Raw genomic sequence first — 53959 nt, 5'->3', positions numbered from 1 at the left:
CGCCCGTCTCTATGGCGTCGACGGCCTGCTGGGCCTGCAGCCGCCTCAGTCGTCGGGCGCGTAGCGCCGCAGCCTCAGGTTGCGCTTGATCTCCTGCAGCGTGGGCCGCAGCGCCTGGCCCAGGCGCAGTGCCACGCCGGTGGTCAGGATGTCGACGATGGTCAGGTGCAGCAGGCGCGAAACCATCGGGCTGTAGCGGTCGTAGTCCTCCGGATGGTCGGCCGCCAGCACCGTCTGTCCATGCGATTGCGCCAGGGCGGCCAGCGGAGAGCCACTGGCCGTGATGACGATCAGCGTGGCCCCCTTGCGCAGCCCGACTTCGACGACCTCGATGAGATCGCGGCTGCGGCCGGAGTTGCTGATCGCAACGACGCAATCGCCCGGCCGGAGCATGGTGGCGCTCATCAGTTGCACATGGCCGTCGCTCTGGGCGGTGGCGTTGACGCCCAGGCGGAAGAACTTGTGCTGGGCATCCTGGGCCACGATGCCCGAGTTGCCCATGCCGTAGAACTCCAGCCGGCGCTGGCGACGCACGGTCTCGGTCAGCGCGTCGATGGCCTTTTCGCAGGCGGCCGGCGCCGCTGCATTGCGGTACTTCAGCAGGGCGCTGACCGCGTTGTCGACCACCTTGATGATCAGCTCGGCGGCGCGGTCGTCCTCGTCCACGGCCCGGTGAATGAAGGGCACGCCCTCATTCACCACACCCGCCAGCTTGAGCTTGAAATCCGCCAGGCCGTCATAGCCAATGCTGCGGCAGAAGCGCACCACCGTGGGCTTGCTCACCTCGGCGCGCTCGGCCAAGGTGCCCACCGGCAGAGAAGCAAAGCTGCGAGGATCCTTCAGCAACAGGGCTGCCACCCGTTGTTCGGCCGGAGGCAGGGCAGGCAGCGAGGCCCGGATTCGGTCAAGCATGGTTCTGACAGCGTGGGGTGCACGCCGAGGTGAGCGTTCGACCCCTATTGTTCCTCGGCCCAGGCAAAGCCATCGCGCGCGACCAGCGCACTGGCGGCGGCCGGCCCCCAGCTGCCTGCCGCATAGGTGCGCAGCCCGGTGGCATCACGGGCCCAGGCGTCGAGGATGGGCTCCACCCAGCGCCAAGCCTGCTCCTGCTCGTCGCTGCGCACGAACAGGTTCAGCCGGCCGGCGATGGCGTCAAGCAGCAGGCGTTCGTAGGCGCCCACCCGTTCGCTGGGGAAGGCCCGGTCGAAGTCCAGGTCCAGCTTGACGGGCGAGAGCTGCTCGCTGGGACCACTGCCCTTGGCCGCCATCAGGTGCAGCTCCAGTCCGTCCTCGGGCTGCAGCTTGATGACCAGCTTGTTGGGCAGCGAGGCGCTCGGGAAGATCGGGTGCGGCACCTCGCGGAAGTTGATCACGATCTGGGCGTCCCGCGCGGCCAGCCGCTTGCCGGTGCGCAGGTAGAAGGGCACGCCCGCCCAGCGCCAGTTCTGCACCTCGGTGCGCAGGGCGACGAAGGTCTCGCAGAGGCTGCCGGGCGGTACCTTCACCTCGTCCAGGTAGCCGGGCACGGCCTGGCCGGCCACGTTGCCGGCCTTGTACTGGCCGCGCAGCACATCGCGCGCGACGCTCTCGGGCGTGAAGGGCCGCAGTGATCGCAGAACCTTGAGCTTCTCGTCGCGGATCGCATCGGCATCGTTGGTCGACGGCGGCTCCATCGCGATCATGGTCAACAACTGCAGGGCGTGGTTCTGCACCATGTCGCGCAGGGCGCCGGTCTTGTCGTAGAAGTCGCCCCGCGTGCCCACGCCAATGGATTCCGCCAGCGTGATCTGGATGTTGGCGATGCTCTCGCGCCGCCACAATGGCTCGAACAGGGCGTTGGCAAAGCGCAGGGCCATCAGGTTCTGCACCGAAGGCTTGCCCAGGTAATGGTCGATGCGGAAGGCCTGGCGCTCGCTGAAGACGGAGCGCACCACGCGGTTGATCTCCTGCGCGCTGGCCAGATCGTGGCCCAGGGGCTTTTCGAGCACCACCCGCACCTGGGGGCCGTTCAGGCCCACGGCACCCAGTTGCTCGCAGATCACCGGGAACAGGTAGGGGCTGGTGGCCAGGTAAAGCACCGCCGTGTCGGCGCCGCGGGCATCAAGCCACTGCTTCAGGCCGGCATAGTCCTGCGGGTGCGACAGGTCCATGCGGCGGTAGTGCAGCAGCGCCGCAAAGCGGGCGAACTCCTCATCGCTGGGTCGCTTGGAGCTTTCGACCTCTGCAAAGCGGTCATGGATGAACTGGCGGTAGGCCTCGTCGCTGCGGTCGTCCCGGGCCACGGCGAGGATGCGTCCCCCTTCGGGCAGCTTGCCGTGGCGGAAGGCCTGGAAGAGGGCCGGCATCAGCTTGCGCCAGGTCAGGTCGCCGGTGCCGCCAAAGAAGACCAGGTCGAAGGACATGCTGTCGGCCGGTAATTTGGTTACGTCGATCGATGATGCATGACTTGCCGAGGGGGGTCAATTGTGGCCGGAGAAGGGGGATCCCTCCGTCGCCCTTGGGAAAACATCCTTGGGCGTGTCACCAAGTCGGGTTCTAATGGGCGTGTGGCACTTTCCTTGCACGCTTTTCGCGCACCATGAATCAGCTCGAACAACTCAAGGCCTACACCACCGTGGTGGCCGACACCGGTAACTTCAGGCAAATGGCGCAGTACGCGCCGCGTGATGCCACCACCAATCCTTCATTGATCCTCAAGGCGGTTCAGCAAGCTGATTACGCGCCGCTGTTGACGGCGGCTGTGGCGGCACACAAGGGGCGCCCGCTGGACGAAGTGGTGGACCGGGTGCTGGTGCGCTTCGGCCTGGAGATCCTGAAGGTTGTTCCGGGGCGGGTCTCCACCGAGGTGGATGCCCGCCTGTCCTTCGACACCGCGGCCACCATTGCACGTGCGCAGCGTCTGATCGCCATGTACGAGGCCGCTGGCATCAGCCGCGATCGCGTCCTGATCAAGGTTGCCTCCACCTGGGAAGGCATCCAGGCCGCGCGGGCCCTGGAGCAGCAGGGCATCCACTGCAACCTCACGCTGCTGTTCAGCTTCTGCCAGGCGGTGGCCTGTGGGGATGCGGGCGTGCAGCTGATCAGCCCCTTCGTCGGTCGCATCTACGACTGGTACAAGAAGCAGGCTGGTGCCAACTGGGATGAAGCCGCCATGGCGGGGGCCAACGACCCGGGGGTGCGTTCGGTGGCCAAGATCTTCCACTACTACAAGAAGTACGGCATCGCCACCGAGGTGATGGGGGCCAGCTTCCGCAACATCGGCCAGATCCTGGCCTTGGCAGGCTGTGACCTGCTGACCATCAGCCCCGATCTGCTGACCCAGCTGCAGGCCGCCGAAGGGCCGGTGACCCGGGCCCTGTCGCCCCAAGCCGAGGCGGCCGAGGTGCCCCACGGGTGCACCTTCAATGAAGCCCGCTTCCGCTGGGCCCTCAACGAGGATGCCATGGCCACCGAGAAGCTGGCCGAGGGCATCCGCCTGTTTGCCGCCGATGCGGTGAAGCTGGACGCGCTGATCCAGGGGAGCTGAGATGCCGGTGCCCCGCTGCGACGAGACCGCCGCCTGGGCGGCACTGCACCGTCACTTCGAGGACGGCGGTCGGGTCCTGGATCTGCGCCAGGCCTTTGCCAGCGAGCCGCACCGCTTCGAGCGCTTCGGCATTGAGGCGCCGGAGGTGTTCGCCGATCTCTCCAAGAACCGCTGGAGCGAGGCCACCCGGGTGCTGCTGCTCAGCCTGGCCCAGGAATGCGAGCTGACCGAGCGTCGCGATGCGATGCTGCGCGGCGAGCCCATCAACACCAGCGAGGGCCGCGCCGTGCTGCACACCGCACTGCGCGCGCCACGCGGCGAGGGGCCGCACAGCGACGCCGTGCATGACATGCTGGACCGCTTCCTGGCCTATGCCGAACAGGTGCGCGACACCGCCAGCAGCGGCTTCACCGACGTGGTCAACATCGGCATCGGTGGGTCTGATCTGGGTCCGCAGATGGCCGTGCCGGCGCTGGATGCCTGGTGCCATCCCGGCCTGCGCCTGCACTTCGTCTCCAACGTCGATGGGCACGACATCACCCCGGTGCTGCGTCGGCTGGACCCGACCCGCACGCTGTTCATCGTCGCCTCCAAGACCTTCACCACCCAGGAAACCATGGCCAATGCCCAGGTGGCCCGGGCCTGGTTCCTGGCGCAAGGGGGCACCGACCTGGGGCGGCATTTCGTTGGCGTGACGACCAACCTGGACGCCGCAGCCGAGTTCGGCATTCACCGCACCTTTGGCTTCTGGGACTGGGTGGGGGGGCGTTTCTCCCTGTGGAGCGCCATTGGCCTGCCCATCGCCATCGCCATCGGGGCGGAGAACTTCCGGGCCCTGCTGGCCGGCGCCCATGCCATGGACCGCCACTTCGCCGAGGCCCCGCTGGCTCAGAACCTGCCCGTGCAGCTGGGTCTGCTGGACGTCTGGTACCGCAACTTCCATGGCTTCACCAGCCGCTCGGTGGCACCTTATCACCAGGGGCTGCGTCGGCTGCCGGCCTACCTGCAGCAGCTGGAGATGGAGTCCAACGGCAAGCAGGTCGACGCCCAAGGCCGCACGCTGCCCCTGGCGACCAGCCCCGTGGTCTGGGGCGAGCCGGGCACCAACGGCCAGCATGCCTACTTCCAGATGCTGCACCAGGGCACGGACGTGGTGCCGGTGGAGTTCATCGCAGTCAAGCGGCCCACCCACACGCATGCCGACCTGCACACCATGCTGCTGGCCAACTGCCTGGCCCAGAGCCAGGCCCTGATGCAGGGCAAGACGGCAGCCCAGGCCGCCACCGAGCGCGCTCCCACCGCCTCACCCGATCTGCCGTCGGAGGTGCTGGCCCAGCAACGCTGCTTCCCCGGCAACCGGCCCAGCACCACGCTGTTGCTGGAAGAACTGACGCCCCGCGCGCTGGGGGCTCTGATCGCCCTGTACGAGCACCGCGTCTTCACCAGCGGTGCGCTGTGGGGCATCAACAGCTTCGACCAATGGGGTGTGGAACTCGGCAAGGCCTTGTGCAACCAACTGCTGCCAAAGCTGGTCAGCGGAGACACGGTGGGGCTGGACGGCTCCACGGCGGGCTTGCTTCAACGGCTGCGCGGTTGAGAGTCCCGAAGGTGGATGTCACAGGAGGATCCATGGATGCACTGACACGACGGACGGCCCGCGGCGGGCTGAGGCTTTTGCTGGGCGTGGTGATGGCGCTGGCCGTGGGGCTGGCCATGGCCAGCGACAAGCGAGGGGTGGGATTGAAGGATCGCATCGGAGCCCCCCAGTTGCAGGCCTTGAAGGTGAGCTGGTACTACACCTGGACCCCGCAACCCATGAACGACCCGGTGTCGGCCAAGTTCGTCCCCATGGTCTGGGGGGGACGTTGGCTGGACACCCAGATTTCCGCACTGCAAGGCAAGCCTGTGGCGTCCGAGCTGCTGGCCCTCAATGAGCCCGATCAGGTGGGGCAGTCCAACATGTCGGTGCAGGATGCGGCGGCCACCTGGGCCACGCTCAGCCAGTTGGGCACCCGCATCAGCTCGCCCGCCGCGGCCACGCCGCTGGGGGGCTGGGCGCTGAGTTTCGAGAAGCGCGCGAAGGCCTCCAATCTGCGCGTGGACTTCATGGCGATCCACCTCTACGGTCCGCCCGACCCCCAGAAATTCCTGCAGCGTCTGGACGCGGTCTACAAGCACTACCGCAAGCCGATCTGGATCACCGAGTTTGCCGTGGCCGACTGGAGCGCCCGCCAGGCCGGCACCAACCGCTATTCCGAGGACCAGGTCATGGCCTTCATGAAGGCGGTGATTCCCGAACTGGAGAAGCGCTCCTACGTGGAACGCTATGCCTGGTTTGGCGCCGGGCGTGGCAGTGGCAGCGAGGCCGTGCGGACCTCGCGCCTGGTGGACAGCCAGGGGGCACTGACGCCTCTGGGACGCGTGTATGCCAGCTTCTGAGTGGGCTGACGAGGGGACTCGCAGCCCCCACCTGATCTTCGATTTCGGTGGCGTGCTGTTTCGCTGGCAGCCCGCCCAGTTGCTGGCCCGGGTGCTCCCTGGGCGCATCGCTTCGACCGAAGAGGCCGAACATTGGAAGCGCCAGTTCTTCCAGGCCTACCAGGGCGACTGGGGGGCCTTCGACAGCGGGCTGATCAGTGCCGACGAGTGCCGCGACCGCATCGCCGCTCGCACCGGACTGAGCCGGGAGGAGGTGCAGGCGGTGATCGAGGCGGTGCCTCTGGAACTGGAACCCCAGCGGGGCACGGTGGCCATCCTGCGGGCCCTGAAGGCCGCCGGGCATCGGCTGTTCTTCCTCTCCAACATGCCCGAGCCCTATGCCCGTCATCTGGAACAGCACCACGACTTCCTGACCTGGTTCGAGGACGGCGTCTTCTCCGCCCGCGTGAAGACCGGCAAGCCGGGGTTGGACATCTTCCGGCTGGCGCTGGCCCGGTTCGGCGTGGCACCGGGGGATGCGCTGTTCATCGACGACCATGTCGAGAACATCGAGGCCGCCGCGCAGCTGGGGCTGCCGGCCCTGCGCTTCACCTCGCCGGCACGTCTGGCCGAGGATCTGATGGCGCGGGGACTGAATCTGTCCGGCGTGTCCTGGCCCGACGCCACTGCCGGGTCGAGCTGAAGCCGGCCAGTTCGGCGGCCTGTTCGCGTGTCATGCCGCCGGTGTGGGCCTCTCCGGCCAGCACCAGGCGCACCTGCTCGACATGCTGGCGGGGCGACACCCCGGCATGCAGTTGGAACAGCCGCGTCAGGTGGCGCGGGGTGACATGGGCCAAGGCCGCCATCCGCGCCAGGCTCCAGTCCTCGCCCGGGGCTTCGACCACCGCGTTCTGGACGGCATGGACCGCCGGGTGCAGGTGCCGCCGTCCGGCCAGCAGCGGGGAGCGCTCTGGATCCTGCTGCCCGCGGCGGTGGAACACCACCATCACCTGCGCGACGGCTGAGGCCGGTCCTTCCCCCAGCACTTCGGCGATCAGGTGCAGGGCCAGATCAATGCCCGCGGTGACGCCAGCACTGCTCCAGACAGGGCCATCCTGCACAAACACGCGGTTGCCTTGCACTTTGCAGTGCGGCGCCAGCCGGGCCAGGTCGTCCAGCAATTCGTGGTGGGTGGTTGCTTCGCGATGGGCCAGCAGGCCGGCGTCTGCGGCCAGCAGGGCCCCCGAGCAGACGGTCAACAGCCGGTGCGGGCTGGCCGGAGTACCCAGTGCCGGCCCCAGGGTGCGATTCAGCCAGTCTCTCGTCGCCAGCCAGGCGGGCTCCTGCTGAACGACATCCCGGGCCTCGCCGGGGCGCCCCAGCAGCCAGACCCAGCTGGGCGCCGGCAGCGTGCTGGGCAGAGGGGTCAGTCCTTCCAGTGCCAGGCCCACGGAGCTGACGGCCTGCGGGGCCGGGCTGACGAAGTGCATCGCAAAGGACGGCGGCAGGCCTCGGCGGGCGCACTGCTGGTTGGCCAGGCGGAACGCCTCGGCCGGACCGGCCAGGTCCAGCAGCAAGGTGTCGGGCAGCACCACGAACCAGAGGTTCACGGGGTCCCTGGGTGGGCTCATTCGGTTGGATCCCATGGGTAGTCCAGCTGGCGGGCGGTGCGCTGGGCCAGTTCCACACCGGCGCATCGTCGCACCAGGTGCAGGCTCAGGTCCAGACCTGCCGCGATGCCGGCCGAGCTGAGCACCCGGCCGGTGTCCACCCAGCGCCGGTCGGGCCGCAGCCGCAGATGCGGGTGCTGACGGCCCAAGGCCTCGAGGTCCTCCCAGTGTGTGGTGGCCTCGGCATCCCGCAGCAGGCCCGCATCCGCCAGCAGGAAGGCGCCGGTGCAGATGGAGGCCACCCAGCCGGCACCCTGGCCCAGGCTGCGCAGGGTGGCGAGAAAGTCCCTGTCGCGCTGCAGCCCGTCCACCACACCGCCGGGCACGATCAGCAGGTCGGGTGGGGGCGCATCCGGCAGTGCCAGGTCCGGCTGCAGACCCAGCCCGGCCCTGGCGCGCACGGGTCGCCCATCGGGCGAGGCGGTGCGCAGCTGAAAGGGTGGGCGGAAGGACTGGACATCCGGCGCCTCCCGCTGCGCCACCCGGTTTGCCGTGGTGAAGACTTCGTAGGGGCCGGCGAAGTCCAGCAGTTCGACCTCGTCGAACATCAGCAACAGGATGTCCGTGGGGCGGCGGTCCTGCCTCATGCGGCCTCCGCTGCGGCGGCCCGCGCCAGCGCCTGCGTCACGCTGCAGACCGTGGCAAAACGCCCGGCCAGCACGGTCTCGGTCCGTTCACGCAGCTGGGCCGCGGTGATCAGGTTGCCGGCCGGGCTCACCATGTCGAAGGTCAGGGTCGCTTCGGTCACGTAGTCCACCTCCCAGCCCTCGTCACTGGCGTGGCGGGTGGTCGTCTCGCAGCATTGCTCGGTGCGGATGCCGGCCACGATCAGCCGGCGCAGCTTCCGTGCATGCAGCCAGTTGCCCAGCCCCGTGCCGACCAGGGCGCTGTGGCGGTGCTTTTCCACCACCGATGCGGCCTCAAAGGCCGGCAGGCCGGGCAGGGGGCGCACCAGTCCGCTGGCTTGCGCAAAGGGGTTGTCTGCCTGGGCCGGGCCGTCGGTGTGGAAGACCTGGACGATGGGCCATCCGGCGGCTTGTGCGCCTTTCAACAGGCGGTGGGTGGCGTCCAGATAGGCCGGTAGCTCGGCCGTGGACCAATAAGGCCGGGCCGTGAAGGAGGCCTGGACATCGATGAGCAGCACAGCAGTGTCAGGAGAGGACATGGTGATCACCTTGGATGAAGGGCAGTGATCGCCATGGTGTCTGGCGATGTCTTGCGGGTGCAGGCCGTGGTGGGACCAGTTGCAGCCAATTCAGGACATGCCGGGGGTGAATCCTGTGCCGAGGTGGTCGGGGTTGACAGGTCTGAACTCCGCCGTGATGTCGGTTTTGTTTCCCCGTTTGTGCTCAGGGTTTCTCTTCCACCATGCCGACAGGCGCAGTGAAACAGGTCCGGTGTCCGGGCCGGCTGTCGCCACCAGGGAGTTCACATGTCTGTTTCTGCTGTCAGCAGTGGTGCCGTGGATTGGTCGTCCTCGAGTGTGGCCGACACCGCCAAGCAGTTCCATCAACTGGGCAAGGCCCTGCGCCAGGGCGATCTGGATGCCGCCAAGGATGCCTACAAGGACATCCTGAAGAACCCGCCGCCCAACGCCACCTGGAATCCGGATGGTGCCTTTGCGCAGGTGGGCAAGGCCCTGGCCCAGGGCGATGTCCAGGGCGCCAAGTCGGTGGCCGCCGATGCGATCAAGGAACTCCGTGCCAGCCGGCAACCGCTGCCGCCGGTGAGCGACCCGGTGCCGACGGGTGCCGAGAGCATGGCCACCTCGGCAGGCTCGATCGACGTGATGGCCTGAGCCTGCGGGCTTTCCGGCTCAGGCGGCGCTGGCCAGCCAGCGCTCCGTGAGCCGGACCCACAGCGCGGCGCCCTGAGGGATCAGCGCGTCGTTGAAGTCGTAGTGCGGGTTGTGCAGCGTGCATGGCCCCACCTGTCGCGCCGTCCCGTCGTGGGGCGTGCGGTGTTCCCCGCTGCCATTGCCGATCATGAAGTAGGCGCCGGGCGTCTTCTCCAGGAAGAAGCTGAAGTCCTCGGCGGTCATCGCCGGCTCCATCTCCAGGGTGTGGTCCGGCCCGGCCACCTCGCGCATCACGTCGCGCAGGAAGGTGACTTCGCGGTCGTGGTTGACCGTGGGCGGGTAGTTGCGGTGAAAGTGGAATTCGGCCGTCGCCCCGAACGCCGCTGCGGTGTGTTCAGCGATCTCGCCCATGCGGCGCTCGATCAGGTCCAGCACCCCGGTGGAGAAGGTGCGCACCGTGCCCTGGATCTCGCAGTGGTCCGGCACCACGTTCGAGGCCTCGCCGGTGTGGATCATCGTCACCGAGATCACGGCCGTGTCCAGCGGCTTCTTGTTGCGCGTCACGATGGTCTGGAAGGCCTGCACCATCTGACAGGCCACCGGCACCGGGTCGATGCCCAGGTGGGGCAGGGCGGCATGGGCCCCCTTGCCGCGGATCACGATGCGGAACTCGTTGCTGGAGGCCATGATCGGCCCCTTGCAGACGGCGAAGTGGCCGCTGGGGATGCCGGGCCAGTTGTGCAGGCCGAAGATGGCCTCCATCGGAAAGCGTTCGAACAGGCCGTCGGCGATCATCTCGCGCGCGCCGCCGCCGCCTTCCTCCGCGGGTTGGAACACCAGGTACACCGTGCCGTCAAAGCGGCCATGGCGCGCCAGGTGGCGGGCCGCGGCCAGCAGCATGGTGGTGTGGCCGTCGTGGCCGCAGGCGTGCATCTTGCCGGGATGGCGGCTGGCGTGGGCAAAGCTGTTGCGCTCGGTGATCGGCAGGGCGTCCATGTCGGCCCGCAGACCCAGCGTGCGCCCGCTGCTGCCGCGACGCAGGATGCCCACCACCCCGGTGCGGCCCAGTCCGCGGTGCACCTCGATGCCCCAGCCCTCCAGCTGGCGGGCCACCAGTTCGGCCGTGCGGTGCTCCTCGAAGCAGAGCTCGGGATGGGCGTGGATGTCGCGTCGCAGCGCGACGAAATCGTCTGCTTGCGCTTGGAGGTCGGCCAGCAGGGTCATGGGAATCTCCGGGTCGGGGGTCGAGGATCTTAGCCGGGTGTCACTTCAGGTGCGCACGCCGCCATCCCCTGTGAGCATGGTGACTTCCACGAAATGCGAGCCCACGTGGTCCCGGGCGCTGAAACTCAGCGGGAAGCCGCCCAGCTGCAGCGTCCCCAGGCTTTCGAGGCCGCTGACCAGGCCATCCCGCCCGCGGCCGCCACGACTCAGGCCGTCCACCAGCACGCGCGCGGCGATGTAGCCCTCCAGGCTGGTGTAGTTGGGCTTGAGCTTGGGGTCCGCGGCCTTCAGGGCGGCCAGGTAGTCGCGCACGATGCCACTGGTCGTGGAGAAGGGGCTGGGCACCACCTGGGTGACCATCACCCCCCGAGCATCGGGACCCAGGGCGTCGGACAGCGCCTGCGTGCCCACGAAGGACACGTTGAAGAAGGTGCCGCCGTAGCCGGCCTGGCGGGCGGCGCGGATGAAGGCGGCGCAGCTGCCGTAGGCGCTGATCAGCACGATGGCGTCCGGGCGGGCTGCGGTCAGCGTCTTGACGGCGGCGGCCACGTCGCTGCTGTTGCGCTCCACCGTGCCCACGGCCACCGGGCTCAACTGCCGTGATTGCAGCGCCTTGGTCACGCCGTCCAGGCCGGCCTGGCCGTAGCTGTCGTTCTGGCGGAACACGCCGATCTTCTTCAGGCCCAGCTGGGTGAGGTGCTTGACGATGAGCGCCGTCTCGTCCTCGTAGGAGGCCCGGATGTGGAAGACGTTGCGGTTGAAGGGGTTGCGCAGCCCCATCGCGCCGGTCAGCGGGGCGACCAAGGGCACCTTGGCGGCCGTCAACAGGGGCAGCGCCGCCAGCGTGGTGGGGGTGCCCACATAGCCGAACAGGGCGAACACCTCGTCGGACAGGAAGCGCTCGGTGTTGAGCCGGCAGCGCTCGGGCTCGTAACCGTCGTCCAGCGCACGCAACTCGATCTGTGCGCCGGCCACGCCGCCGCTGGCATTGACCTTGTCGAAGACCAGACGGGCGCCACGGTTGAACTGCAGGCCCAGTTGGGCTGCCGGGCCGGTGAGCGCGGCCGACTGGCCCAGCACGATGCGCCCCTCGCGGGCCTGGGCGAGCACCCCCGTGGGGAGGGCTGCGGCCACCCCCAGGGCGGCGCTGCGTTGAAGAACGGTACGGCGGTTGACTGCGTGCATGAACTTCCCTGAACGTGATGCCCTTTTGGAGCTGACCGATTGTTGCAAAAGGTCAGGCGATGTTGACGTTTCGGGCAGGAGGGAACCGCAGGCTTGTGTGACCGGCTGTGACATCATGCCGGGATGAGCCTGACCCGTGATCCATCGGCCGCCACGCGTGTGATCCACGTGGCCTGCCCGCACGACTGTCCCGACACCTGCGCCATCCGCGTGACCGTCGAAGGCGAGCGCCTGATCCGCCTGCAAGGTGAACCCGATCACCCCACCACCCACGGGGCCTTGTGCACCAAGGTTTCCCGTTACGCCGAGCGCAACAGCCACCCCGAGCGGGTGTTGCAGCCCCTGCGCCGCGTCGGTCCCAAGGGTTCCGGGCAGTTCGAGCCGGTGGGCTGGGACGAGGCCCTGGACGACATCGCCGCGCGACTGAAGGCCATCGCCGCGCGCGATCCGCAGGCCATCCTGCCCTACAGCTACGCGGGCACCATGGGCTTCGTGCAGGGCGAGGCCATGGCCGGCCGCTTCTTCCACCGGCTGGGGGCCTCGCAGCTCAACCGCACCATCTGTGCCGAAGCCGGGGCCACCGGGCTGGCGCTGACCTACGGTGCGACCGTGGGCATGCACCTGGAACACTTCGCCGAGAGCCGCCTCATCCTGATCTGGGGCAGCAACTCCATCGCCTCCAACCTGCACTTCTGGACCTATGCCCAGGCGGCCAAGCGGGGCGGCGCCAAGCTGATCGCGATCGACCCGCGGCGCACCGAGACGGCCGAGAAGTGTCACCAGCACATCGCCCTGCGGCCCGGCACCGACAGCGCCCTGGCCCTGGGCCTGATGCACGAGCTGGTGGTGAACGACTGGCTGGACCACGACTACCTGGCCCGGCATGTGGAAGGCTGGCCCGCGCTGCGCGAGCGTGCGCTGCAGTGGCCGCCCGAGCGCGCGGCCGAGGTCTGCGGCATCAGCGCCGACGAGGTGCGCGGCCTGGCGCGCGACTATGGCAGCACCGCCCCGGCGGCCATCCGCCTGAACTACGGCATGCAGCGCGTGGCCGGTGGCGGCAACGCCGCCCGGCTGATCGCACTGCTGCCCTGCCTGGTGGGGGCCTGGCGCCACCGGGCCGGGGGCCTGCTGCTGTCGGCCTCCGGCTGGAACAAGCCCTTCCGCAACCGAGCGCTGGAGCGCCCGGACCTGCTGGCCGGCCGCCAGCCGCGCAGCATCAACATGAGCACCATCGGCGACGATCTGCTGCGCGAGGCCTCGCCCGCCTTCGGGCCGAAGATCGAGGCCCTGGTCGTCTACAACAGCAACCCGGTGGCGGTGGCGCCCGAATCGGCCAAGGTGGTGGCGGGCTTCCGCCGTGAGGACCTCTTCACCGTGGTGCTCGAGCACTTCCTGACCGACACCGCGGACCATGCCGACTACGTGCTGCCTGCCACCACCCAGCTGGAACACTGGGACGTGCACGCCAGCTACGGCCACACCTACCTGCTGATCAACGAGCCGGCGCTGCCGCCGGCCGGGCAGGCGCGCTCCAACGCCGAGATCTTCCGTCAGCTGGCCGCGCGCATGGGCTTTGACGAGCCCTGCTTCCAGGACGACGACTTGAGTCTGGCCCGTCAGGCCTTCGAGGTGGACTTCGACGAGCTGCGCCGCGTGGGCTGGCTCAAGCTGCCGGTGCCCGAGGCACCGTTCGCCGAGGGCCGCTTCTTCACCCCCAGCGGCAAGGCCCGCGCCTGCGCGCCCGGCCTGCCGCTGCCCGACCATGTGCCCAACCACGAGAGCGCCGAGCGCGATCCGGCGCTGGCGCAGCGCTACCCGCTGGCCATGATCTCGCCGCCGGCGCGCAACTTCCTCAACTCCAGCTTCGTCAACGTCAAGAGCCTGCGCGACATCGAAGGCGAGCCGCTGCTGGAGATCTGCGCGGCCGATGCCCAGGCCCGCGGTCTGGCCGACGGCCAGCCGGTGCGGGTCTTCAACGACCGGGGCGAGTACCACTGCGTGGCCCGTGTCAGCCCGCGCGCCCGGCCGGGTGTGGTGAACGGCCTGGGCGTGTGGTGGCGCAAGCTGGGTCGCAACGGCACCAACGTCAACCAGCTGACCCACCAGCGTCTGACCGACCTGGGCGAGGCCCCGTGCTTCTACGACTGCCTGGTGGAGGTGGCGCCCCTGTGAGGGCGGCCTTCAAGATGACGTGGCGACGGCTGGCGCGCTGGGCCGCCTGGGTGGGGGGCTCCGGCCTGGGCGTGCTGCTGCTGAGCCTGGGGACGCTGTGCCTGACCTCCGGCTGCAGCTCGGTCGGCTACCTCTGGCAGTCGGCCGGCGGGCACCTCAGCCTGCTGCACAGCGCCCGACCGGTGAACGACTGGGTGCAGGACCCGCAGACCGATGCCGCCCTGCGCGAGCGCCTGCAACTGAGCCAGCGCATGCGCGACTTCGCCATCCAGGAACTGGACCTGCCCGACAACGGCAGCTACCGGCGCTATGCCGACCTGCACCGCGGCGCGGCGGTGTGGAACGTGGTGGCGGCACCTGAGCTTTCGCTCACCCTGCAGACCTGGTGCTTTCCGGTGGTGGGCTGTGTGGGCTACCGCGGCTACTTCGACGAGGCCGCTGCCCAGACCGCCGGGGACGCCCTGCGCGCCGAAGGGCTGGAGGTCAGCGTCTACCCGGTGCCGGCCTACTCCACGCTGGGCATGAGCAACTGGCTGGGGGGCGACCCGCTGCTCAACACCTTCATCCGCTGGCCCGAAGGCGAACTGGCTCGGCTGATCTTCCATGAGCTGTCGCACCAGGTGGTCTATGCCGCGGGCGACACCGCCTTCAACGAGAGCTTTGCCACCGCGGTGGAGCAGATCGGTGCCCGGCGCTGGCTGAGCCGCTTCGGTGACGAGGCCGCCCGGCGCGAGTACGCCGCGCTGGAGCAGCGGCGCCAGGACTTCCGGGCCCTGACCGGCCGCACCCGGGCGGCCCTGCAGGCGCTGTACGCCAGCCCGCTGGGCGACGAGGCCAAGCGCCAGCGCAAGGCAGCCTTGTTCGCGCAGATGCGGGCCGACTACGCTGCGCTGCGCGACGGCCCCTGGCAGGGCTTCGCCGGCTACGACCGCTTCTTTGCCCAGGCCAACAACGCCTCGTTGGGGGTGCTGGGAGCCTACCTGCAATGGGTGCCGGCCTTCCAGGCCCTCTTCCTGCAGGAGGGGGAGAACTTCCCCCGTTTTTATGCTGCCGTGCAGCGCCTGGCCGACCAGGCCCGGCCTGAGCGTGAACGGGCGCTGCAAGCCCTCATGCCGACGGTGGCCACCAACTCCAAGGAGCCATGACATGTCCGATCTGAAGATGCACCGCGACCACCAACTGGGCCTGGAGCGGGCCCGACAGGTGGCCCAGGACTGGGCCGGCTATGCCGAGAAGAAGCTGGACATGCGCTGCACCGTGCAGCGCGGCAGCGACTGCGACGTGATCGAGTTCAACCGCTCGGGTGTCAAAGGCACGCTGACCGTGACGGCGGAGCGCTTCGACCTGCAGGCCCAGCTGGGTCTGCTGTTCAAGGCCTTCGCCGGCAAGATCGAAGCGGAGACCGGCCGGATGCTGGACGAGGCCCTGGCCAAGGCATCGTCGAAGAAGGCCTGACCGGGCCGGCCGAGCCCGGGCGCCTTGCCGCGGCGCTCAGTCCTTGAGCGATTCGATCAGGTCGATGTAGGCCTGCTTGGCCTGGTCGGCGGTCTGGCCCTTCAGATTGGACCAGGCGTCCCACTTGGCGCGGGCCACGAAGTCCATCATGCCGGGGCGCTCACCCTGCACATCGCCCTCGGTGGCCTGCTTGTAGAGCGAATAGATCTTCAGCAGCGTCATGTTGTCGGGCTTTTCCGGCAGCTGCTTGCTTTCGGCCACGGCGGTCTGGAACAGGGTGGACAGGTCGGACATGGTGGTCTCCAAAACGGAATGAACGTTCGTGCGGATATTAACCAGTCCCGCACCGTTCCGACCCGGCGTTCGTGGGGGCAGCGACACGGGGGGGCGTCCAAGCCGCGGGGGGCTCGCTGCCGGGCTGCTGGCGCAGCTGTCGCAGGGTGTCGCGTGCCTCTGGGGTGAGATAGGGCGCGACCAAGGCCAGGACCTGCCCCACGCCTTCCGTGAGTGTCCGCTCTGCCTGGGGAGCCTCCAGTGCCAATCTTGGGGCCCGCGCGAAGGCAAAGCTGTGCCAGCCATTGAGCACCAGCACCAGGGCGGTGGCGAGGTCGTCGATCTCGGCTGAGTTCATCCCTGCGTCTCCGCCGGTCACCAGCCCTCCCAAGAGGGCCCGGGCCGCCTCGGTCTGGCGCGCCAGCATGGCCTGGACCTGCTGCTCCAGCTGCCGGTTGCGGCTGAGCAGCTCATTGAGGTCGCGCAGCAGGAAGCGGTGCTTGTGCGCCAGCGCCAGCTGGGCCTGGATGCATTGCCAGGCCTCGGTGGTCCGGCGCACGGCCGGGGCCTGGGCCAGCACGCCGTCGAGGGCCTGCAGATCCTCGGCCACCAGCGCATCGAGCAAAGCGTTCTTGGTGGGGTAGTGGTAATGCAGGTTGCCAGGGCTGATGCCCAGTTCGGCGGCGATCCGGGTGGTGGAAATGTTGGGCTCGCCGAAGCGGTTGTAGAGCGCCCGCGCCGCCTCGAGGATGCGCTGGGGGGTGCGGCGGGGCGGTTTGGCGACCATGGCCGGGTCAATCTAGCACCCGGACATGTCGTGGGCCCTTGGCACTCTCCCTAGAATCGCGCCCATGCCCGCCATCAGTTTCCAGGGCGTCACCAAGGTGTACCAGGGAGGGCAGGGCCCGTTCCGGGCCCTGGATGGCGTCAGCTTCGACATCGCCGAGGGTGAGTTCTTCGGCCTGCTGGGTCCCAACGGAGCCGGCAAGACCACCCTCATCAGCATCCTGGCCGGCCTGGCCCGCGCCACCGAGGGCCGGGTCACCGTGATGGGCCACGATGTGCTGAGCGACTTTGCCCAGGCCCGCCACGCCCTGGGCATCGTGCCGCAGGAACTGGTGTTCGACCCCTTCTTCTCGGTGCGCGAGACCTTGCGCATCCAGAGCGGCTACTTCGGCGTGCGCCACAACGACGACTGGATCGACGAGGTCCTGGCCGGCCTGGGCCTGGCCGACAAGGCCGATGCCAACATGCGCCAGCTTTCCGGCGGCATGAAGCGCCGCGTGCTGGTGGCCCAGGCCCTGGTGCACCGGCCGCCGGTCATCGTGCTGGACGAGCCCACCGCCGGCGTGGACGTGGAACTGCGCCAGACCCTCTGGCAGTTCGTCGCCCGCCTGAACCAGCAGGGCCACACCGTGCTGCTGACCACCCACTACCTGGAAGAGGCCGAGGCCCTGTGCGGGCGCATCGCCATGCTCAAACGCGGCCAGATCGTGGCGCTGGACCGCACCAGCAACCTGCTGCACGCGGCCGGCGGCAGCATGCTGCGCTTCAAGACGGACGACGCCCTGCCGCCGGCGCTGCAGGCCCGCGCCCGCGTGACCGGCCGCATCGCCCAGGTGAGTGCGCGCGACGCCGCCGACGTGGAGGCCGTGCTGGCCCAGCTGCGCGCCGCCGGCGTGCGGGTGGAGGACCTGGAGATCGGCCGGGCCGATCTGGAGGACGTGTTCCTGGCCATCATGCAGGGCACGGCCACACCATCGCCCGCCCCGCGCCAGGAGGTGTCGGCATGAACGCCCCCGAACGCCTGCTGCCAGCCCGCCCGACGCCTGAATTCGGCCCGCTGGCCGGTGCCCGCACCCTGTTCTACAAGGAGGTGCTGCGCTTCTGGAAGGTCAGCTTCCAGACCGTCGGCGCGCCGGTGCTGACCGCGGTGCTCTACCTGCTGATCTTCGGCCATGTGCTGGAGGACCATGTGAAGGTCTATGGCCAGATCGCCTACACCGCCTTCCTGATCCCGGGCCTGGTGATGATGAGCGTGCTGCAGAACGCCTTCGCCAACACCTCGTCCAGTCTGATCCAGAGCAAGATCACCGGCAACCTGGTGTTCCTGCTGGTCACGCCGCTGTCGCACTGGGCCTGGTTCCTGGCCTATGTGGGCGCGGCCGTCGTCCGGGGTCTGGTGGTAGGCCTGGGCGTGCTGGCGGTCACTGTCTGGTTCGGCCCGCCCGGCCTGGTGCAGCCGCTGTGGGTGTTGGCCTTTGCGCTGCTGGGCGCGGGCCTGATGGGGGCGCTGGGCCTGATCGCCGGGCTGTGGGCCGAGAAGTTCGACCAGATGGCCGCCTTCCAGAATTTCCTGGTCATGCCCATGACCATGCTGGCCGGGGTGTTCTATTCGGTGTCGACGCTGCCGCCATTCTGGCGGGCGGCCAGCCACTTCAACCCTTTCTTCTACATGATCGATGGCTTCCGCCACGGCTTCTTCGGCGTCAGCGATGTCGAGCCCTGGATCAGCCTGGCGGTGGTGGGCGGGGCTTTCCTGGTGGTCTCGGCGATCACGCTGCGCCTGCTCAAGTCCGGCTACAAGCTCCGGAATTGAGTCCGGAGTGACGGCGGCAAGGGCATATCGGCGATAATCTGCGCATCATGGCCAATCCCACCCCCGCCCAGCTCCACGCGTACATTGCCGCCGGCCTCGGCTGCGATCACCTGGACGTGCAGGGCGACGGCCAGCACTTCTACGCCACCATCGTCTCGCCCGAGTTCGAAGGCCTGTCGCGCGTGCACCGCCACCAGCGGGTGTACACCGCCCTGGGCGAGCGCATGCGCGCTGAGATCCACGCCCTCTCGATGAAGACCCTGACCCCGGCCGAATGGGCCGCCCAGGGCCCCGCCGCCGCGCTGCAGGCGCCGGCTGAACACCGCCATTGACCCTCTCCCGCGGTCCGGACCGTGGGTGATGGGTGACGTCGCGGTGGCGATGGATCCCTTCCCATCCCCCCAGGTTCGGACGGCCCCTTCCCGACCAGACCAATCCCCATCATGGACAGACTTCTCATCCGCGGCGGCCAGCCCCTGCACGGCGAAGTGACCATCTCCGGTGCCAAGAACGCGGCCCTGCCCGAACTGTGCGCCGCGCTCCTGACCGCCCAGCCCGTCACGCTGAGCAATGTGCCCAAGCTGCAGGACGTGGCCACCACCCTGAAGGTGCTGCGGCACCTGGGCGCCAGCGCCGAGCGTGACGCCGAGCGGCCGGACGTGGTGCGCATCGACGCCGGCCCCGTGCACTCGACCGAGGCGCCCTACGAGCTGGTCAAGACCATGCGGGCTTCCATCCTGGTGCTGGGGCCGCTGCTGGCCCGCTTCGGGGCGGCCAAGGTTTCGCTGCCGGGCGGCTGCGCCATCGGCTCGCGGCCGGTGGACCAGCACATCAAGGGCCTGCAGGCCATGGGCGCGGAGATCACCGTGCAGCACGGCTACATCCAGGCCCTGGCACCGCAGGGCGAGGGCGGCCTGCGCCGCCTGCGCGGCGCGCGCATCACGACCGACATGGTCACCGTCACCGGCACCGAGAACCTGATGATGGCCGCGGCCCTGGCCGATGGCGAGACCATCCTGGAGAACGCGGCGCGCGAGCCCGAGATCCCCGACCTGGCCGAGATGCTCATCAAGATGGGTGCGCAGATCGAAGGACACGGCACGCACCGCATCCGCATCTGGGGCGTGGAGCGCCTGAACGCGCCCGAGGGCGGCCACCGCATCGTGCCCGACCGCATTGAGGCCGGCACCTTCCTGTGCGCGGTGGCAGCGGCCGGCGGCGACGTTGTCTTGCGCGACGCCCGTGCCACGCACCTGGACGCGGTGATCGACAAGCTGCGCGAGGCGGGCATGACCATCACCGCGGGCGAGGACTGGATCCGCATCCAGGCCACGGCGCGGCCCAAGGCGGTCAGCTTCCGCACCACCGAATACCCCGGCTTCCCCACCGACATGCAGGCCCAGTTCATGGCCGTCAACTGCGTGGCCGAGGGCGCGGCGCGGATCGCCGAGACCATCTTCGAGAACCGCTTCATGCACGTCAACGAGCTGATCCGCCTGGGCGCGCAGATCGTCGTGGACGGCCACACCGCGATGGTCACCGGGGTCGCGCACCTGTCGGGTGCCACCGTGATGGCCACCGACCTGCGGGCCTCGGCCAGCCTGGTCATCGCCGGCCTGGTGGCCGAGGGCACCACCGCGGTGGACCGCATCTACCACCTGGACCGCGGCTACGACCGCATGGAAGACAAGCTGCGCGCCATCGGCGCCAACATCGAACGCGTGAGCGAAAGGACCGGCGCATGATCACGCTGGCGCTGTCCAAGGGACGCATCTTCGAAGAGACCCTGCCGCTGCTGGCGGCCGCGGGCATCACCGTCACCGAGGACCCGGAGAAGAGCCGCAAGCTCATTCTGCCGACCAACCAGCCCGATGTGCGGGTGGTGCTGGTGCGGGCCACCGACGTGCCGACCTACGTCCAGTACGGCGGTGCCGACATGGGCGTGGCCGGCAAGGACGTGCTGCTGGAGCATGGCGGCGAGGGCCTGTACCAGCCGCTGGACCTGAACATCGCCAAGTGCCGCATGAGCGTGGCGGTGCGCGCCGACTTCGACTACGCCACTGCGGTGCGCCAGGGTTCGCGTCTGCGCGTGGCCACCAAGTACACCCATGTGGCCCGGCAGCACTTTGCCGACAAGGGCATGCATGTGGACCTGATCAAGCTCTACGGCTCGATGGAGCTGGCCCCGCTGACCGGGCTGGCCGATGCCATCGTGGACCTGGTCTCCACCGGCAAGACCCTGCAGGCCAACCACCTGGTCGAGGTCGAGCAGATCATGGAGATCTCCTCCCGTCTGGTGGTCAACCAGGCCGCGCTCAAGCTCAAGCGCACCCGCCTCAAGCCCCTGATCGACGCCTTTGCCTCGGCCATCCAGCCCTGAATTCCCCGTCCTCCGGACCCTTGCCATGACCGCCCTGAACCTGCGCCAGCTCGCCACCACCGCCGCCGACTTCGAGAGCGAATTCGCCCGGCTGCGACACTGGTCCGCAGACACGGACGCGGCCATCGAGCAGCGCGTGGCCGACATCCTGGCCGATGTGCAGGCCCGGGGTGACGCCGCGGTGCTCGAGTACACCGCCCGCTTCGATGGTCTGAGCGCCGACAGCGTGGCAGCGCTGGAGCTGACCCGCGAGGAGTTGAAGGCCGCCTTCGAGGCCATCACCCCGGCCCAGCGCAGCGCGCTGCAGGCCGCCGCGGCCCGCGTGCGCAGCTACCACGAGCGCCAGCTGGCCGCCAGCGGCCAGAGCTGGAGCTACCGCGATGAGGACGGCACGCTGCTGGGCCAGAAGGTCACACCGCTGGACCGCGTGGGCATCTACGTGCCCGGTGGCAAGGCCGCTTACCCCTCCAGCGTGTTGATGAACGCCATCCCCGCCCATGTGGCCGGCGTGGGCGAGATCATCATGGTGGTGCCCACCCCCAAGGGTGAAAAGAACGCGCTGGTGCTGGCCGCGGCCTATGTGGCCGGCGTGACCCGCGCCTTCACCATCGGCGGCGCCCAGGCCGTGGCCGCGCTGGCTTACGGCACCGCCACCGTGCCGGCGGTGGACAAGATCACCGGCCCGGGCAATGCCTACGTGGCCAGCGCCAAGCGCCGCGTCTTCGGCCAGGTGGGCATCGACATGATCGCCGGCCCCAGCGAGATCCTGGTGCTGGCCGACGGCAGCACGCCGCCCGAGTGGGTGGCGATGGACCTGTTCAGCCAGGCCGAGCACGACGAGCTGGCGCAGAGCATCCTGCTGTGCCCGGACGCCGCCTACCTGGACCGTGTACGCGCCGAGATCGAGCGCCTGCTGCCCACCATGCCGCGCCAGGCCGTGATCCGCGCCAGCCTGGAAGGCCGTGGCGCGCTGATCCACACCCGCTCGATGGAAGAGGCCTGCACGATCAGCAACCGCATCGCGCCCGAGCACCTGGAGGTCTCCAGCGCCGAGCCGAACCGCTGGGAGCCGCTGCTCAAGCATGCCGGCGCCATCTTCCTGGGGGCCTACACCAGCGAAAGCCTGGGCGACTACTGCGCCGGCCCCAACCACGTGCTGCCCACCTCGGGCACCGCGCGCTTCTCCTCGCCGCTGGGCACCTACGACTTCCAGAAGCGCTCCAGCCTGATCGAGGTCAGCGCCGAAGGCGCGCAGATCCTCGGCCCCATCGCCGCCGAACTGGCCTATGGCGAGGGCCTGCAGGGCCACGCCCGGGCGGCCGAGCTGCGACTGAAGAACCGAGCCGAACGAGCCTGAAGGACCCGACGCGATGAGCCGCTACTGGAGTGAGATCGTCCGCACGCTGACCCCCTACGTGCCGGGCGAGCAACCGAAGATCGACGGGCTGGTCAAGCTCAACACCAACGAGTGCCCCTACGGCCCCAGCGAGAAGGTGCTGGCGGCGATTGCCGGGCAGAACAGCGAGGCCCTGCGCCTGTACCCGGACCCGCAGGCCAGCGCACTGAAGGCGGCCATCGCCCGCCGCCACGGTCTGGCTGAGAACCAGGTCTTCGTCGGCAATGGCTCCGACGAGGTGCTGGCCCACATCTTCATGGGCCTGCTGCGCCACGAAGCGCCGCTGCTGTTCCCGGACATCAGCTACAGCTTCTACCCGGTCTACGCCAAGCTCTACGGCATCGCCACGCGGGCCATCCCGCTGGCCGGGGACTTCTCGCTGCGGGTGGACGATTACCTGCAGGCGGGGCCGAACGGCGGCATCATCTTCGCCAACCCCAACGCGCCCACCGGCATGCCGCTGCCGCTGGCCGAGATCCGCCGCCTGCTGCAGGGCAACCCCGATTCGGTGGTGGTGGTGGACGAAGCCTATGTGGACTTCGGCGCCGAGTCGGCCGTGGGCCTGATCGCCGAATTCCCGCAGCTGCTGGTGGTCCACACCCTGTCCAAGTCCCGCGCCCTGGCCGGCCTGCGGGTGGGCTATGCGATGGGGCATGCCGACCTGATCGAGGCGCTCACCCGCGTCAAGGACAGCTTCAACTCCTATCCGCTGGACCGCCTGGCCATCGCCGGTGCGGTGGCCGCGATCGAGGACGAGGTCTGGTTCGAGGCCACCTGCCGCAAGGTCATCGCCACCCGCGAACGCATGGTGGCGGGCCTGCAGGCGCGCGGCTTCCAGGTGCTGCCCTCGGCCGCCAACTTCGTGTTTGCCCAGCGCCCGGGCAGCGAGGGCGCGGCCCTGGCGGCCGGCCTGCGCGAGCACAAGGTGCTGGTACGGCACTTCCGCGCGCCCGAGCGCATCGCGCCCTTCCTGCGCATCAGCGTGGGCACCGAGGCGCAGACCGATGCGCTGCTCGCGGCGCTGGACGCCATCCTGGCCTGACCCCCGACCCCACTTTCGGAGCACCCCGCCATGCGCACCGCCCAGGTTTCCCGCAACACCCAGGAGACGAAGATCAGCGTCTCGCTCAACCTGGATGGCACGGGCCAGTCCAAGTTGGCCACCGGCATCGGCTTCTTCGACCACATGCTCGACCAGATCGCCCGCCATGGCCTGATCGACCTGGAGATCACCGCCGAGGGCGATCTGCACATCGACGGCCACCACACGGTGGAGGATGTGGGCATCACCCTGGGCCAGGCGGTGGCGCAGGCCGTGGGCGACAAGAAGGGCATCACCCGCTACGGCCACAGCTATGTGCCGCTGGACGAGGCGCTCTCGCGCGTGGTGGTCGATTTCTCCGGCCGCCCGGGCCTGGCCATGGACGTGAAGTTCAGCGCCGGCATGATCGGCGCGCTGGACACCCAGCTGGTGTTCGAGTTCTTCCAGGGTTTCGTCAACCATGCGGGCGTGACCCTGCACATCGACAACCTCAAGGGCCACAATGCCCACCACCAGTGCGAGACGATCTTCAAGGCCTTCGGTCGCGCACTGCGCATGGCGCTGACGCCGGACCCGCGCTCCGCGGGGGTGATTCCGTCCACCAAGGGATGTCTCTGAGATGAGCCGCCGCACCGTCGCCGTCGTCGATTACGGCATGGGCAACCTGCGCAGTGTGTCGCAGGCCGTGATGCATGTGGCCACCGACAGCGGGCTGGACGTGATCGTCACCGCCCGGCCCGAAGAAGTGCGCGCTGCCGAGCGCGTGGTGCTGCCCGGGCAGGGGGCCATGCGCGACTGCATGCGCGAGCTGCGCGATTCCGGCCTGCAGGAAGCGGTGCTGGAGGCCGCCGCCAGCAAGCCGCTGATGGGCGTGTGCGTGGGCATGCAGATGCTGCTGGACCATTCCGAGGAGCAGGACACGCCGGGCCTGGGCCTGATCCCGGGCCGGGTGCTGCGCTTCCGTCTGGAAGGCCGGCTTCAGCCCGATGGCAGCCGCTACAAGGTGCCCCAGATGGGCTGGAACCAGGTGTCGCAGTCTGCGCCGGGGGGCGTGCGCCACCCGGTCTGGGGCGAGGTCCCCGATGGGGCCTGGTTCTACTTTGTGCACAGCTATTTCACCCGCCCCGAGCAGGCCATCCATACCGCGGGTGAAACCGAGTATGGCGAGCGCTTTACCTGCGCGGTGGCCCGGGATAATATTTTCGCCACGCAGTTCCATCCCGAAAAAAGCGCCGCGCACGGTCTGGCCCTGTATCGCAATTTCCTGCACTGGAACCCCTGAGACGTTTGCCCGAGGTCCGGCCGGTTTTCGGCGTCCTCGAACCCAGCCCGCGGTTTCTGCTCCAAATTCCCTACTCGCGCTCCCCGAGCCATGCTGCTGATCCCTGCGATCGACCTGAAAGACGGTCAATGTGTCCGCCTCCAACAGGGCGACATGAATGCCTCCACCACCTTTGGCGAGGACCCGGCCGCGATGGCCCGGCGCTGGCTGGAGGCAGGCGCGCGCCGCCTGCACCTGGTGGACCTCAATGGTGCTTTTGCCGGCAAGCCGGTCAATGAGGGGGCCATCAAGGCCATCCTGAAGGAGGTCGGGGACGAGATCCCCGTCCAGCTGGGTGGCGGCATCCGCGACCTGGACACCATCGAGCGCTACCTCGATGACGGGCTGAGCTACGTCATCATTGGCACCGCCGCGGTCAAGAACCCCGGTTTCCTGCGCGACGCTTGCACCGCCTTTGGGGGGCACATCATCGTGGGCCTGGATGCCAAGGACGGCAAGGTGGCCACCGATGGCTGGAGCAAGCTGACCGGCCACGAGGTGGTGGACCTGGCCAAGAAGTTCGAGGACTATGGCGTCGAGGCGGTGATCTACACCGACATCGGCCGCGACGGCATGCTCACTGGCATCAACATCGACGCCACCGTGAAGCTGGCCCGGGCCCTGTCGATCCCGGTGGTCGCCTCGGGCGGCCTGTCCAACATGGCCGACATCGAGGCCCTGTGCGCGGTGGAAGGCGAGGGGGTCGAGGGCGTGATCTGCGGCCGCTCGATCTACACCGGCGCGCTGGACTTCTCCGCCGCGCAGCTGCGCGCCGACGAACTGGGTGCCTGAGGCCCCTGCAGGCTGGGCCGCAGGGCCCGGCCGGTGTGGCTCCGCCAGTGGGCCGGCAGTTTCTGCACGGCCGCGCGCGCATCCAGGCCGCGCAGCGGCACGGCCACATCGGCGGGGATGGCCTGGTGGGCCAGCAGGGCCTCGTAGCGCAGGGCGCTCACCCGCAGGAAGGACGCGAAGTTGCCGGCCTCCCCGCGGGCGGCGATCAGCTCGTCGTAGAGCTTCTCGATCAGCTGCACCACGGTCAGCCCGTCACGTCCGGCAATCTCGTCCAGCACGTCCCAGAACAGGTGTTCCAGCCGGATGCTGGTGACCACCCCGTGCAGGCGCACGGAGCGGGTCCGGCTCTCGTAGCTGAGGGGGTCGGCGCCGATGAAGATCTCGCACATGGCCAAGCCTCGCGAAGAATGGGGACGGAGCGGCCACTCTAGGGCAGCGTGCGCGTCCCCGCCATCGGGTCAGGTCTCGATGCGCGTGCCCAGCACCGCCAGAAACTGGCCGATCCACGCCGGGTGGGCGGGCCAGGCGGGGGCGGTCACCAGCTTGCCGTCGGTGATGGCAGCGTCCACCGGGATGCCGCAGTACTCGGCCCCGGCCAGTTCCACCTCGACCTGGCAGGCCGGGTAGGCCGACACGCGGCGGCCCTTGAGCAGACCGGTGGCGGCCAGCAGCTGCGCGCCGTGGCAGACGGCGGCCACCGGCTTGTCGGCGGCCAGGAAGTGGCGGGTGATCTCGACCACCCGGGCGTTCATGCGCAGGTACTCCGGCGCCCGGCCACCCGGGATCACCAGCGCGTCATAGGCCTCGGGCTTCACCTCGGCGAAGCTGGCGTTGAGTGTGAAGTGGTGGCCCGGCTTCTCGCTGTAGGTCTGCGCCCCTTCGAAATCGTGCACCGCGGTGTGCACCCAGTCACCGGCCTTCTTGTCCGGGGCCACCGCGTGCACAGTGTGGCCCACGGCCTGCAAGGCCTGGAAGGGCACCATGGTTTCGTAGTCCTCGGCGTAGTCGCCGCACAGCATGAGGATCTTCTTGGGCATGCCTGTCTCCTGTAGGGGCGGGCGCCACGCGCGCCCGTAAGGCCCATTCTTGGCATGGCCCGGCAAAGCGGGTAACAGCCGGCTGTGCTCTGGCTGTGGAGGGGTCAGCGCCCGAACAGATCCTTCAGGGAGCGCACTGTGTCGCCGATGCTGCGGGCCCTGTCCACGGTGTTGCCCACCTGGTTGACCTGGTCCTGCACGGTGGTGGCTGGCGGCGTGGGCGCCGGGCGGGCGGTGCCGACGGTGCGCGGGTTGCCGGCGCCCATCGGGACGGAACCGACACCCGCTGGCTGGGCCTGGGCCACGATCTCCACCCGCCGGTTGCGCGCTCGGCCTTCCTCGTTGCCGTTGTCGGCCACGGGCTGGCTGGCGCCGCGCCCCAGGGCGTTCAGACGTTCAGGGGCGATGCCGTGGCGGCTGACCAGTGCACCGTTCACGGCCTGGGCCCGCGCGGCCGACAGGGCCATGTTGCTGTCCTCGCGCCCGACGTTGTCGGTGTGGCCGATCACGTCGATGCGCAGGCCGGGGTTGTCCTGCAGCACCTTGGCCAGCTCGGCCAGGGTGGCGTCCGAGCCGGGCTTGAGCTGGCTCTTGCCACTGTCGAACAGGAAGCCGTAGACATCGACCTTGCCGCTGGCAGCCAGCGCCTGGGCGATGGGGCTGTCGCCGGTGATGCCCATCTTGGCGTCGTCCAGTCCCCCATTGTCGATGACGAACAGCCAGACGAGCGCCCGGCCGTCGGGGCCACTGCCGGTGTGGTTCACAGCCAGCGACACCGAAGTGTTGCCTCGCCGAGCAGCCAGGTATTGAATGTCTTGGTGGTAGTTGAGGTAGAGGTCGCGCGCCATCAGCAACTCGCGCAGATCGCCCAGGTTGCCGTCGATGCAAGGGCGTTCGCAGACAAAGAGTTCCTGAAAGCCGCTGCGGCGCAGTGAGCTTTGGTAATTGCGGAAGACCTGAAGGGCAGAGGCCGTTCCGGGAATTGAGTACCTCAGGTAGGTGACTTGACCCTCGACGACTTCTGTCTTGTCGGCGGTGTAGTGACCATTGCCCAGCTTGTACGGTCGACTGAGGAGCAGGCGGGCTTGCTCGTACTCCTTGAAGTCATATTCCTTCATCTCCGCCCCCGGGTAGCGGGCCACCGCGGGGTGGTCCATGCCGGGTTCGTCGGCATGCGTCAAACTGCCCAGCCCGAGCAGGCCAGCGGTCAAAAGTGCGAGAAGCGAAGTGCGGCCCGTGCGTGGGGCCTGCAAGGTCAGCATGTTCAATCTCTCCCTGTGTGTGCAGCGTCTGGTGCGCCGCGCGGCGCATCGTAGCGGCCGGAACCGCGTCTGGACTGGCGCCGCCCACGCAGTGGCAACGCGGTGTAACGGCGGCCAGCGCGTGGCGCCGGGCGGCACCTGCGACAATCGCACCCATGCTCGCCAAACGCATCATTCCCTGTCTGGACGTCACCGGCGGCCGGGTCGTCAAGGGCGTCAACTTCGTCGAACTGCGCGATGCCGGGGATCCGGTGGAGATCGCGGCCCGCTACAACGAGCAGGGCGCCGACGAACTGACCTTTCTGGACATCACCGCCACCAGCGATGGCCGGGACCTGATCCTGCACATCATCGAGGCGGTGGCCTCGCAGGTCTTCATCCCGCTGACTGTGGGCGGTGGCGTGCGCACCGTCGAGGACGTGCGCCGCCTGCTCAACGCCGGTGCCGACAAGGTGAGCTTCAATTCCGCCGCGGTGGCCAACCCGCAGGTCATCCGCAACGCTTCGGACAAGTACGGCGCCCAGGCCATCGTGGTGGCCATCGACGCCAAGCGCCGCACCGGGGACGATCTGGCGGCCCGCGGACCGGGCTGGGACGTCTACACCCATGGCGGGCGCAAGAACGTCGGACTGGACGCCGTGGCCTGGGCGCGCCAGATGGCCGAGCACGGCGCCGGCGAGATCCTGCTGACCAGCATGGACCGGGACGGCACCAAGATCGGCTTCGATCTGGCGCTGACCCGTGCGGTCAGCGACGCAGTGCCGGTGCCGGTGATCGCCTCCGGCGGCGTCGGCGCGCTGGAGCACCTGGTCGAAGGCATCCAGGTCGGCGGCGCCGATGCGGTGCTGGCGGCCAGCATCTTCCACTACGGTACCTTCACGGTGGCCCAGGCCAAGGCCCGGCTGGCCGAGGCCGGCGTGCCGGTGCGACAGTGAGGCCGGCCCAACGACCGGCGCCGCGACCCGCCGCTGGCGGTCGCCACGCGGTGCGCATCATCGGCGGCCAGTGGCGGCGCAGCCTGCTGCCGGTGGCCGACCGCCCGGGCCTGCGGCCCACGCCCGACCGGGTGCGCGAGACCCTGTTCAACTGGCTGGGCCAGGATCTGTCGGGCTGGCGTGTCGTCGATGCCTTTGCCGGCTCCGGCGCCCTGGGCTTCGAGGCCGCTTCCCGCGGTGCGGCCGAGGTGCTGTTGCTGGAGCAGGATCCGGCCATCGTGGCCTCTCTGAATGCTTCCCGCGAGCGGCTGAAGGCCGAGATGCTGCGGGTGCAGCGTTCCGATGCCATCGCCTGGTTGCGCGCGGCGCCGGCTGCCTCGCGCGAACTGGTGCTGCTGGACCCGCCGTTTGCCGCCGGTCTGACGCAGCCCGCCCTGGCGGCTGCGGCCCGGGTGGTGGTGCCCGGCGGTTTCGTCTACCTGGAAGCGGGCGAGCCGCTGCCGGCCGAACTGCCCCCGGGGCTGATGCTGTACCGCCAGGGCCAGGCGAGTGCCGTGCACTTCGCGCTGCTGCAATCCGATCGCCAGAAGGAGGAGACCCCATGAGCGCCGACCGTGATTCCGTGATTGCCGTCTACCCCGGCACCTTCGATCCGATGACGCTGGGGCACCAGGACCTGGTGCGGCGGGCGGCCCGGCTGTTCGACCACCTGATCGTCGCGGTGGCGGCTGGCCACCACAAGCGCACCATGTTCACGCTGGATGAGCGCCTGGGGCTGGCCCGCGAGCTCTGCCAGCCCTACCCGAACGTCGAGGTGGTCGATTTCCGCGGTCTGCTGCGCGATTTCGTCGTGCAACGCGGCGGCAAGGTGGTGGTGCGCGGCCTGCGCGCGGTCAGCGACTTCGAGTACGAGTTCCAGATGGCGGGCATGAACCGCCAGCTGATGCCCGATGTGGAGACCTTGTTCCTGACCCCCAGCGACCAGTACCAGTTCGTCAGCGGTACCTTTGTGCGCGAGATTGCCAGCTTGGGCGGTGATGTTTCCAAGTTCGTGGCACCCTTGGTGCTCGAACGACTCAAGGACCGCGTGGCCCAGCCCAAGGACGTCTGACATGGCCCTGATGATCACGGACGAGTGCATCAACTGCGACGTCTGCGAACCCGAATGCCCCAACCAGGCCATCTCCATGGGTGAGACGGTCTATGTGATCGACCCTGCCCGTTGCACCGAGTGTGTGGGCCATTTCGGTGAGCCCCAGTGCGTGCAGGTCTGTCCGGTGGAGTGCATCCCGGTCAATCCGGCCTTCGTCGAGACGCGCGAGCAGCTGCAACGCAAGTGCGAGGCGCTGCAGGCCCAGGGCGCCGCGGCCGCGGGCACGGCGGCCTGAAGGATCAGCGGCCCCGCGTGGCTGCGCTGGCGGGTTGCGGCTGGCGGGCGGTGTCTGCCTTGGGGGTTGGGCTGCTGGCCGGCAGGGCGGCATAGGCGGCCTGGGCCTTGCAGCGGGTGGCCGCCCGGCGGGCCCGACGTGCTTCGGCCTCGCTCACTGCGCCTGCATGGCGCACTGGCGCCTCGGTGCAACTGCCGGTGGTGCCGGCGGAGGTCTCCGCGGTCTGTGGTGCACCCGATGACGTGCCGGCTTTGCGGGCGACCCGCTCTTCCCGGCGTGCCTTGGCCACGGTCTTTTCATGGGCCAGCCGGTCCTCGGTCATGCCGTCGGCCCACTGGCGGGTCGCCGCCGCGCGTGCCTGAGCCGCCTCCACCTCGGCCGGGCTGGGGCCGGCCGGGAGGTCCACCGGCTTGCCGCCTTCGCAGGGCGTCTGTTGGTAGGTCTGGCCGCAGCGGTAGACCGTGGCCTGGGCGCCGGTGCTGAACAGCAGCGTCAGTGCGCCCAGCAGGGAGAGGACGGTGAGGGGGCGGGCGGTGTTCAAGAGGCCTCGGGCGGTGAAGGGACGGTGGCCGCCCCTTCGCTGCCCAGCCCGGCAGGGCGGGCCGGCTTGGGGCGCGGCGGCTTGGCGTGGATCTTCATCATCGCCTTGTCCATCGCACCGTCAAGCATCAACTCCAGGCAGCGCAGCGATTCGTCCACCGTGTGATCGATGGACAGACGCTCCACCGCCGGCGGCTTGCGCAGCACATAGGCCGCCACTTCGGTTTTCACGCCCGGGTGGCCGATGCCCAGCCGCAGTCGCCAGAAGTTGGGCGAGCCCAACTGGCCCTGGATGTCCTTGAGCCCGTTGTGGCCGCCATTGCCGCCACCCTGCTTGAGCTTCATCTGACCCGGCGGCAGGTCGAGCTCGTCGTGCACGACCAGGATCTCCTCCGGCGCGATCTTGAAGAAGCGCGCCAGCGGGGCCACCGACTTGCCCGAGAGGTTCATGTAGGTCATGGGCTGCAGCAGCCAGACCGGTCCGGCCGGCCGGTTCACCCGGGCCACGAGGCCGTTGTAAGCCCGGTCGGCCTGCAGGCTGCCGCCCAGTTGGCGCACCGCCCGGTCCACCCACCAGAAGCCGGCGTTGTGGCGGGTGTCCTCGTATTCCGGCCCAGGGTTGCCCAGGCCCACGATCAGTCGAATCATGGGGTGGGATTATCCCCGCCGCCGGCCACGGGCACCGGATGCAAGGCCTGGCGGGCGCCGGTCAGCAGGGCCTCGCCGATCTGGTCCATCAGGCCGTGGCGGGAGGCCTGCCCGTCCTCGCCGCTGAGCTTCCATTGGTGCCAGTACAGGGTGACGTCCAGGTGGACCTCCGGCAGCACCGGCAGCAAGGCGCCGCCGGCCAAGAGAGGGCGCGCCAGCAGCTCCGGCAGCACCGACAGGCCCCAGCCCATGGCCGCGGCCCGGGCCACGGCCTCGCTGCTGGGCACGAAGCGTTCCTTCAGTTGGGGGTCCCGCACGCCAAAGGCCTGGGCCACCCACTGGGCCTGCATGTCGTCCTTGCGGTTGAAGGTGACGAAGGGCAGCTGGGCGAAGTTGCGGCGGTTCAAGCCCTGGGGCAGGTGGCGGGCCACGAAGGCTGGGCTGGCGGTGGCCACGTAGCGCATGGCGCCCAGGGCCTGGCAGGCGCAGCCGCGCAGGGCCTGGGAGACGGTGCTGACGCAGCCCAGCACCTCGCCCTGGCGCAGCCAGTCGTGGGTGAAGTCCTGGTCGTCGACGATCAGCTCCACACCGAAACCTTCCTGCAGGCCGCGCTGTACCAGCGGGTCCAGGGCCGGCAGCACCCAGGTGGCCAGGCTGTTCGGATTGACGGCAATCGGCAGGCGCTCGTCGCGGTTCAGTGTGGCGCCCAGTTCGCGGGCGGCGTCGGCCCGCAGGGCCTGCATCTGGCGGGCGTAGCGCAGCAGCACCTTGCCTGGCTCGGTCAGCCGCAGCGGCCGCTCGCGCACCACCAGCACATGGCCGACATTGCTTTCCAGCGAGCGCAGGCGCTGCGACACCGCCGACTGGGTGATGTGCAGCAACTGGGCCGCACCGTCGAAGCTGCCGGCCTCGGCCAGAGCGGCCAGGCATTCCAGGCCGGCGGGGTCCAGGGCATTCATGGGGCTGATGTGTTCATCGAGACATCAGCCAGCCTAATGCTGTTCGGCGCTGTGAGGGCGCGATCGGCATAAAAAAACCCCGCCGCAGCGGGGTTTCGGGGCGGCCGACCCGTCGGTCGGCATCCGGGGGCAGATTACTTCTTGCCCTTCTTGCCCTTCTTGTCGTCGGCGGCCGGCGCGGCGGCCACGACGATTTCTTCTTCCTTCGGCTCGGTCACGGTCACGACGACCGGGTCCTTGGTGCCGTGCTTGACCAGCTTGGCACCGGCCGGCAGCACCAGCTCGGAAACGTGCAGGCTCTTGCCCTTGACCAGACCCGACAGGTTCACCGCGATGAATTCGGGCAGCTGGACGGCCAGGCACTCGATCTCGACTTCGGTGGTGACGTGGTCGACCAGGCACTTGTCGGTCTTCACGGCTTCCGATTCTTCTTCGCCGGAGAAGTGCAGCGGCACCTTCTTGTGCAGACGGGTGGTGTCATCCACGCGCTGGAAGTCGATGTGCAGGATCTGCTGCTTCCAGGGGTGCACTTGATAGTCACGCAGCAGGACCTTCTCGGTCTTGCCGTTGAGCTGCATCGACAGCACGGACGAGTGGAAGGCTTCCTTCTTCAGTGCGAAGAAGAGGGCGTTGTGGTCCAGCTCGATCATCGCGGGCTCACCGGCCCCGAAGACGATGCCGGGCACCTTGCCGGTGTTACGCAGGCGGCGGCTCGCTCCGGTCCCCTGCAGCTTGCGCTCGAAAGCGACGAATTCCATGACATTACTCCAATGAGTCGGGGTGCTCCGCGACCAGAGCGCCCCATTTGAAAAGGCCGCGTCGGCAGATGCCTTCGCAGCCGGCGAAACGGATCAGAAGTTGTTGTTCTGTTCCGAGAAGAGGGAGGTGACCGACTCGCCGTCCGAGATGCGGCGGATCGTTTCGGCGAACAGGAAGGCCACCGACAGCTGGCGGATCTTGGGGCAGGCTTTGCCGGCGTCGTTCAGCGGGATGGTGTTGGTGATCACGACCTCGTCCAGGTGCGAGGCCTTGATGCGCTCGATGGCCGGGCCGGAGAACACCGCGTGCGTGCAGTAGGCGTAGACGTGCTTGGCGCCGCGCTCCTTGAGCACCTCGGCCGCCTTCACCAGCGTGCCGGCCGTGTCGATCATGTCGTCCATGATCACGCAGTTGCGGCCTTCGATCTCACCGATGACGTGCATCACCTCGGAGACATTGGCCTTGGGGCGGCGCTTGTCGATGATGGCCAGGTCGCAGCCCAGCTGCTTGGCCAGTGCACGGGCGCGCACCACGCCACCGACGTCCGGCGAGACCACGACCAGGTCCTTGTAGGCCTTGGCCTTCAGGTCGGTCAGCAGCACCGGGCTGGCGTAGATGTTGTCGACGGGAATGTCGAAGAAGCCCTGGATCTGGTCGGCATGCAGGTCCATGGTCAGCACGCGGCCCACGCCCACGGTTTCGAGCAGGTTGGCCACGACCTTGGCCGAGATCGGCACGCGGGTGGAACGCGGACGGCGGTCCTGGCGGGCGTAGCCGAAGTAGGGGATCACGGCGGTGATGCGGCGGGCGCTGGCGCGCTTGAGGGCATCGACCATGATCAGCAGTTCCATCAGGTTCTCGTTGGTCGGCGCGCAGGTGGACTGCACGACGAACACGTCACGGGCGCGGACGTTCTGCTGGATTTCGACGGTCACCTCGCCGTCAGAGAAGCGTCCGACCGACGCCTTGCCCAGTTCGGTACCGAGGTGGGTGGCGATTTCCTGGGCGAGGGCGGGATTGGCGTTGCCAGTGAAGAGAACGGTGTTGAACAGCACGGTGGGAGCTCCAGGGGGTGGGCAGGCTGTACGTGACGAAGACGAGCGTCTTGCGGTGCGCGGCCGCAGCACGCGCCACAGCCCACAAAGAACGACTGCGCCCTGAAGGCGCAGTCTGATTCTGATGGGTCACGCCACCGGGCGCGACAACAACAATGAAATTTGGCAGGGGAGGAAGGACTCGAACCCTCGCATGTCGGAATCAAAATCCGATGCCTTGACCAACTTGGCGACTCCCCTACACAGGACATGGCCCGAAAGCCACACCCGAAAACCTTTTCAGTTTACCCAATCTTTCAGTGGATGATTGGCCAAACCCCGACACATTCGCCCCACCCAACCTTCAGGCCAAGAGCCTTCCAGCAAGGTCGCCACAGGTGAAGTGCCTGCGTCGGTTTCACTCGCGTCATCACCACCTGCATCAGCAAACACGGCACTGCCAGAACCGGTCATGCGGCTATTGCCAAACCGTTCTGCCAAGAGCCTTGCTGCCTGCTGCACATCGGGGCACAAGGCCTCGGCGGCAGCTTGCAGGTCGTTGCGGCCCCAAAACGTTTCATTCGACTCTTCAGCCGTCTGTCGCGTTTCGCTTTGCCGCTGCAACTCAGCGAGTAAGCCCGCAACTTTGACAGGCTTTGTATCTCTCGTCAAGAGCTCGCTTGAAAATATTCTCTGGGTTGGCAGCCCGGCCGCGGGCTTGAGCACCGCCCAGCGGTTCTCCGGCAGGTCGATCGGGGTCAGGATCTCGCCGATGCCTTCGACGAAGGCGGTGTGTCCGCCCAGAAAGAAGGGCACGTCCGCGCCCAGCGTGGCGCCCAGGGCCAGCAGGCGCTCACGCGGCCAGCGCAGGTCCCACAGCCGGTTCAGGCCCAGCAGCACGGTGGCGGCGTCCGAGCTGCCGCCGCCCAGGCCCGCGCCCCAGGGCACCTGCTTGTCGATGGCGATGTCCACACCCAGCGTGCAGCCGCTGGCCTGCTGCAGGGCGCGGGCGGCGCGCAGGCAGAGGTCCTCGGCCGGCAGCGCCGGGCCCAGGTCGTGGCGCTGGATCCGGCCATCGCTGCGGCGCTCCAGGTGCAAGGTGTCCTGCCAGTTGATCAGCGTGAAGACCGACTGCAGCAGGTGGTAACCATCGTCCCGCCGGCCGGTGACGTGCAGGAACAGGTTCAGCTTGGCGGGGGCGGGCAGGTCGTACAGCGCGTGCAGGCTCATGTCTCGGGTGCGGTGGCGGACGCAGGGAAGGGCGGGCCTCAGTGGTCCAGACGGGCACGCAGCGTCACCACTGGCGGCGCTTCGCGGCGGGCCAGCAGCGTGCCGTCGAGCTTCAGGGCGTGGGTGTCCACCACCCAGCCGAGCTGGCGGAAGCCCTGGGCATCGGCCTCATGTGATGCACCGTTCCAGGGTCGGCCCTGCAGCCAGGCCAGCAGGGCCCCCAGCGGGATGGCCTGGCCCAGCGTGTCTTCGGCCAGGGCCTCCAGGCTGGGGTAGTCGCGGGGGCCGTCGCCGGTCTCCAGCCGCACACGGTCGGCCTCCCAACTGGCGTCGGCCACCACCGTGCCCAGCGGCGAGAGCAGGCGCAGATGGCCCTGGTGCGCATCGCCGCCCAATTCAAAGGCTGCGCTGTGCGACTGGGCCGGCCGGTCGCCTTCGGCCGCCACGGTCACGGCCAGTCGGCCGCTGTAGTCCACCGGCCCGCTGGGCGCGGTGGCGCAGCCGGCGAGCCAGCACAGACCGGCCCCCAGCAGCGCGCGTCGCAGCCCGGCGGGTGTCGGGGGCATGTTCAGAGCTTCACCTTCAGGCGCTGCAGCGTTTCGCGCAGCGCGGTGTTGTCCCGCTCGCGCTGCTGGGCCTCGCGCCAGTAGCGCAGCGCTTCGTCGCGCTGGCCCATGGCCCACAGCACCTCGCCCAGGTGGGTGGCCACCTCGGCATGCGGGCGTGCCGCATAAGACTGCTTGAGCAGCTTGAGCGCCTCGTCGGCCCGTCCCTGGCGGAAGTAGACCCAGCCCAGGCTGTCGAGGATGAAGGGGTCGTCCGGGGCCAGCTCCACGGCATGCTGGATCAGCTTGAGCGCCTCGTCCAGGCGCACGCCGCGTTCGGCCAGCGAGTAGCCCAGGGCGTTGTAGGCCTGAGCGTCGTCGGCCTTGAGGCGGATGACCTCGCGCAGCAACGCCTCCATCGCGTCGTACTGCTTGAGCTGCTCGGCCAGCATGGCCTGCTCGTACACCAGGCCGCTGTCCTCGGGGCTCTGCTTCACGGCCTCACCCAGCAGGTCGAAGGCAGCCTGCTGCCGCCCGGCATCCCGCAGCACCTGGGCCTGGGCCAACAGCCGCGCGCGTGCGTCCGGGTTGCCGCGGGCGGCACCATTCTTCACCAGGGCCAGCCCGGCCTCGACCTGTCCTTGCCGCACCATCAGCGAGGCGCGCCGAACCAGCAGGGCCAAGTCGGTGCGCTCGGCCGGCACCTTGTCGAGCCAGCGGGTGGCTTCCTTGAGCTCACCGAGCTGCTCATGTGCATCGGCCTGGACCACGCAGGCGTAGTCGTAGGTCCGGCGCAGGCGTTCGTCCTGGTTGTCGTCGTCGCTCGCGTCGCCCTCTCCGGCGGCAGGTGGGGCCTGCAGCGCGAAATAGCGGTCCAGGGCCTGGATGCCCTCGCGCGGCTCTTGCAACTCGGTCAGCAGGGCACCCAGCGACAGCCAGGCCTGGGCCATGTCAGGCTGTTGGGCCACGGTCAGGCGCAGCTGGGCCACGGCGTCCACCAGGCGCTGGCGCTGTTCCAGGCTCTGCACATAGGCCAGGCGCAGGGCAGTCAGGGCGTCGGGGCGGGCGAGGTAGTCCTTCACCACGGCTTCGGCTTCCGGCTTGGGCCCCATCAGGTCCAGGGCCAACAGCACCGGACCGGCTGCAGCCGGATCGTCCTGATGGGCCTGCTGCAAGTAACCCATGGCCAGGTCGCTCTGCTGGGCGGCCGCAGCCAGCCGGCCCAGCGAGGTGCGGGCCGCGGTGCGGGTGGCGGGCAGATCAAGATAGGGCGCCAGCGCGGTCTGCCCGACGCTCAGCGCCTGGGCCTTGTCGCGTACGCCGGCCAGGAAACGGGGTAGACCGGCGATCACCGGACTGCGTTCGGCTTCGGGCTGGCGCTCGATCAGCTCCTTGAGCGGTCCGGCCAGCTCGTCGAGCTTCTCGGTGGCCACCAGCAACTGCACCTGGGTGCGCAGGGCCTCGATGGACTGGGGCAGGCTTTGGCGCCAGGCCCTGGCCGCCAGCAGGGCGCGGTCGCCCGAGCGGCCTTGCACGGCAATCTCAATGGCCCGCTGGAAGACCGTGCCGTCGCGCGAGCGGCGGGCGGCATCGAGCATGACCTCGAAACCATCGGCCGGGTGGCCGGTGGAGACCTCCATCTCGCCGAGCAACAGCTCGTAGAACATGGGGGCATCGAGCCAGGAGTTGTTCACCGGCGCGGTCTCGGCGGCTGCAGCGCCCGAGGCAGGCGCCGATGCTGGCACGGTCGCCGGTGCCGGTGCCGCATTGGGCTGCGCCGGGGCCGACACCGCCAGGGCGCCCAGCGCGGCCGACAAGAGCCAGCCCGCCCCCAAACCGGCACGGCCCAGCCAGCGACGCGCAAAGGGCGCAGCGGCAGCATGCCCCGCGGTGGCAGGCAACAGGCGGCGGTTCACCGCGCGGACAAGACGTAGCTTCATCGTCACTCCAAAGGCCGGATGATTCTAGTGGCCGCCCCCGGGGCCTGCCGGCAACTGCCGATAATGGCGGCCATGCCGGAATTGCCTGAGGTCGAGGTCACCCGTCGCAGCGTCAGCGCCCTGGCCGGTGCGCAGCTGCGTGCGCTGGAACTGGGCAAGCCGCTGCGGTGGCCGCTGGGCATCGATCCAACGGAGTTGACCGGCTGCGTGGCCGGCGAGTTCCTGCGCCGTGGCAAATACCTCTGGCTGCCGCTCACGCGGCCGGACGGCCGCAGCGCCGGGGGGCTGCTCTGGCACCTGGGCATGTCGGGCTCGCTGGCCTGGCTGCCGCGGGCCGGCCCGCCCGGCAAGCATGATCATGTGGACCTGCTGACCGACCGGGGCGTGTTGCGCCTGACCGACCCGCGCCGCTTCGGTGCGGTGGTCTGGTCGCCCGCCCTGGACCAGGTGCCCGCCTCCCGCCTGCTGGCCGGGCTGGGGGCCGAGCCCTTCGACGAGCGCTTCACCGCCGCGGATTTCCACCGTGCCTTGCAGCAGCGCCGCTGCGCGGTCAAGCAGGCCCTGCTGGCGGGCGACATCGTGGTGGGCGCCGGCAACATCTACGCCAGCGACGCCCTGTTCGAGGCGGGCATCGACCCGCGCACCCCTTGCGACCGCATCGGGCCAGTGCGGGCGGCCCGGCTGCTGGCGGCCATTCGCCGGGTGCTGGGCGAGGCCATTGCCGCCGGCGGCTCCACGCTGCGCGACTTCAAGGACGCCCACGGCAGTGTGGGCCAGTACCAGGGTCAGGCCCGGGTCTATGGCCGGGCCGGCGAGGCCTGTCCGCGCTGTGGCGCGGCCATCCGGCGCATTGTTCAGGGCCAGCGCGCCACCTACTTCTGCCCGGCCTGCCAGCGGCGCTGAGGCCATGGAGCCGCCGGGGTTGGGGCGTCGAGGCTCGGAATTGGCGGGTCCGGGCGGCTTTCATTCGCTTGCATTCACTTGTGGGGCTGCGGGGGTTTCGCGCTAGCATGCGGCCGTGACGCCGCCCGACGATTCCTCCCTTTCCGACGCCCTGGCGCTGCAGCCCGCACTGGAGCCCCAGCTCGATGCCCTGGCCGACTGGCGCCTGGCCCTGGAGCGCGAGTTGGTTCGCCTGGAGACCTTCCTGGCCCAGAGCGAACTGCTGTCGCCCTCGGCCGCCAGTGCCAGTGAGGCGGTACGCCACCGCCTGGCCACGGACAAGCTGGTCGTCGCCTTCGTCGCCGAGTTCTCCCGCGGCAAGAGTGAGCTGATCAACGCGATCTTCTTTGCCGATGCCGGCCGCCGCATCCTGCCGGCCACGCCGGGGCGCACCACCATGTGCCCGGTCGAGCTGTCCTGGGACCCGGCCGAGCTGCCCACCCTGGATCTGCTGCCCATCGAAACCCGTCGCCAGGACAAGACCCTGGCTGAATGGTCGCTGCAGCGCGACCGCTGGTACCGCATTCCGCTGGACCCGTCGGACGCCGACGGGCTGGCCATGTCGCTGCAGCAGGTCACCCAGACCCGCAGTGTCTCGCGCGAGGACGCGCAGCGTCTGGGCCTGTGGTCCGAGGAACACCCGCAGGACAACCCACCGACCCTGCCCGACGGGCAGGTCGAGATTCCGGCCTGGCGCCATGCGGTCATCAACTACCCCCATCCACTGCTGCAGCGCGGCCTGGTGGTCATCGACACCCCGGGCCTGAACGCCATCGGCACCGAGCCCGAGCTGACCCTGGGCCTGCTGCCCAGTGCCCATGCCGCCCTGTTCGTGCTGGGCGCCGACACCGGCGTGACCCGCTCGGACCTGGACATCTGGAACGACCACCTGGGCGGGCAGGGCCTGTCCTGCTTCGTGGTGCTCAACAAGGTCGACACCCTGGCTGACCCGCTGGCTTCGCCCGAGGAACAGCAGGCCGCGGTGGAGCGGCAGTGCCAGACCACCGCCCAGACCCTGGGCATTGCCCGCGACCGGGTGTTCCCCATCTCGGCCCGCCAGGCCCTGGCCGCGCGGCTGCAGGGCGATGTGGATGCGCTGCAGGCCAGCGGCCTGCCCGTCCTGGAAACGGCGCTGAACCTGCACCTGCTGCCGCAGCGCCAGCGCGTGCTGGCCAAGGCCGTGATCGGCGGCGTGCAGTCCATGCTGGAACACGCCACCCGCGCCCTGCGCGACCAGCGCCGCCAGAACGCCGAGCAGATGCTGGAGCTGCGGGGCCTGCGGGGCAAGAGCGCTGGCCGCGTGGCCCAGATGCTCGACCGTGTGACCGCCGACACCGCCGAATTCGAGCGCTGCACCGCGCGCCTCACCGCCCTGCGTGCGGTGCATGCGCGGCTGCAACACAAGACCCTGAAGGCCCTGGATGCCGACCGCATCCGCGAAGCCATGGCCGGCCTGGAATCTGCCCTGGGCAGCGGCTGGCTGAACCTGCGGGCCCGCGGCGCCTTCGCCAAGATGTGCGCCGGCCTGCAGGCCCAGCTCGACACGGCGGCCTCGCTCAATGCCGAGGCCGCGCAGATGCTGCAGGCCCTGTTCAGCCAGCTCAATGCCGAATTCGGCTTTTCGCTGAATTTCACGCCGGCCCCCGATGTCAGCGCCTTCAAGAACGAGCTCAGCCTGATCGAGCGCAACTACGGGCGCTACTTCAACCTCTCCAGCGCGCTGCGGCTGAACTCGACCGTGTCGAGCGATCAGTTCCACCGGATGCTGGTGTCCAAGCTGCGGGTGGTGTTCGAAAACGCCAGCGCCGAGATCGAGAGCTGGCACCAGGGTGCCTCGGGCCAGGTGGACAGCCAGTTCCGCGACCGCCGCCGGGGCTTCCGTCGCCGTCGCGAATCGCTGGAGCGCATCCAGCACGCCACCGGCGAACTGGAGTCCCGCCTGTCCGAGGTGGAAACCCAGGACAACAAGCTGCTGGAGCAGGCCGACCAGGCCCAGGCCATGGCCGCCCGCCTGCGCCAACGGGCCGAGGTGGGTCCCGATTACCAGGACGAGACCCTGAGCGGCTTGGGTGCGCTGGACCTGGACCTGAGCGAAGCCGAGTTCGTGCACAGTGACCAGGGCCTGTTGCGGCCTGGCGCTGCGGCGTGAGCCGGGACGAGGCCGCGACGGCAGCCCTGGCCCGGCGCCTGATCGACTGGCAGCGGCAGCACGGCCGCCACACCCTGCCCTGGCAGCAGACCCATGACCCCTACCGGGTCTGGCTCTCGGAGATCATGCTGCAGCAGACCCAGGTCAGCACGGTGCTGGGCTACTACGAGCGTTTCCTGACCCGTTTCCCCGATGTGCAGGCCCTGGCCGCCGCGCCGCTGGACGAGGTGCTGGCCCTGTGGGCCGGGCTGGGCTACTACAGCCGCGCCCGCAATCTGCACCGCTGCGCCCAGGCCGTGGTGCAGGACTGGGGCGGTGTCTTTCCGTCTACCGCTGCGCAGCTGGCCACCCTGCCGGGCATCGGCCGCTCGACCTCCGCCGCGGTGGCGGCGTTCTGCTTCGGCGAGCGGGTGGCCATCCTGGACGGCAACGTCAAGCGCGTGCTCAGCCGGGTGCTGGGTTTCGGTGAGGACCTGGCCCAGACCGCGGCCGAGCGCCGGCTCTGGGCCATCGCCGAGGCCCAGTTGCCGCCGGCGGGCGAGGGCGTCGAGGCCTACACCCAGGGCCTGATGGACCTGGGCGCCACCGTCTGCACGCCGCGCCAGCCCAGCTGCCTGCTGTGCCCCTGGCAGGATCTCTGCGTGGCCCGGCGCGAAGGCCGGCCCGAGGCCTACCCGGTCAAGACGCGCAAGCTCAAGCGGGGTCGACGCAGCCATGCGCTGCTCTGGCTCACGCAGGGGGATGCGGTGTTCTTGGTGCAGAAGCCGGCCACAGGCGTCTGGGCCGGGCTGTGGACGCTGCCCGAGTTCGACGATGTGGACACCCTGCAGGCCTGGCTGGCCGAGGGCCCGGGCTCGGGCGAGGTGGGCGCCACCTTCACCCATGTGCTGACCCACCTGGACTTGGTGCTGACGCCGGTGCGCTGTGCCTTGCCGGTGGATTCGCCACTGGCGCAGGGGCCGCTGCTGCGCTGGCCGACGGGCCGTTGGGTGCCGCGCGCCGCCTTGGCCGAGCATGGCCTGCCCGCGCCGGTGCGCAAGCTGCTGGGCACCGACGCGGCCTGAGGCCCGGCGGCACCCGGTGGGGCCTCAGCCCTGCAGCAGCTGCTTGTCGCGCAGGAAGCGGTCCACCAGATCCATGCGGGCGGCCGGATCGGGCAGCTCCATCAACTTTTGCCGCGCGGCCAGCGGGATGGGCAGCAGCTCGCACCAGCGGTTGGCCACCCAGGCGGTGTCGTCCAGGTGCATGGGGCCGCTGCTGTGGCCCTCGCGTGCGGCCAGCAGGGCCAGGGCCCGCGCCAGCGCCTGGGCGGCCGGCTGGTGGGCCGCGGCCAGCGGCAGATGCGGGTCATCGGGCAGCTGTTCGGCCTGCGTGGCCACCCACAGGCCGTTGGCCTGCTCGCTCAGCGTCTGCCAGCGAAAGCGCGCACCGCCCAGGCAGACGGCCTTGAGCACGCCCGGCTGGTCCGAATCGGCGCTGAGCAGCCGGGCCAGCACACCCACGGGCTCGAAGCGCACCGTCTGGCCGGCCTGGCGCACCTCGCTGCCCTGCTGCAGGCAGACCACGCCGAAGGGGCGGTCGGCCACCAGGCAGCGGCTCATCAGGTCCAGGTAGCGCGCCTCGAAGATGCGCAGGGACAGTCGGCCCAGCGGGAACAGCACGGACTGCAGCGGGAACAGCGGGAGGTCGGTGAGGGTCATGGCAGGCCGGCCGTGCCGGCGCGGACAGGTCAGGTGCGGGCGTCGAGTTCGCGGTGGCGCTTGAGCGTGGGCAGGCGAGCCGCGAAGTGCTCGGCCAGGGTCTCGACAAAGTAGACCGAGCGGTGCTGACCACCGGTGCAGCCGATGGCCACGGTCAGGTAGCTGCGCTGGTCGTTCTCGAAGGACGGCAGCCAGCGCGTGAGGAAGCCCTCGATCTGGCCCAGCATCTCGCCCACCTCGGGCTGGGCCCGCAGGTAGTCGGCCACCGGGGCGTCGCGCCCGGTCAGCGGGCGCAGCTCGCGCAGGTAGAAGGGGTTGGGCAGCACCCGCACGTCGAACACCATGTCGGCATCCAGCGGCACGCCGTGCTTGAAGGCGAAGGACTGGAAGACCAGGGTCAGCTGGCTGCGCGAGGCACCCACCAGGTCGCGGATCCACAGGCGCAGCTGGGCGGGCCGCAGCTCGCTGGTGTCCATCACGGTGGAGCGCTCGCGCAGGGCTGCCAGCAACTGGCGCTCCTGCTCGATGGCATCCACCAGGCGTTGGCGGTCGCTGCCCACGCCAGGATGGGACAGCGGGTGCGGGCGCCGCGTTTCGGAAAAGCGCTTGACCAGGGCCTGGGTGCTGGCATCCAGGAAGAGGCTGCGCACCTTGACGCCTTCAGCGGCCAGCTCGTCCATCAGCGGCAGCAGGGCCGGCAGCGAGCTGGCGGTGCGCACATCCACCGCCACGGCCAGGCGTTGCACGCCGTGGGCGGCCTCGACATGAACCAGTTCGCGCAGCAGCTCGGGGGGCAGGTTGTCCACGCAGAAGAAGCCGGCGTCTTCCAGTGCATGCAGGGCCACCGACTTGCCCGAACCCGAGATGCCGGTGACCAGGGCCACCACGCGCTGCGGCCGAGCCGGGGCGGGCGCGTCCGTCTGGGGGAGCGGCTTGGGCGTGTTCATCGTGTGGCCTTGGCGGCGCGTGCGTCCGGCTGGGCGGCCTGCTGGATCAGCTGCTGGGCGTGGGCCAGGCTGGTGCCGCTGGCGCCGCCCAGCATGCGGGCCACCTCGGCCACGCGGGCTTCGCCCTCCACCGGGCTGACCTGGCTCTGGGTCTGGCCCTGGCGGGTGGCCTTGGCCACCACGAAGTGGTGGTCGGCGCAGGCGGCCACCTGGGGCAGGTGGGTGACCGACAGCACCTGCACGCTTTGGCCCAGCTGTTTCATCAGCCGGCCCACTGCATCGGCCACGGTGCCACCCACGCCGGAGTCGATCTCGTCGAAGATCAGCGTGCCGGGGTTGAGGGCCGTGGCCGGACCGCGGCCGCGCTGCTGCGCGGTGGTGACGGCAATGGCCAGCGCCAGGCGCGAGAGCTCACCGCCCGAGGCCACCTTGGCCAGCGGGCGCGGGGCGCTGCCCGCATGGCCGGCCACCAGGAACTCCACGCCCTCCAGGCCGAAGCTCTGCGGGGCGTCCTGCGGCAGCAGGGCCACCTCGAAGCGGCCGCCGGCCATGCCCAGCAGCTGCATGGCCGCACTCACCCGCTTGGACAGATCGGGCGCGGCCTTCTGGCGGGCCCGGCTGGACTGCTCGGCCAGGCGGCGCCACTGCGCTTCGGCCTGGGCCACGGCCCCGCTCAGGGCGTCCATGTCGCTGGCGGCGTCCAGCAGCGCCAGGGTGGCCTGCCACTCGGCACGCAGGGCCGGCAGTTCCTCGGGCGGACGACGGAAGCGCCGGGCCAGGCCCATCCAGGCCGAGAGGCGGGCGTCCAGCTCGGCCAGGCGGTCCGGGTCCAGCTCGGCCCGGGCCAGGTAGGTGTTCAGGCTGCGTGAGGCGTCGTCCACCTGGGCCTGGGCGCCCTGCAGGGCCTCCAGCACCGGCTGGATGCGCGGGTCGAAATCGGCCACCGCCTCCAGTCCGCTCAAGGCCCGGCTGAGCTGCCGACTGGCGCTGGTCTCGTCCTCGTCCAGGCATTGGGCGGCCTGGGCGGCGGCGTCCATCAGGGCCTGACCATGCGAGAGGCGCTGGTGCTCGGCATTGAGCTCGGGCCATTCCTCGGCACCGGGCGCCAAGCGGTCGATCTCGCCGATCTGCCACTGCAGGCGCTCGCGCTCGCTGGCCCGTTCGCCCTCCAGGGCGCGGGCGGCGGCCAGGGCCTCGGTGGCGGTCTTCCAGTCGGCATGGGCCTGGGCCAGCGGGCGCGGGTCCACGCCCGCCTGTTCGTCCAGCAGGGCGCGCACGGCCGCGGGCCGGGTCAGGCCCTGCCAGGCGTGCTGGCCGTGGATGTCCACCAGGTGGTCGGCCACCTCGCGCAGCTGGGCGGCGGTGGCGGCGCTGCCGTTGATGAAGCCGCGGCTCTTGCCCTGGCTGTCGACGATGCGGCGCAGCAGCAGGGTGTCCTCGGCGGCGAAGCCGGCCTCGTCCAGCCAGGCCGCCAGGGAGGGCGGGGGATCGAATTCGGCCGTCACCTCGGCGCGGGCCGCGCCTTCACGCACCCACTGGCTTTCGGCCCGGGCGCCCAGCACCAGTTGCAGCGCGTCGATCAGAATGGACTTGCCGGCGCCGGTTTCGCCCGTGAGCACGGAAAAGCCGGCATGGAACGCCAGCTCCAGGTGGCTGACGATGACGAAATCCTTCAGGGTCAGGTGCTTGAGCATGGGGCCCTCGGTCAGGGTCTCAGACCACACCCTCGTACCAGCGCAGCTTGCGCCGGAGCGTGGCGTAGTAACTCCATCCGCGCGGGTGCAGGAAGCGCATGGCCACGGGCGAGCGACGCACCCGTACCTGGTCGCCTGGCAGCAGGCTGGTCAGGCTGTGCATGTCGAAGCTGGCGCTGGTGTCGCGGGCGGTGACGATGGTGATGCCCACCTCGGCCGAGTCGGGCAGCACGATGGGCCGGTTGGACAGGGTGTGCGGCGCGATGGGCAGCAGCACCCAGCCGCCGATGGACGGGTGCAGGATGGGGCCGCCGGCCGACAGGGCATAGGCGGTGGAACCGGTGGGCGAGGCGATGATCAGGCCGTCGGCCCGCATGTTGGCGACGAACTCGCCGCCCACATCCACCCGCAGCTCGACCATGCTGGTGGTGGCGCCCCGGCCCACCACCACGTCGTTGACGGCCAGGCCGTGGAAGATGCTGCGGCTGTCGCGCCAGACGTCGCCTTCGATCAGGGCCCGGCGCTCTTCCTCGTAGTCGCCCTGCACGATGGGGCCCAGGGCCTCGGCCCAGTCGGTGGAGCGCACATCGGTGATGAAGCCGAGTCGGCCCTCGTTGATGCCCACCAGCGGGATGTTCAGCGGCGCCAGCTCGCGGGCGATGCCCAGCATGGTGCCGTCGCCGCCCACCACCACCGCGATGTCGCAGTGCGCACCGATCTCGGCCGGGCTGAGCGCGCCGTAATCGTGCCAGTCGATGTTCAGCGCCGTGTCCCGGTCCACCGACACCTCCAGCCCCTGCCGCACCAGGAAGGCGGCAATGCTCTCCAGCATCGGGCGGATACCCTGGGCCTGGTATTTGCCGATGAGGGCAGCGTGACGGAACGGGGATGACATGGTGCGGAGAATTACACCACAGGCCCCTGTGACAAGCCGGTGGCGGGCCGGGCATCTCCTTACAATGAAAAGCATGCTGGATGACCGTGCCCGATCGCTGCTGAACACCCTGGTCGAGCGCTACATCGCCGATGGCCAGCCAGTGGGTTCCCGCACCCTGTCCAAGGCCTCCGGGCTGGAGCTCTCGCCCGCCACCATCCGCAACGTGATGGCTGATCTGGAGGACATGGGCCTGATCGTCAGCCCGCACACCTCGGCCGGTCGCATTCCCACGCCCAAGGGCTACCGGCTCTTTGTGGACACCATGCTGACCGCCCAGCCGCAGATGCTCAGCGGCCACATGCCCGACGCCCTGTCGGCCGTGCGCGAGCAGCTGCAGCCCGACCAGCCCCAGCGGGTGATCGCCCAGGCCGCGCAGATGCTCTCCAGCCTGTCGAGCTTCGTCGGCGTGGTGACGGCCCCGCGCAAGACCAGCGTCTTCCGCCACCTGGAATTCCTGCGTCTGGGCGCCCAGCGTGTGCTGGTCATCATGGTGGCGCCCGATGGCGATGTGCAGAACCGCGTCATCTTCACCGCCCGCGACTACAGCGACAGCGAGCTGGTGGAGGCCACCAACGTGCTCAACGCCCACTACGCCAACCTCACGCTGGAGGAAGTGCGTGAGCGCCTGAAGGCCGAGGTGGACCAGCTGCGCGGCGAGATCGCGGTGCTGATGCAGGCGGCCGTGCAGGCCGGCACCGAGGCCCTGGCCGAGACCCAGGAGCAGGTGGTGGTCAGCGGCGAGCGCAACCTGCTGGGCGTGCAGGAACTCAGTGACCTGGGCTCGCTGCGCAAGCTCTTCGACATCTTCGAGCAGAAGACCGAGCTGATGCGCCTCCTGGATACCTCCAGCCGCGCGGAGGGCGTGCGCATCTACATCGGCGGCGAGAGCCGCGTCGTGCCCTTCGAAGAACTCTCGGTCGTTTCTGCACCCTACGAGGTGGACGGCCGGGTGGTGGGCACGCTGGGCGTCATCGGCCCCACCCGCATGGCCTACGACCGCATGATCCAGATCGTGGACATCACCTCCCGCCTGGTGGGCAGCGCGCTGTCGCAGCGCTGAGACCGCCGCCTACAATCCAGCACTTTCGCGCCTGCCCCTGCGGGACAGGCTCGGTGTGGGCCGTTAGCTCAGTCGGTCAGAGCAGAGGACTCATAATCCTTTGGTCCGGGGTTCGAGCCCCCGACGGCCTACCAAACATTCGCGTTCGTTGCCAGAATTTTGCCAGAAATCGGTCGAATCCAAGCGGCCGTTGGCGAACGACGACGGACAGAGCAACGCGCCGACGCGTTGCCAGTTCGTTTGCCGATAGGGGGTTACGTCGCCTTGTTTGGTCCCGAAGTTCTGTGTGGCCGTGCCAGGTTGGCTACGAGAAAAGGGCTTCCCGCCATCGACGAGAAGCCCTGGCATGCCGTTGAGTTGACCCGCCGACGGTAGGACGCAAGGGGTACCGGGCGACCACTTAGCGCTTGGACATCTGAACTCGGATCCAGTCCGAGATCTCGATGTCCACCCAGCGGCTCGCCCGCTGGATCTTGACCGGGGCCGGGAAGTCCCGTGTCTTGATCAGTTCGTAGATCGATGTTCGCTTGAGGGCAACCCGGTCCATGACCTCAGGCAGTGAGATCAGCCTTGGGGCCAATGCGCCGGAGCCGTTGCCCGGGTCGGTTGCACAGGGTGTCGGTTGATCGGGTCTAGGCGGCCTGCGTTGGTCTGTTCCGGTTGCCCGGTCTCTGAGCTGGCGATCAGCTGTGAGCATGGTGCGTGGAAGTGGCCCGGCCTCATGGCCGTTTATGGCTATGAAGAACAGGTGCTGATAACGAAGTGCTCGCCGATATGCCGCGGGATAAGCCATAGCGGCCGAGTGGCAACGAAACGTCTACGGCACACAGCGGTCCGGACCCTGTGCGTCGAGCAGTTGGTTTATCAACGAAGGTTATTCATCTCCAGTCGCGCCAAGTCGGCGCGCCACCTTTCGCCTTCGCGGGCGGCTTGATAGATGAAGCACTTCAACGACCTTACCGCGGCGCTCGGCGCCATCCTGATCAACCGGGCCCAGAGGGGCTATGACTACTGGACGAGCTTTGACCTTGTTGCGGAACGAATGAACGCAAAGGGCGACGAATTGGCCGAACTTTACGGAACTAGGCTTCCTGCTTGGAAGCGCCAGGACCTCAAGCAAAAGGGGCTTCCGACCTGCGCCGCGATCAGCGCTCCTGTGCTGGGTTCGCCGACCAAGCGTGAGTTCATACTGATGGTCACCGACAAGGTTCGTGCAGCCCCACCGGGCTCGGTCTGGCGCCGTGAAGTCTGGAGCGGCCGCAACGTTGCATTCGGTTCGTTTGTGATGGTCAAGGAACCGCGCCTGCGCGGGGATTACGCCTGGACGTGGCGTTTGCAGGAGCACATCTACGAAGGGATCAAGCGCAATTTGATTCGATGGGTGAAGTCTGGCAATACGTCAGCCATCATTGCTGAAACGCAGTCGTGGCTTCGTTGCTATCCCATGTTCGGTGGTGTGCGTCGGCAGTTCCAACGGCTGATCAATTCGGGGAGCAAGCTTTGGGTGGCTTGCCATCGCTCCGCTTGGCCCGGCTTGAGGGCAGATCAACTGCCCATCATGATCGGATTCCGGCCTGATAAGAAGGCGTCTCACGGCTAATTGAGCAAGTAGCTACCCGAGCCAGGCGCAGTACCTATCGTGGGTCTGAGCCTGCAGAACGCTTCGGGGACTGGCTGAGGCTAGAGTGGCGGCAAGGTGGCCGGCGCAAAGGCCTCGACGGCCGCTATGTCTTGGATCCGCGGTGGATCGTCCGGCTGCGAAGCGCCGGTCCACCCGCATTCTCGCCATTCGTCTCGCCAAGCCAGAAGGCACGAAGCAGTCCCTATACGATCCGCCTTCAACGACTCGCTGTAGAAACGCTTGCCGGTGTCCGCCGCGTCGAGCAAGCCGAGGTATACGGTGATTCTCCTCGTCTTGGCGACCTCGGGGGCTGCCAAGCCCAAGTAGGTCTCAAGCAGAGACAGGAATCCAAGCCGCCCGACGACAGGCTTATTGAAGGAGTCGTCGGTGGACGGTCCCTGGCGGGCGTCCAAGCAAAGGCCGAAGGTGACGTGCATTTTCTAATGTCCTTCCCTGAGTCGATCAGCCGCCTCCTCCGTTGGAGCCGAGCTGAGCGAGAGACATCTACGCTTCCTCCCACTGAATGTATCCAGGGGAGGTGGGCGGCGCACCATGGAAGGCCCTAACCGAAAGGTTGAATGTCCGCTTGGGCAGCGCTCCTGTGAACGCAGCCGGCTGACATGGCTCCAGCAGCGGTAAGCTCGAATGCATTTCGCGACTTCCAACGTAAGCGCCATGCACAAACAAGACTTCGAGACGCTCGAGTCGGAGGCAGCCGAGGCCGTTGCGGCTCTTGGGAGGGCTGCTTACGAGCGGAGGGTCGCCGTCACGGTCAAGAGCATCAACTGTCTTTTGACGAACGTCCCCGCGCGTCCCGGCGTTTATTGGATAGAGACCAGCATGCCTTCAGAGCGCCTGCAGGAAGCCATTGGGGCGACCACTGGCAAAGCACGGCGTACGCGGAAGATGCCTCCAAAGGGAGTGAAGCTCATTCTTCAGGAGGGGGATGATGCATACATCGCCTATTCAGGCACTGAAGGAAACCTTCAAAGCAGGCTGGCCCAACACCTGTTCAATCGTGGGAACGCGCAGACCATTAAGCTTGGTTGCGCCGTCGACCTGGCGCCATACAGTGAATACAGCTGGCAGGTCTACTACACGGTCATTGATCAAGCTGTGCTTCGGTACGCTGTTGAAGCGTGGTGGAGGCAAGAAGTCGGTTGGCCGGTGTTCTGCTTGCGCTAGCCAGCACGGGAGTATCCTTCGTCACCCGAAGGGAGCATGGTCGGGCAGCCGGCCTGACCATGAGCGTCGCTGTTCAGAACGGCAAATGCGACCGTCTTTGTCCAGAAGTACTGGTTGATTGAAACCTTGCTGACCGACGTCTCGTATGTTCGTCGTTCCGGCGCTTGTGGCTGTGCCATCGGTAAGACTGAAGGTGGCGGTTGTCGTCTGAATGTGGCGGCCTCTGCGTATCAGCGAACCATGATCAGCATTGTCCCAGCCGTTCCGAGCGGATGAGATCGTCGAACTCCTGTTTTAGCATCACGATGTGACGCGCCAGCAGTGCACTCACAGCTTCTTCTGACGTTGCGAAATCAAACTTCAGCGTGATTGGCCCTGGCTCTTCCTTGAGCCGCGGCGCTCTTTTTAGGTAAGCCTTGCGCATCTTTTCGATGGTTGGCCGCACGCGCGCGAAGGCTTCCGGACTGAGCGTTCGTGAGTCGATGCGAGATACCACCAAATAGCGATCAGCCTCTCCGTCAGCTTTGCCGGTCAGGATTCGCACCATGGTGCGAAGAGCCGGACGATCAGCGTCTTGCGTCGCACGCCACTTCGGCAGCGAGAAATAGAACGCCTTTCTCTTTGGGTCGTGTTCGATATCCGGGAACTGGGTTCTTATGGACTGCAGGAGACCGGCGTACAAAAGCATGGGAATGCAGACGCTCCATAGCCTCTTCCGTTGCATGAAAGCCTGGAACAGTTGCTGAGCGGCCTTCTCATCCAAGGTCTTCGCTCGAGCGTAAATCTTCTCAAGCCGATCTTCCAAGGGCGCCTTGTCCTTGCTCCACTCGCGCATCTTTTCGAAGACATCGCGATGGGTACTGACTACACCCAGCAAATGGTCATCGTCAACGTCGACATGCACAAACGGCGCTCCTTCCGGCTCCAAGACCGACCGAAACTCTCGGAGCGCGGCTTTAGAGTCGTCGCCCAGCCAGGGCGATCTTTCAGCTGCGGAGATTTCATCCACGAGCCAAACATAGTCGAGTCCGATCCAGGAAGGACGCGACGGCGCTTGTCCAAACACATCCAGGAAGACCAGGATTTGTATCCAGCCAGGGTATCGCTCGGCGAGGCTCGTCTCGTACGATTCGAGCTGATTGCGACCTTCTCCGGCACCGTACTTGTTCTCGATGGCGAGCAGCCAGCGCCTTTTCGGGTCGAGCACCAGAACATCCAGAGAACCGCTGCCAAGCTTGACCTCACGTCGGACCAGGCATGAGTCAAACGCCTGTGAGGCGACGTGCGTGGGTGAGAGTTGATGGCGAACCTTCGCGTCAATCGTGGAGTCACCCATGCGACGCCAAGCCTCCCCCAATAGAGCCCGGATGCAAACATCGCCAAGTCCGTGACCCTCGGTCGGGTCGAAGAACCAAGCCAGAAAACGAGAGATTGGCACCTCGCGTGGATAGCAGATGTGTAGCGGGCGCGTCTCGCGGGCGAGATCGAGAAGCCGTAGTACCGCGGGGTCCCCTAGAAATTTGTCTACGCACTCGTGAAACGGCATCCTTCCCCCTATTCAAAGATCTTGACCATGGCACACTTTAAGCCCCGTCGGCTAGGAAATTCCGAGAGTTCAGGTGATCTGGAAGCTATACCGTGGGGCAATATTGTATCGGTGCCCACGTACGCCGTCAGAGAACCTCATTTAGACCGTGGCCGTGTCTCGAAGCGGGGCACCGTGCCATCGCCGGCCATTCTCTGAGTAAATATCTCCTATGAGCCAGCGAAACTCAGTACCTCGGCATGGACGCGCAGGCTACCTTGCGACAATGAGGCCAGCAGAAGTCGCCTATGCGAGGAAGCCTTGGCCGTTCAAAGTGAACACGATGTGGGAGATTCACTCCCACCATACACGGGTGCCTTGCCAATGTGGCGGTGAGTACGCATTCGAGTTCGCGGCGATTGTTGAATGGACCGCAGAGCAAAAGACGGAGAAATTCATCTCCAAGTGCGCCGACTGCGGTGACCGAGTGATGACCGAGTTCGACATCAGTGATCGCAGCCAGGAGATGGACGATCTCGATCGCATGCTGATGAAGAAGTGGCCTCCCGCGTCGAGCGGGCCGTATCCAATGGGTTCGCGCGGCTTCCCAAAATTTGAGGCCGAGGGGATCAAGACGTTCAGCATCTTGGGGCACTGGCAGCTTATTGGCGCTTCCCAAGGCTCGATGAGCAAGGTCTACCTTTGCGCACACCGAGGCGACCCGCGTTCTCTCGCTGTTGCCAAGCTGCCGATCAGCCCAGGCGGCAACGAGGACCACGTTCGCGAATGCCAGTTGCTACTCCTTCTGAACTTCGGGAGACGCAGCCCGCATGTGGTTCGGCTGCTCGAAGTCGAGGCACGGCCCGGCGGAGTGCCGGTCTGGCTATTGGAGTCCGTTCTGCCGGGCCCGAGGGGCTGCGTCACGCTAGCGGACTGGATCTCGGAGTACCGGAATGAGCTCGAGACGCTTCCGGTGCACCAGTGGATCGGGCAGATCGCCACGGGGCTACTCCATTGTGGTGAACTGGTCGAGGGATTCGCGCATGCCGACCTCAAACCAGACAACATCCTCGTCGCGGAAGGATGGATCTGCAAGATTGCCGATTTCGGACTGGCCGGATGGAAGGATCGAGCAGCCACACCCGGCGCGCCGCTGTACCAAGCGCCCGAGCTTGCGAATGGCGTGCTCCCGAATGCAAGTTCCGACATATTCAGCCTGGGCGTCATCGCCTATGAGCTGTTCACGGGGAGGAATCCTTGGGAGGCAGCGTCAAGGGCTTCGATCGATCGCCTCAAGATCGCGATGCGCAGCGGCGTGGTCAATGCGGATCCGAGCGTCCCTTTGATCGTGTTGCAATGTCTCGAGGTTGATCCGGCCAAGCGTCCGACTTTGTTGGATATCCAACAGGCGTTCATGTTTCCAGAGGTGCGAACCTCGCTTGTCGAAGTCGGGGAGGAAGCTTTTGCAGTATTCAGCCAAGGCTTGATCGCGCTCGGCATGCCAGACATGGTCGTCAAGACGATGACCGATGGATCGGCATCGCGCAACGCCGCGACAAGGGTCAACATTGCCGTGGCCTTATCCCAAACGGGATCCCACGATTTCGCTGAAGTGCAGTACGCGCAACTGGCCAGTGAAGGCATCGATGTTGTGGCTCAGCGTGCAGTCAACGACCAACGTCGCGGCCTCCACGAGGCCAGCCTGAATGCACTCCGGCCTCTCATCGCGAAGTCGCCTAATGATGTCGGTCTTCGCATCAACGCATCGGCAGCGTGCAATGACCTTGGGCTTCACCTGGAGGCTCTTGAATTACTGGAGCAAGCGAAGGCGTCTGATCCAGGCAACCCGACTGTCCTTTACCAGTACGCCTATACCTTGATCGCATTGCGCAAATGCTCAAAGGCCAAGGATGCGGTGGACAAGTACAAAAAGGTCGCCGGAGAGACATCGCTTTGGCGGCGTTTAGAGGCTGCGGTCAGAGGTCGTTGTCCCGGCCTATACAAGTCCCGATAGGGGCGTCGCCTAACCCCGCGGCGGCGTCGGGTGGTTCACCGAATCTGTGGATAGTGCGGGGCGTTTGGTAGCGCGGGAACGCTACCGGCATAGGAATGCCTGGGCTGAATGGGCGCGATCCCCAAGCCTGGCTCGTTCACGCATCCGGCGATATCCCCGAAGTGTGATTTCTGCAGCGCGGACACCTCGGTGGGGGCAGACGGGCACTGACCTGCCCCCCCCCAGGCCGTACCAATGTGAAGTAGCAAGGGGTCCGCCATTCAGGAGAATCGCGGACATGAGGAAGAGCAAGGTAAGCGCGGCCCCAAGGCCCTCTTGACGAAGTTCGATCAGATGTCGACGACGTGGCGCAGCAGCGAGAAGCCCACGCGCCAGGTCATGCCGTCGCCGGGGTCGATGGTGGCGGTGCGCTGGTTGATGCGCACGATCACGCCGACGATGGTGTTGAGGTGCTTGTCCTCGAAGGCCACCCTTTCGCCGCAGCGGAAGTCGTTGCGTGTGGCACGTGGTGCCGCCGCTGGCGCCGGCTCGGGTGCCGGCTCGGGTGCCGGAGTGTGGGTACCTTGTGCTGGCGGCTCGATGGCCGTGTAGGGCACGTTCCAGGCACTGCGCGTGCCTTGCTCCTGGATCGTCAGCTGGGTGTCTTTCATCGCGACG

At 68.1% G+C, this 53959-nt stretch carries 56 protein-coding genes, 2 tRNA genes and 1 pseudogene (1 of these 59 cut by a window edge); 31 read left to right on the top strand and 28 right to left on the bottom strand.

Annotated features, from left to right (window positions below):
* Positions 1–64, top strand: the end of a protein-coding gene (locus tag M0L44_RS11050) for an STAS domain-containing protein (protein ID WP_252769770.1). It extends 221 nt beyond the left edge of the window; the window shows 64 of its 285 coding nt (coding positions 222–285); the start codon falls outside the window, past its left edge; the stop codon is at positions 62–64.
* Here the strand turns inward: M0L44_RS11050 and M0L44_RS11045 are convergent.
* On the bottom strand, positions 46–912 hold the full coding sequence (locus M0L44_RS11045) for a MurR/RpiR family transcriptional regulator (protein WP_252769769.1): 867 nt from the start codon (positions 910–912) through the stop codon (positions 46–48). The genes M0L44_RS11050 and M0L44_RS11045 overlap by 19 nt on opposite strands.
* Before the next feature lie 44 nt (positions 913–956).
* A complete protein-coding gene (gene zwf, locus M0L44_RS11040; protein ID WP_252769768.1) occupies positions 957–2402 on the bottom strand; it encodes a glucose-6-phosphate dehydrogenase in 1446 nt (481 codons plus the stop codon).
* A 176-nt stretch (positions 2403–2578) separates the two neighbouring features.
* On the opposite strand from zwf, the gene tal reads away from it, so the two are divergent.
* The 4 genes from tal to M0L44_RS11020 are packed head-to-tail and all read left to right on the top strand — an operon-like array spanning position 2579 to position 6647.
* Positions 2579–3526: a transaldolase gene (tal, locus tag M0L44_RS11035; protein WP_252769767.1), complete on the top strand. Its 948-nt coding sequence runs from the start codon at positions 2579–2581 to the stop codon at positions 3524–3526.
* Position 3527: 1 nt separating this feature from the next.
* Positions 3528–5123, top strand: a complete 1596-nt coding sequence (pgi, locus tag M0L44_RS11030; RefSeq protein WP_252769766.1) for a glucose-6-phosphate isomerase — start codon at positions 3528–3530, stop codon at positions 5121–5123.
* A gap of 32 nt (positions 5124–5155) precedes the next feature.
* Positions 5156–5965 (top strand): glycoside hydrolase family protein, encoded by an 810-nt coding sequence (locus M0L44_RS11025; RefSeq protein ID WP_252769765.1) that lies wholly within the window; start codon positions 5156–5158, stop codon positions 5963–5965.
* Entirely contained in the window at positions 5952–6647 is a 696-nt protein-coding gene (locus tag M0L44_RS11020) for an HAD family hydrolase (RefSeq protein WP_252769764.1), read from the top strand. The genes M0L44_RS11025 and M0L44_RS11020 overlap by 14 nt, the downstream gene beginning before the upstream one ends.
* Here the strand turns inward: M0L44_RS11020 and M0L44_RS11015 are convergent.
* From M0L44_RS11015 to M0L44_RS11005, 3 genes are read right to left on the bottom strand one after another with little or no spacing between them, the layout of a single operon-like run.
* Positions 6553–7575, bottom strand: coding sequence for a GlxA family transcriptional regulator (locus M0L44_RS11015; protein WP_252769763.1), 1023 nt, complete (start codon positions 7573–7575; stop codon positions 6553–6555). The genes M0L44_RS11020 and M0L44_RS11015 overlap by 95 nt on opposite strands.
* Positions 7572–8201: a GlxA family transcriptional regulator gene (locus M0L44_RS11010; protein WP_252769762.1), complete on the bottom strand. Its 630-nt coding sequence runs from the start codon at positions 8199–8201 to the stop codon at positions 7572–7574. Before M0L44_RS11010 ends, M0L44_RS11015 begins: the two co-directional genes overlap by 4 nt.
* Positions 8198–8779, bottom strand: coding sequence for a cysteine hydrolase family protein (locus tag M0L44_RS11005; protein WP_252769761.1), 582 nt, complete (start codon positions 8777–8779; stop codon positions 8198–8200). Before M0L44_RS11005 ends, M0L44_RS11010 begins: the two co-directional genes overlap by 4 nt.
* Before the next feature lie 267 nt (positions 8780–9046).
* On the opposite strand from M0L44_RS11005, the gene M0L44_RS11000 reads away from it, so the two are divergent.
* A complete protein-coding gene (locus M0L44_RS11000) occupies positions 9047–9412 on the top strand; it encodes a hypothetical protein (protein ID WP_252769760.1) in 366 nt (121 codons plus the stop codon).
* An 18-nt stretch (positions 9413–9430) separates the two neighbouring features.
* On the opposite strand, the gene M0L44_RS10995 is transcribed toward M0L44_RS11000, so the two are convergent.
* Both M0L44_RS10995 and M0L44_RS10990 read right to left on the bottom strand, forming a co-directional pair.
* Positions 9431–10636, bottom strand: coding sequence for a M20 aminoacylase family protein (locus M0L44_RS10995; protein WP_252769759.1), 1206 nt, complete (start codon positions 10634–10636; stop codon positions 9431–9433).
* A 45-nt stretch (positions 10637–10681) separates the two neighbouring features.
* A complete protein-coding gene (locus tag M0L44_RS10990) occupies positions 10682–11821 on the bottom strand; it encodes an ABC transporter substrate-binding protein (protein WP_252769758.1) in 1140 nt (379 codons plus the stop codon).
* A 123-nt stretch (positions 11822–11944) separates the two neighbouring features.
* On the opposite strand from M0L44_RS10990, the gene M0L44_RS10985 reads away from it, so the two are divergent.
* From M0L44_RS10985 to M0L44_RS10975, 3 genes are read left to right on the top strand one after another with little or no spacing between them, the layout of a single operon-like run.
* A complete protein-coding gene (locus M0L44_RS10985; RefSeq protein WP_252769757.1) occupies positions 11945–13993 on the top strand; it encodes a molybdopterin-containing oxidoreductase family protein in 2049 nt (682 codons plus the stop codon).
* 14 nt (positions 13994–14007) lie between these two features.
* Entirely contained in the window at positions 14008–15138 is a 1131-nt protein-coding gene (locus tag M0L44_RS10980; RefSeq protein WP_252769756.1) for an aminopeptidase, read from the top strand.
* A gap of 1 nt (position 15139) precedes the next feature.
* Complete coding sequence (locus tag M0L44_RS10975; RefSeq protein WP_252769755.1) at positions 15140–15448, top strand: polyhydroxyalkanoic acid system family protein; 309 nt, start codon at positions 15140–15142, stop codon at positions 15446–15448.
* Positions 15449–15484: 36 nt separating this feature from the next.
* Here the strand turns inward: M0L44_RS10975 and M0L44_RS10970 are convergent, their stop codons facing one another.
* Both M0L44_RS10970 and M0L44_RS10965 read right to left on the bottom strand, forming a co-directional pair.
* The gene (locus tag M0L44_RS10970; protein WP_252769754.1) at positions 15485–15742 is read right to left on the bottom strand and encodes an acyl-CoA-binding protein; all 258 of its coding nucleotides are present in this window, start codon (positions 15740–15742) and stop codon (positions 15485–15487) included.
* A 37-nt stretch (positions 15743–15779) separates the two neighbouring features.
* A complete protein-coding gene (locus M0L44_RS10965) occupies positions 15780–16508 on the bottom strand; it encodes a TetR/AcrR family transcriptional regulator (RefSeq protein WP_252769753.1) in 729 nt (242 codons plus the stop codon).
* 64 nt (positions 16509–16572) lie between these two features.
* On the opposite strand from M0L44_RS10965, the gene M0L44_RS10960 reads away from it, so the two are divergent.
* The 10 genes from M0L44_RS10960 (at position 16573) to hisA (ending at position 25251) form a co-directional block, all read left to right on the top strand.
* Positions 16573–17514 (top strand): ABC transporter ATP-binding protein, encoded by a 942-nt coding sequence (locus M0L44_RS10960; RefSeq protein WP_252769752.1) that lies wholly within the window; start codon positions 16573–16575, stop codon positions 17512–17514.
* A complete protein-coding gene (locus M0L44_RS10955; RefSeq protein WP_435526410.1) occupies positions 17511–18320 on the top strand; it encodes an ABC transporter permease in 810 nt (269 codons plus the stop codon). Before M0L44_RS10960 ends, M0L44_RS10955 begins: the two co-directional genes overlap by 4 nt.
* Positions 18321–18367: 47 nt before the next feature.
* Positions 18368–18652 (top strand): BolA family protein, encoded by a 285-nt coding sequence (locus M0L44_RS10950; protein WP_252769751.1) that lies wholly within the window; start codon positions 18368–18370, stop codon positions 18650–18652.
* A 111-nt stretch (positions 18653–18763) separates the two neighbouring features.
* A complete protein-coding gene (gene murA, locus M0L44_RS10945) occupies positions 18764–20065 on the top strand; it encodes a UDP-N-acetylglucosamine 1-carboxyvinyltransferase (protein ID WP_252769750.1) in 1302 nt (433 codons plus the stop codon).
* A complete protein-coding gene (hisG, locus tag M0L44_RS10940) occupies positions 20062–20700 on the top strand; it encodes an ATP phosphoribosyltransferase (RefSeq protein ID WP_151122777.1) in 639 nt (212 codons plus the stop codon). Before murA ends, hisG begins: the two co-directional genes overlap by 4 nt.
* Before the next feature lie 25 nt (positions 20701–20725).
* Positions 20726–22057 (top strand): histidinol dehydrogenase, encoded by a 1332-nt coding sequence (gene hisD / locus M0L44_RS10935; RefSeq protein ID WP_252769749.1) that lies wholly within the window; start codon positions 20726–20728, stop codon positions 22055–22057.
* A gap of 13 nt (positions 22058–22070) precedes the next feature.
* Positions 22071–23138, top strand: a complete 1068-nt coding sequence (hisC, locus tag M0L44_RS10930) for a histidinol-phosphate transaminase (protein ID WP_252769748.1) — start codon at positions 22071–22073, stop codon at positions 23136–23138.
* A 30-nt stretch (positions 23139–23168) separates the two neighbouring features.
* On the top strand, positions 23169–23756 hold the full coding sequence (gene hisB, locus M0L44_RS10925) for an imidazoleglycerol-phosphate dehydratase HisB (RefSeq protein ID WP_252769747.1): 588 nt from the start codon (positions 23169–23171) through the stop codon (positions 23754–23756).
* A gap of 1 nt (position 23757) precedes the next feature.
* Complete coding sequence (gene hisH / locus M0L44_RS10920; RefSeq protein ID WP_252769746.1) at positions 23758–24420, top strand: imidazole glycerol phosphate synthase subunit HisH; 663 nt, start codon at positions 23758–23760, stop codon at positions 24418–24420.
* A gap of 90 nt (positions 24421–24510) precedes the next feature.
* Entirely contained in the window at positions 24511–25251 is a 741-nt protein-coding gene (hisA, locus tag M0L44_RS10915; protein WP_252769745.1) for a 1-(5-phosphoribosyl)-5-[(5-phosphoribosylamino)methylideneamino]imidazole-4-carboxamide isomerase, read from the top strand.
* On the opposite strand, the gene M0L44_RS10910 is transcribed toward hisA, so the two are convergent.
* The 3 genes from M0L44_RS10910 to M0L44_RS10900 form a co-directional block, all read right to left on the bottom strand.
* Complete coding sequence (locus M0L44_RS10910; RefSeq protein ID WP_252769744.1) at positions 25191–25640, bottom strand: ribbon-helix-helix domain-containing protein; 450 nt, start codon at positions 25638–25640, stop codon at positions 25191–25193. The genes hisA and M0L44_RS10910 overlap by 61 nt on opposite strands.
* A 69-nt stretch (positions 25641–25709) precedes the next feature.
* Positions 25710–26288 carry a DJ-1/PfpI family protein gene (locus tag M0L44_RS10905; RefSeq protein WP_022982413.1) on the bottom strand — a complete coding sequence of 193 codons (579 nt, stop codon included), beginning with the start codon at positions 26286–26288 and terminating at the stop codon, positions 25710–25712.
* A gap of 104 nt (positions 26289–26392) precedes the next feature.
* Positions 26393–27550, bottom strand: a complete 1158-nt coding sequence (locus M0L44_RS10900) for an OmpA family protein (protein WP_252769743.1) — start codon at positions 27548–27550, stop codon at positions 26393–26395.
* A gap of 155 nt (positions 27551–27705) precedes the next feature.
* Here M0L44_RS10900 and hisF point away from each other — a divergent pair, with 155 nt between their 5' ends.
* Genes hisF through M0L44_RS10880 form a run of 4 tightly spaced genes read left to right on the top strand, consistent with a single transcriptional unit; the run spans position 27706 to position 29873 of the window.
* A complete protein-coding gene (hisF, locus tag M0L44_RS10895) occupies positions 27706–28485 on the top strand; it encodes an imidazole glycerol phosphate synthase subunit HisF (RefSeq protein ID WP_252769742.1) in 780 nt (259 codons plus the stop codon).
* A gap of 50 nt (positions 28486–28535) precedes the next feature.
* Positions 28536–29090 (top strand): 16S rRNA (guanine(966)-N(2))-methyltransferase RsmD, encoded by a 555-nt coding sequence (rsmD, locus tag M0L44_RS10890; protein ID WP_252769741.1) that lies wholly within the window; start codon positions 28536–28538, stop codon positions 29088–29090.
* Positions 29087–29596 carry a pantetheine-phosphate adenylyltransferase gene (coaD, locus tag M0L44_RS10885; protein ID WP_252769740.1) on the top strand — a complete coding sequence of 170 codons (510 nt, stop codon included), beginning with the start codon at positions 29087–29089 and terminating at the stop codon, positions 29594–29596. The genes rsmD and coaD overlap by 4 nt, the downstream gene beginning before the upstream one ends.
* A 1-nt stretch (position 29597) precedes the next feature.
* Positions 29598–29873: a YfhL family 4Fe-4S dicluster ferredoxin gene (locus M0L44_RS10880; protein WP_252769739.1), complete on the top strand. Its 276-nt coding sequence runs from the start codon at positions 29598–29600 to the stop codon at positions 29871–29873.
* Positions 29874–29877: 4 nt separating this feature from the next.
* Here the strand turns inward: M0L44_RS10880 and M0L44_RS10875 are convergent, their stop codons facing one another.
* The 9 genes from M0L44_RS10875 to M0L44_RS10835 all read right to left on the bottom strand — a co-directional run bounded on the left by M0L44_RS10875 (position 29878) and on the right by M0L44_RS10835 (position 37528).
* Positions 29878–30414: a hypothetical protein gene (locus tag M0L44_RS10875; protein ID WP_252769738.1), complete on the bottom strand. Its 537-nt coding sequence runs from the start codon at positions 30412–30414 to the stop codon at positions 29878–29880.
* On the bottom strand, positions 30411–31061 hold the full coding sequence (gene pth / locus M0L44_RS10870) for an aminoacyl-tRNA hydrolase (RefSeq protein WP_252769737.1): 651 nt from the start codon (positions 31059–31061) through the stop codon (positions 30411–30413). Before pth ends, M0L44_RS10875 begins: the two co-directional genes overlap by 4 nt.
* Complete coding sequence (locus M0L44_RS10865) at positions 31058–32020, bottom strand: LysR family transcriptional regulator ArgP (RefSeq protein ID WP_252769736.1); 963 nt, start codon at positions 32018–32020, stop codon at positions 31058–31060. The genes pth and M0L44_RS10865 overlap by 4 nt, the downstream gene beginning before the upstream one ends.
* Positions 32021–32154: 134 nt before the next feature.
* Positions 32155–32778 (bottom strand): 50S ribosomal protein L25/general stress protein Ctc, encoded by a 624-nt coding sequence (locus tag M0L44_RS10860; protein ID WP_252769735.1) that lies wholly within the window; start codon positions 32776–32778, stop codon positions 32155–32157.
* Between the two features lie 93 nt (positions 32779–32871).
* A complete protein-coding gene (locus tag M0L44_RS10855) occupies positions 32872–33834 on the bottom strand; it encodes a ribose-phosphate pyrophosphokinase (protein WP_151122808.1) in 963 nt (320 codons plus the stop codon).
* A 163-nt stretch (positions 33835–33997) separates the two neighbouring features.
* Positions 33998–34074, bottom strand: a tRNA-Gln gene (locus tag M0L44_RS10850).
* A 39-nt stretch (positions 34075–34113) separates the two neighbouring features.
* A complete protein-coding gene (gene ispE, locus M0L44_RS10845) occupies positions 34114–35043 on the bottom strand; it encodes a 4-(cytidine 5'-diphospho)-2-C-methyl-D-erythritol kinase (protein ID WP_252769734.1) in 930 nt (309 codons plus the stop codon).
* 38 nt (positions 35044–35081) lie between these two features.
* Positions 35082–35609, bottom strand: a complete 528-nt coding sequence (locus tag M0L44_RS10840; protein ID WP_252769733.1) for a lipoprotein insertase outer membrane protein LolB — start codon at positions 35607–35609, stop codon at positions 35082–35084.
* A 2-nt stretch (positions 35610–35611) separates the two neighbouring features.
* On the bottom strand, positions 35612–37528 hold the full coding sequence (locus tag M0L44_RS10835; RefSeq protein WP_252769732.1) for a tetratricopeptide repeat protein: 1917 nt from the start codon (positions 37526–37528) through the stop codon (positions 35612–35614).
* A 72-nt stretch (positions 37529–37600) separates the two neighbouring features.
* Between M0L44_RS10835 and mutM the strand changes: the two genes are divergently transcribed.
* The 3 genes from mutM (at position 37601) to mutY (ending at position 41683) form a co-directional block, all read left to right on the top strand.
* On the top strand, positions 37601–38431 hold the full coding sequence (gene mutM, locus M0L44_RS10830; RefSeq protein ID WP_252769731.1) for a bifunctional DNA-formamidopyrimidine glycosylase/DNA-(apurinic or apyrimidinic site) lyase: 831 nt from the start codon (positions 37601–37603) through the stop codon (positions 38429–38431).
* A gap of 115 nt (positions 38432–38546) precedes the next feature.
* Complete coding sequence (locus M0L44_RS10825; protein WP_252769730.1) at positions 38547–40619, top strand: dynamin family protein; 2073 nt, start codon at positions 38547–38549, stop codon at positions 40617–40619.
* Entirely contained in the window at positions 40616–41683 is a 1068-nt protein-coding gene (mutY, locus tag M0L44_RS10820; protein ID WP_252769729.1) for an A/G-specific adenine glycosylase, read from the top strand. The genes M0L44_RS10825 and mutY overlap by 4 nt, the downstream gene beginning before the upstream one ends.
* A 24-nt stretch (positions 41684–41707) precedes the next feature.
* On the opposite strand, the gene M0L44_RS10815 is transcribed toward mutY, so the two are convergent.
* The 4 genes from M0L44_RS10815 to M0L44_RS10800 are packed head-to-tail and all read right to left on the bottom strand — an operon-like array spanning position 41708 to position 45855.
* Positions 41708–42319, bottom strand: a complete 612-nt coding sequence (locus M0L44_RS10815; RefSeq protein WP_252769728.1) for an LON peptidase substrate-binding domain-containing protein — start codon at positions 42317–42319, stop codon at positions 41708–41710.
* A 29-nt stretch (positions 42320–42348) separates the two neighbouring features.
* Positions 42349–43266 carry an RNase adapter RapZ gene (gene rapZ / locus M0L44_RS10810; protein ID WP_252769727.1) on the bottom strand — a complete coding sequence of 306 codons (918 nt, stop codon included), beginning with the start codon at positions 43264–43266 and terminating at the stop codon, positions 42349–42351.
* The gene (recN, locus tag M0L44_RS10805; protein ID WP_252769726.1) at positions 43263–44960 is read right to left on the bottom strand and encodes a DNA repair protein RecN; all 1698 of its coding nucleotides are present in this window, start codon (positions 44958–44960) and stop codon (positions 43263–43265) included. Before recN ends, rapZ begins: the two co-directional genes overlap by 4 nt.
* A 19-nt stretch (positions 44961–44979) precedes the next feature.
* On the bottom strand, positions 44980–45855 hold the full coding sequence (locus M0L44_RS10800; protein ID WP_252769725.1) for an NAD kinase: 876 nt from the start codon (positions 45853–45855) through the stop codon (positions 44980–44982).
* A gap of 73 nt (positions 45856–45928) precedes the next feature.
* On the opposite strand from M0L44_RS10800, the gene hrcA reads away from it, so the two are divergent.
* Both hrcA and M0L44_RS10790 read left to right on the top strand, forming a co-directional pair.
* Complete coding sequence (gene hrcA, locus M0L44_RS10795; protein ID WP_252769724.1) at positions 45929–46957, top strand: heat-inducible transcriptional repressor HrcA; 1029 nt, start codon at positions 45929–45931, stop codon at positions 46955–46957.
* Between the two features lie 57 nt (positions 46958–47014).
* Positions 47015–47091: transfer RNA gene (locus M0L44_RS10790), tRNA-Ile, on the top strand.
* Positions 47092–47357: 266 nt separating this feature from the next.
* Here the strand turns inward: M0L44_RS10790 and M0L44_RS21980 are convergent.
* Complete coding sequence (locus M0L44_RS21980) at positions 47358–47654, bottom strand: helix-turn-helix transcriptional regulator (RefSeq protein ID WP_256490235.1); 297 nt, start codon at positions 47652–47654, stop codon at positions 47358–47360.
* Between the two features lie 240 nt (positions 47655–47894).
* Here M0L44_RS21980 and M0L44_RS10780 point away from each other — a divergent pair, with 240 nt between their 5' ends.
* Together M0L44_RS10780 and M0L44_RS10775 are read left to right on the top strand one after the other, a co-directional pair.
* Entirely contained in the window at positions 47895–48557 is a 663-nt protein-coding gene (locus tag M0L44_RS10780) for a hypothetical protein (RefSeq protein WP_252769722.1), read from the top strand.
* 696 nt (positions 48558–49253) lie between these two features.
* Positions 49254–49763: a hypothetical protein gene (locus tag M0L44_RS10775; protein WP_252769721.1), complete on the top strand. Its 510-nt coding sequence runs from the start codon at positions 49254–49256 to the stop codon at positions 49761–49763.
* 244 nt (positions 49764–50007) lie between these two features.
* Here the strand turns inward: M0L44_RS10775 and M0L44_RS10770 are convergent, their stop codons facing one another.
* Positions 50008–51309, bottom strand: coding sequence for a PDDEXK-like family protein (locus M0L44_RS10770; RefSeq protein ID WP_252769720.1), 1302 nt, complete (start codon positions 51307–51309; stop codon positions 50008–50010).
* A 322-nt stretch (positions 51310–51631) separates the two neighbouring features.
* Between M0L44_RS10770 and M0L44_RS10765 the strand changes: the two genes are divergently transcribed.
* Entirely contained in the window at positions 51632–53302 is a 1671-nt protein-coding gene (locus M0L44_RS10765; protein WP_252769719.1) for a serine/threonine-protein kinase, read from the top strand.
* A 329-nt stretch (positions 53303–53631) separates the two neighbouring features.
* Here the strand turns inward: M0L44_RS10765 and M0L44_RS10760 are convergent.
* A pseudogene (locus M0L44_RS10760) lies at positions 53632–53959 on the bottom strand (hypothetical protein); the annotation flags it as partial.

Source organism: Ideonella oryzae (assembly GCF_024055665.1).
In the GTDB taxonomy this organism is placed as follows: domain Bacteria; phylum Pseudomonadota; class Gammaproteobacteria; order Burkholderiales; family Burkholderiaceae_C; genus Ideonella; species Ideonella oryzae.
The sequence above is the reverse complement of the archived record's forward strand: the minus strand, read 5'-3'. Positions and strand labels throughout refer to the sequence as shown.

Bases quoted from the DNA above. Each gene is read 5' to 3' on its own strand.
- pgi (WP_252769766.1), top strand. From the start codon at position 3,528: ATGCCGGTGCCCCGCTGCGACGAGACCGCCGCCTGGGCGGCACTGCAC.
- hisB (WP_252769747.1), top strand. From the start codon at position 23,169: ATGCGCACCGCCCAGGTTTCCCGCAACACCCAGGAGACGAAGATCAGC.
- hisA (WP_252769745.1), top strand. From the start codon at position 24,511: ATGCTGCTGATCCCTGCGATCGACCTGAAAGACGGTCAATGTGTCCGC.
- M0L44_RS10835 (WP_252769732.1), bottom strand. From the start codon at position 37,528: ATGAAGCTACGTCTTGTCCGCGCGGTGAACCGCCGCCTGTTGCCTGCC.
- rapZ (WP_252769727.1), bottom strand. From the start codon at position 43,266: ATGAACACGCCCAAGCCGCTCCCCCAGACGGACGCGCCCGCCCCGGCT.
- M0L44_RS11020 (WP_252769764.1), top strand. From the start codon at position 5,952: ATGCCAGCTTCTGAGTGGGCTGACGAGGGGACTCGCAGCCCCCACCTG.
- coaD (WP_252769740.1), top strand. From the start codon at position 29,087: ATGAGCGCCGACCGTGATTCCGTGATTGCCGTCTACCCCGGCACCTTC.
- M0L44_RS11045 (WP_252769769.1), bottom strand. From the start codon at position 912: ATGCTTGACCGAATCCGGGCCTCGCTGCCTGCCCTGCCTCCGGCCGAA.
- M0L44_RS10975 (WP_252769755.1), top strand. From the start codon at position 15,140: ATGTCCGATCTGAAGATGCACCGCGACCACCAACTGGGCCTGGAGCGG.
- M0L44_RS10965 (WP_252769753.1), bottom strand. From the start codon at position 16,508: ATGGTCGCCAAACCGCCCCGCCGCACCCCCCAGCGCATCCTCGAGGCG.
- M0L44_RS10900 (WP_252769743.1), bottom strand. From the start codon at position 27,550: ATGCTGACCTTGCAGGCCCCACGCACGGGCCGCACTTCGCTTCTCGCA.
- hisG (WP_151122777.1), top strand. From the start codon at position 20,062: ATGATCACGCTGGCGCTGTCCAAGGGACGCATCTTCGAAGAGACCCTG.
- murA (WP_252769750.1), top strand. From the start codon at position 18,764: ATGGACAGACTTCTCATCCGCGGCGGCCAGCCCCTGCACGGCGAAGTG.
- hrcA (WP_252769724.1), top strand. From the start codon at position 45,929: ATGCTGGATGACCGTGCCCGATCGCTGCTGAACACCCTGGTCGAGCGC.
- M0L44_RS10910 (WP_252769744.1), bottom strand. From the start codon at position 25,640: ATGTGCGAGATCTTCATCGGCGCCGACCCCCTCAGCTACGAGAGCCGG.
- M0L44_RS10960 (WP_252769752.1), top strand. From the start codon at position 16,573: ATGCCCGCCATCAGTTTCCAGGGCGTCACCAAGGTGTACCAGGGAGGG.
- recN (WP_252769726.1), bottom strand. From the start codon at position 44,960: ATGCTCAAGCACCTGACCCTGAAGGATTTCGTCATCGTCAGCCACCTG.
- mutM (WP_252769731.1), top strand. From the start codon at position 37,601: ATGCCGGAATTGCCTGAGGTCGAGGTCACCCGTCGCAGCGTCAGCGCC.
- M0L44_RS10955 (WP_435526410.1), top strand. From the start codon at position 17,511: ATGAACGCCCCCGAACGCCTGCTGCCAGCCCGCCCGACGCCTGAATTC.
- hisH (WP_252769746.1), top strand. From the start codon at position 23,758: ATGAGCCGCCGCACCGTCGCCGTCGTCGATTACGGCATGGGCAACCTG.
- M0L44_RS11015 (WP_252769763.1), bottom strand. From the start codon at position 7,575: ATGAGCCCACCCAGGGACCCCGTGAACCTCTGGTTCGTGGTGCTGCCC.
- M0L44_RS21980 (WP_256490235.1), bottom strand. From the start codon at position 47,654: ATGCTCACAGCTGATCGCCAGCTCAGAGACCGGGCAACCGGAACAGAC.
- M0L44_RS10815 (WP_252769728.1), bottom strand. From the start codon at position 42,319: ATGACCCTCACCGACCTCCCGCTGTTCCCGCTGCAGTCCGTGCTGTTC.
- M0L44_RS10880 (WP_252769739.1), top strand. From the start codon at position 29,598: ATGGCCCTGATGATCACGGACGAGTGCATCAACTGCGACGTCTGCGAA.
- M0L44_RS10765 (WP_252769719.1), top strand. From the start codon at position 51,632: ATGTGGGAGATTCACTCCCACCATACACGGGTGCCTTGCCAATGTGGC.
- M0L44_RS10840 (WP_252769733.1), bottom strand. From the start codon at position 35,609: ATGCCCCCGACACCCGCCGGGCTGCGACGCGCGCTGCTGGGGGCCGGT.
- M0L44_RS11000 (WP_252769760.1), top strand. From the start codon at position 9,047: ATGTCTGTTTCTGCTGTCAGCAGTGGTGCCGTGGATTGGTCGTCCTCG.
- M0L44_RS10950 (WP_252769751.1), top strand. From the start codon at position 18,368: ATGGCCAATCCCACCCCCGCCCAGCTCCACGCGTACATTGCCGCCGGC.
- M0L44_RS10995 (WP_252769759.1), bottom strand. From the start codon at position 10,636: ATGACCCTGCTGGCCGACCTCCAAGCGCAAGCAGACGATTTCGTCGCG.
- M0L44_RS11005 (WP_252769761.1), bottom strand. From the start codon at position 8,779: ATGTCCTCTCCTGACACTGCTGTGCTGCTCATCGATGTCCAGGCCTCC.
- M0L44_RS10860 (WP_252769735.1), bottom strand. From the start codon at position 32,778: ATGGAATTCGTCGCTTTCGAGCGCAAGCTGCAGGGGACCGGAGCGAGC.
- M0L44_RS10980 (WP_252769756.1), top strand. From the start codon at position 14,008: ATGACGTGGCGACGGCTGGCGCGCTGGGCCGCCTGGGTGGGGGGCTCC.
- M0L44_RS11010 (WP_252769762.1), bottom strand. From the start codon at position 8,201: ATGAGGCAGGACCGCCGCCCCACGGACATCCTGTTGCTGATGTTCGAC.
- M0L44_RS10970 (WP_252769754.1), bottom strand. From the start codon at position 15,742: ATGTCCGACCTGTCCACCCTGTTCCAGACCGCCGTGGCCGAAAGCAAG.
- tal (WP_252769767.1), top strand. From the start codon at position 2,579: ATGAATCAGCTCGAACAACTCAAGGCCTACACCACCGTGGTGGCCGAC.
- M0L44_RS10770 (WP_252769720.1), bottom strand. From the start codon at position 51,309: ATGCCGTTTCACGAGTGCGTAGACAAATTTCTAGGGGACCCCGCGGTA.
- M0L44_RS10905 (WP_022982413.1), bottom strand. From the start codon at position 26,288: ATGCCCAAGAAGATCCTCATGCTGTGCGGCGACTACGCCGAGGACTAC.
- M0L44_RS10780 (WP_252769722.1), top strand. From the start codon at position 47,895: ATGAAGCACTTCAACGACCTTACCGCGGCGCTCGGCGCCATCCTGATC.
- M0L44_RS10800 (WP_252769725.1), bottom strand. From the start codon at position 45,855: ATGTCATCCCCGTTCCGTCACGCTGCCCTCATCGGCAAATACCAGGCC.
- pth (WP_252769737.1), bottom strand. From the start codon at position 31,061: ATGATTCGACTGATCGTGGGCCTGGGCAACCCTGGGCCGGAATACGAG.
- zwf (WP_252769768.1), bottom strand. From the start codon at position 2,402: ATGTCCTTCGACCTGGTCTTCTTTGGCGGCACCGGCGACCTGACCTGG.
- M0L44_RS10990 (WP_252769758.1), bottom strand. From the start codon at position 11,821: ATGCACGCAGTCAACCGCCGTACCGTTCTTCAACGCAGCGCCGCCCTG.
- hisD (WP_252769749.1), top strand. From the start codon at position 20,726: ATGACCGCCCTGAACCTGCGCCAGCTCGCCACCACCGCCGCCGACTTC.
- M0L44_RS10985 (WP_252769757.1), top strand. From the start codon at position 11,945: ATGAGCCTGACCCGTGATCCATCGGCCGCCACGCGTGTGATCCACGTG.
- ispE (WP_252769734.1), bottom strand. From the start codon at position 35,043: ATGAGCCTGCACGCGCTGTACGACCTGCCCGCCCCCGCCAAGCTGAAC.
- M0L44_RS10775 (WP_252769721.1), top strand. From the start codon at position 49,254: ATGCACAAACAAGACTTCGAGACGCTCGAGTCGGAGGCAGCCGAGGCC.
- M0L44_RS11025 (WP_252769765.1), top strand. From the start codon at position 5,156: ATGGATGCACTGACACGACGGACGGCCCGCGGCGGGCTGAGGCTTTTG.
- hisF (WP_252769742.1), top strand. From the start codon at position 27,706: ATGCTCGCCAAACGCATCATTCCCTGTCTGGACGTCACCGGCGGCCGG.
- hisC (WP_252769748.1), top strand. From the start codon at position 22,071: ATGAGCCGCTACTGGAGTGAGATCGTCCGCACGCTGACCCCCTACGTG.
- M0L44_RS10865 (WP_252769736.1), bottom strand. From the start codon at position 32,020: ATGAATGCCCTGGACCCCGCCGGCCTGGAATGCCTGGCCGCTCTGGCC.